Source organism: Hyphomicrobium sp. (assembly GCF_019753045.1).
GTDB lineage: Bacteria > Pseudomonadota > Alphaproteobacteria > Rhizobiales > Hyphomicrobiaceae > Hyphomicrobium_B.
In genome coordinates this window covers 1-53,880 of the sequence record NZ_JAIELN010000004.1, presented here as the reverse complement: position 1 = coordinate 53,880, position 53,880 = coordinate 1, and the positions used below count along the sequence as shown (strand labels likewise).

Below are 53,880 nucleotides of genomic sequence, written 5' to 3'. Positions count from 1 at the left end.
ACCCCCGCGCTCTCGATTTGCACCCAGCGCCTTCTACGTTCCCCCCAAAAAACTTATCCTCGCTCCCTCCGCACACCCCATAATCACCTCACCCATCCGGCAAGGGCATCGCACGAGGCGTCGCGCGGCGTTCGGATGGGGCAGCCTCACCCGCTCGCGTCACGCGCGCGATGCGGTCAAGGCGGAAAGCAGATCCGCACGGCATGAGAGAAACCGTGTGCGGAATATCCCGCTTCCTTAAGTGACCTGCCGGAACCCTGATCTTTGGCTGTCACGGAGCGGACCGGTTCCGAGACTGAAATTGCGAAGACCCAACGCCGCGGAACCCGTCCGCTTCGTGCTTTTTTGCTGGTGCTGACGACTCCGCTCCGCGGAGCCGGCCGCCAGCACATGCCTGTTGCATCGTTCTTCGTTCCCCTCCGGGGAGCCAGCCGCCGTGTGCGTATGCGCGTGCGGCCGGCTGCCCAAAGGCTGTCGCACGCGCGTCAAAGAGACTTCGCCGGCCGGTAGCGCGCGCTTGTTGCCTCATTCACCGCACTTCAATTATGCACGAAAGAACCAACACGTGGCCGGCACAACACCCCTCGTGCTTTGCGGCCGGCTCGCGGAACGCGAGTCGCAAAGCGCAATCAAAAAAGGCAAACTTAATGAGCTCACTGCCACCCTGCCCAAAATGCTCCTCCGAATTCACCTACGAGGATCGCAACCTCTACGTCTGCCCGGAGTGCGCGCACGAGTGGGATCCCCAATCGACCTCCGCGCGCGATGACGAGGACGCGAAGGTCTACCGGGACTCGGCGGGCAACACATTGCAAGACGGCGATACGATCATCGTCATCAAGGATCTGAAGCTGAAGGGCTCAAGCAAGGTCGTGAAAATGGGCACCAAGGTGAAGAACATCCGCCTTGTCGACAGCGATCACGATATCGACTGCAAGATCGACGGCATCGGCCCCATGAGCCTCAAGTCCGAGTTCGTCAAGAAGGCGTAGTCCTGCACGCGCCTTCTCACCGGCGCAACATCTAACGCGCCTTCCGGCCGGCTCGCCGGAGGCGAGTCGGAAGGCGCAATCAAAAAAGGAGGAACGATGCCCAAGAACACCATTTGCGTCTGGTACGACAAGGACGCCGAAGCCGCCGCACGCTTCTACGCCAAGACCTTCCCCGATAGCGCCGTCGGCGCCATCACCCGCGCGCCGGGCGACTACCCCGCGGGCAAGGAGGGTGACGTCCTGGTGGTCGAATTCACCGTCGCCGGCATCCCGTGCATCGGCCTCAACGGCGGCCCGGAGGTGAAGCACAACATAGCTTTCTCGTTTCAGATCGCGACCGACGATCAGGAGGAAACCGACCGCTATTGGAACGCCATCGTCGGCAACGGCGGCCAGGAGAGCGCGTGCGGCTGGTGCAGCGATAAATGGGGCGTCAACTGGCAGATCACGCCGCGCGTATTGATGGATGCTCTGGCGGCCGGCGGCGACGAAGCAAAACGCGCGTTCAAAGCGATGATGACCATGCGCAAGATCGACGTCGCCGCCATCGAGAAGGCCCGTCGGGGCTGAGCTCGCGCCACATCAAATGCCCACGGCGGCCGGCGCGCGGAACGCGTGTCGCCGTGGGCCAATCAAAAGCCTGTCGCCGTGGGCAAACCAAAAACTTAATACCCGCCGTTCTGTATATGGCGATGACTGCGGCCGCTCTGAAGGTCATGGCCACTGCTCGTGCCCCATCTGCGCAGCATCGCGCGATCGCGCGGCGACAAAGGCGATCCCGTTCGCGCCTTTGCGCGAGCCGCCTCCACACTGGAAATTGTATCCGCCTGAACCATTGGAGCGAAGAACGACGCCAAGATCAAAGCTGCGCCCGCAGCAGCTGTCCAATTCCTTTTCATGACTGAACTCCTTATCGCGTATCCGGCCGCAAGTCGTCAGGCCGGAGTGGATGCGCTTGTGTGCTCTTGATAGCGATGCCAACTCGAACGCCCCGCGACCGTTCCACCAAACGCCCACGGCGGCCGGCGCGCGGAACGCGTGTCGCCGTGGGCAAACAAAAAAAGCGGCGGACCGGAAGTCCGCCGCTCGTATCCGTGCAATTCGATGCAATTAGTAGTCGTACGGTCCGTAATATCCACGCGGACCAACGTACACGCTGACGCCCGGACCATCGTACCCGTAGCTGTAGTCGTAACCGCGATACCCGCGCCAGGAATCGTCGTTGCCGCCGTATCGGCGCAGCTGCTCGCGATCCTGCCGGTTCAAATATCGGCCCTGCCGTTCCTTCGCACGCGCGCCCTCGACGCCGGAAATCGAGTCCGCCTGCGCCATAGGGGCAACGAATGCCACCATCAATGCGGCCGCTGCCGCAGCCGTCCAATTCCGTTTCTTTGTTGCGCTCACTGGATCTCTCCGTCTGTTCGGTTAAGCAGGCGTTGACATGCCCGCGCATGCTGTTGGGAACGCGATGCGCGCGCCCCTGTTCCAGCCACACGGGCGGCGGAAAGACACATCAGCGATGCGGAACCGCTATCCCCCGGCATTCGCTCGCGAAAAGCGCTATGATTTGTCGTCGTACGATCAGTAGCCGCGCGTTCCGCGGCATGGCGACGGGCCCGGCGATACTCGAAATCACGGTCGCCGCCGCGCCAGGTGTCGTGCTGGCCATCAATGCGGCACCCGCCAAAAGCAGCCAATTCGATCTCAGCACTGAACTCCTTGTCGTATCTCTCGGCCACGGCTAATCAGGCGGGCTGAAATGCCTTCGCCAACCGTTTCTTCAATGCCATTTGGGCACCACTGGCGGAAAAGACAGTCCTAAGGGGGAGAACGACAATGACCGGATTAGCAAGCCGCTTCTTCGCATCCGCGCTGATTTACGCAGTGCTCGGCATGACGCTGGGTCTCATAATGGGCATGACGAAAGACCACACCCAAATGCCGACGCACGCGCACCTGCTCGTCGTCGGCTGGGTCAGCTTCGCGCTATTCGGATTTTTCTATCATCTCTTCCCCGCCGCAGCTAAGAGCCGCCTCGCAGCCGCGCATTTCTGGCTTGCCGAGGCGAGCCTGCTGATCATGCTCGCCGGCCTCGTGCAGATCTTCACGGGACGCGCCGAAGCCGGCGAGCCTTTCGCCGCTGCGGGGTCGGTTGGATTGTTGGCGTCGATGATCCTTTTCGCGATCGTCGCCTGGCCGTCCGTGCGCCGCGCCTGAAGGGTGGATCACTATTTTGCGTTCTCTTTCGCCTTCAGGCTGTTGAGGTAAGTCACGATCGAATTGACCTCATCCGCCTCGAAGGTGAATTCCGGCATGTCGGGATGCCCCGAGACGATGCCCTCGGCCAGCGATTCCTCGAGGTCTTCAACCGGATAGCGCTCGACAACGTCTCGGAACGGCGGCGCCTGCGGATGCGGACTGGCGCCCGTCAGTCCCAGCGCATGGCATCGCGCGCAATTCTTCTCGAGGATCGCCAGGCCTTTAGCGGCAGCGTCATCATCATCCGGCTGCGCGGCAAAGCCTGGCGACACCGCGGCGAGCGTGCCGAGCGCCATTACGATGATCCGGATGCAGTTGTAGAGATTTCCCATGCCTGCCCCCTTTGTTTGCCCCTCTGTCGGGTTGCGTTGCGCTTCGTCGAGGTGACCCTACCCGCGTCGCAACGGACACATATTGATTTTGGACAATCCATATAAGCACTCATCGCATATCCAAGGCCCTTTCTGGCATTACTGGTGTTCGAAATACCGTCGAACGATGTCGTTTTAACCGGCGCTAAACCAAACCCCGATCGGATCGGCCGTCAGCCGGGACAGCATGTGGCATTCCGAGCTATCGTCACAAAAAACGGGTGTTTCATGCGCGTCCTTTTCGCCTTCCTCGCAACGCTCGTCGCCTTGAATTGCACAGGCCCCGCGCTCGCCGAAGAGAACCTAAACACGATCCTCGATCCCATCCGCACCAAATACCAACTGCCGGCCCTCGCAGCCGCAGTGGTGAAGGACGGAAAACTCGTCGCGGCCGGCGCGGTCGGCGTCCGCGTTTCCGGCAGGGACGCGCCCGTGACGGTCGACGACCGCTTCCACCTCGGCTCCGACACCAAGGCCATGACGGCGACGCTCGCGGGCATGCTGGTCGATGAAGGCAAGCTCCGCTGGGACTCGACCATCAGCGAGGTGCTAGGCCCAGTCATCCCCGGTCTCAGGCCAAAATTTGGCGCCATCACGCTGCGCGAGCTTCTCTCGCACACAGGCGGCGTGGCGACGGACAACGAGGAGATCGGCAGGCTCTACTTCGACGCGGACGCGCACGACCACTCGCTCACCGATTGGCGCTTGCGAATGATCAAGGATTGGGGCTCGAAGCACGACCCAAGCTTTGGAAAGTCGGGCAAATTTCAGTACGCGAACCTCGGTTATGTCATCGCCGGGGCGATGATCGAGAAGGCTTCCGGCAAGCCTTGGGAACGGCTGATGTTCGAACGCATTTATATGCCGCTCGACCTCAAGACCGCCGGCCTTGGCGCGCAAGCGACGTTCGGCGAGTACGACGCTCCGGTCGGCCATCGCGTCGACGACAAAGGCAAGGTGACCCCATTCCCCTGGGGCCAACCGGCCGATCTCCCAAGTTCCCTCGGCCCCGCCGGGCTCGCGCACATGAGCATCAAGGATTTCGCGACCTGGGCCGGATGGAACGCAGGCGAAGGCAAGCGCGGACCGGCGCTCGTGAAACCGGAGACGCTGAAGCGCATCCATCAGCCGGTCGTCGACATGGAGATCAAGAACCCGAAGCCCGGCACGCCGAAGACTGGATCCTACGCACTTGGCTGGGGTCTGTCGAAGTTCGACTGGTCAGATAAACCGCTACTGACGCACAACGGCTCGAACGGCATGAACTTCGCGTCCGTCATTGTCGATGTCGATCGTGACTTGGCAATCGTTGTCGCGACCAATATCGCCGGCACCAGAGCCGACCCGGCCACGCTGGATGTGATGAAAACGCTCTATGCGAAATATACGCGAAGTATGTGAGGGATAGCATCGTGCAAAACGAAGGTAATCCCCCTAACGCGGACGAACATCCCGATCTAATATAGAATGCCGTTACGCATCGGCGGGCAGTCTCGCAATAATTTCCTCAGCCATCTCGGACCCACGCCATGTACCACCTTCCCTTCTGGCAGCGCCTTCTCATTACCGTCATCGCGATGCTGTTCGTGAGTTGGATTGCCGGCCGGGTGTGGCTCTCCATTCTCAACTTCCCGTTGCCGAGCTACATCGGAGGTTTCGTCGGGGGTCTAACGGCCCTGCCGGTATGGGAATTCCTGAAGCGGATTAGACCACGCGAGGCCTAGTGTGCAGTGGTCGATTTCCGCGAGGCGAACGCAGCCCCTCTTGCACACGGCGGGATTCGCGAAGCCGAATGGCCAACAAGGTTGCTTCGCGAAATGTTGCGGCGTGCGGCCAGCCACGGTCGCTAGACGCGACAGAGAACCGGGCCGCCGCGCGCCGGCAAAATTCCTAATCCCGAAGCACCGAGCGGATCTGATCCTCGTATTGCTTCACCGCGTCGAGCGCCCGCGCTTTCATCACGGGATCTGACCCCTCTTGCGTGGTGAAGCTTTCGATTGCCGCGCGCGCGTTGGATACGATCGTGGTGGCGGATGCCTGGGGGTTCATCTCGCGGCTGGCGATTTTCTGCAGCAGCTGCGTGAGGATGACGCCCGTGGCGAGCGACAGCCCCGAGAGCTCGGCGATCTCGCGCTTCAGGTCTGCAATCGCCGCGTTCGTAGTCGTGTTCTCCGCCATGACAATAAAGACTCCTGTTAGTGCCGGTTTCCGGGCGGTTGCTAATACGATTGGCTGCGAGCACGCAAGCGGAGTTGCAAGCCGCCGCGAAAACAATTTGAGGCGAAACGGCAAATAGGCCGGTCGGGCCCGAAATTCGCCACCAATCTCTCCAAAAGTGTCCATGCGCAAAACGGCATCAGCTATGGGGCGATATCAATGATCGAGCGAAAGCCGGCAAGCATCGGCCGCACGCTTTCCATCCCGCGCACGGCGACGATTGAAGGGGGCGTAGATTACCCTGGCCCCGTCGTCGTCGATGGGACCGTCCTTGGCGACGTTAATTGCCTCTCGCTCATTGTCACCGAACGCGGTGTGATCGAAGGAACGATCAAGTCCGAAGAGGTGACGGTGATGGGCGAGGTTACGGGCGAGATTTTCGCAAACCTGCTGACGCTCAAAGCCGCCTGCTCGGTCAACGCTGACATCGTGCACAAGCGGTTATTGCTGGAAAACGGTTCGTTCTTCGAAGGCAAATCGCGCCGCCACACCGACCCGCTGCGATTGCTATAGCGGCGCCAGCTGCCGCCCGGCTCCGCCAGACCTTTCTCGACCAGGGCCGAAGTCTGGGGCCAGCTGTCGCGCCGGGGAGTCGGCCGCTTCACACCCAACCTGTGAGCCGGCGGGTCCACAGACTAGGCGCTTCGCGACCGACACCGCGATGCGGCAACCGGCCAGCCAGACTAGAGCACGCGTGCGATGCGGGCCTCTGTTCCCCAGGTAACAGCGCGACCTCGCCCCGGAGCCGCTGCTCGCGTAATCTCCTGGATGACCCTAACCCGGGAGAGGTTTTCCGATCATGCCAACAGTTCTCGTTACCGGAACATCGTCCGGCTTCGGTCTAGTGACGGTTGTCGAGCTTGCAAAACGGGGCTGGGACGTCGTCGCCACCATGCGCGACCTCGCAAAACGGAACGAACTCGACCGTGCGCTGGCCGCCGCGGGAGCGAGCTCTAACGTCCGGATAGAGCAGCTGGACGTGACCGATCCGCAATCCATCGACCGCGCGGTCGCAAGCCTTAACCTCTCTGATCGCACTCTCGATGCCGTCGTCCAAAACGCCGGCGTCGCAGTCGGCGGCGTGTTCGAGGATCTGGATGAACAACACGTGCGCCATGTGATGGAGGTCAATTATTTCGGAGTTCTGGCGCTAACGAAGCGCTTGCTGCCGTCATTCCGCGCTCAGCGGCGCGGACGCATTGTCATCATCTCGAGCGAAGCTGCCTTCGCTGGCATGCCGGCGAACTCACCTTACACGGCATCCAAATGGGCGATCGAAGGCTGGGCGGAATCCCTCGCCTACGAGGTCGAGCATTTCAATATCGATATCATATTGGTCGAGCCCGGAGCGTACAAAACGAGCATCTGGGAAAGCTCGCCGCGCGTCCTGCCAAAGACGAGTCCTTACTTTCCCATGCTGCACCATCTCGAAGTTGAGGTTGACGCGCATGTCGCAAAAGCTGCACGGGACCCGATAGAGGTCGCCAAAGCGGTCGCCGATGCTCTTGAGACCAAGCGGCCCAAGTTTCGCTATGCAGTCGGGCCAACGGCGAAGTTCATGCACTTCGCGCGCGGCAAATTACCGAGCACGCTCGTGCGCAAAATCTTCAGCCGGTTCTTCTCATTGCATAAGGTGCGTTGGTGATCGGGGCGCAGCACACCGCCGCCCGCGACCAGAGGCGGCGGTCGCCGGATATCTCGAACAGGCTAATTATTGGTGCTCGCGCTTGTAAAGCTCGATGTCGGCCTGCGTGACTTCGCTCGACTTCCCGAGCGCATGAATGCAATCCTCGGTCAACATTTTGCGATGTTCCCGCATGCACTGTCTGGCGGCTTCCGTGCCGACTTTATGCTGGCTGCAATAGGCTGCGTAATCGGAACTGCACGCATCCTTGACAGCTTGGCTCACCGCGAAAGCACTACCGGACGACAAAGCAAGCATCACCGCCGCAAAAAATGCGAGCCTTTGCATCTTCCATCTTCCTTCAAAACTATTCCCCAGAGGCAACGCAAATGACGTGACGTTGTTCCGTGTTCAATAGCGACAAACAGAAACGCAACAGCGCAAGAAGGATGTCAATAAAATCGCACGCGTCAGACGCATGTTAGGAAACGACTGATGCATGAAGAATGCGCATATGCATGCATTGAAGTTTATCAAGATACAGCGAAGCACGCGCCGTTGAGCGATCGTGCATCGAAGTAGGCGGTCTCGCGCAGCTTCACACTTATCGGCGCGAAGAGAATTTCACTTCGAGCGAAGTTTGCGATCCGGCATCTCGACGATGTCTGCGGTCGGCAGGCGTGGCGAAACCTGATTTCGCCCGTTGCGCTTCGCTGCATATAGCGCCGTATCTGCAGCGGCAATGATGACGCCGACTCGGATCTCGCGGCTCACAACGGCTGACGCGACGCCCATGCTCACGGTTACGACTTCGCCCAAAGGCAACGCAGGATGCGGAATTGCTGCGTCTTCGATCGCGCACCGGATACGCTCCGAAATTCTGACGGCGGTGGCAAGATCAATGCCGCGCAGGACGAGAATGAATTCCTCCCCGCCGAACCGGAACGCCGCATCGACGTAATCGCGAAGCTCGCTCTGAATGATGCCGGCAACACGCTTCAGGCAAACATCGCCAGCCTGATGACCTGCGGTGTCGTTGAATGACTTGAAGTGGTCGATGTCGAGCAGCACGATAGCGAGTTCCAGCCCGGCAGACTTGCTCTGGTTGCAAGCTTCTATCACTTCGTCGAGCGAGCGGCGGTTGCGAAGGCCGGTCAACGGATCGCGGCGGGTCTCGAGGTCGAGATCGCGGCGCTGTAGACGTCCCCGCAGCGACAGAAGAAAGTTCATCCTCATTTCGCGTTCGAGCACGTACGAGGCAAAGATCGACAGGACGACGGCACAGGCGAAAACGGCATTCGACGAGATCTGATATTCGAGTGGATAGGCGGGAAGCATCGCCAAGGCTGTGGCATGGATCGCAAAGCACCCAAGACATGCCGCGACCGCGTACCAGAAGCGAACCCGCTCGACCATCGTCACGAAAAGCAGGATCAGGATGATGACTTGGTGCTGAGCGTCGTGATGCTGGCCGTGCCCAGCCAGCATCAAATAGAGGTTGCTACCCGCTCCAAGGATGACGGCGCCGCCTGCCACGATCAATTCGCGCACCGCGACCGGTGGATTGAGGTAAAGAGCCGCGACTATGAGCAATGCAATCGGCGTAACGACCCCGAAACGCACCCACACCGCCGTTTGAAACGTATCAGGCGCCGTCAGGCGGTCCGATATCAAAAACAAATTGTAAAGCAGGATGCCGAACATGCCGCCGATAGCGAGCTTCCGGCACCGCTCGGCAGCGCCTTCGCCTTCGAATGCAGCCTCGAGCCGCCGGGGGAACACCAGCAACGGAAAGCCAGAGTCGATCGTCCGCTCGACGATCGTCGAGTCGATGCCGGCTGGGATAGATTCGCCCGTCACTCGGTCCACCACACGCAAACTTTTCTCGTTTCATCAGCATGAGCAAAACCAACGTTATGACCGGCGCATTAATAGGAGGTACACAGATGAGATAAGCCTGGAGGCATGTGAGGCGTCGGCGCTGTCTTTTCAGAAACATCGGAACTTGGCTGAAGCCGGTTCAGAATCGGCCCGCCGACAGCGCCAAAAACTAATGATGCTTTTCAATATGTTGAGAATCCCAGCGCCGAGCTCCGCTCCGGCTTCCACGGCCGATTTCCACTTCTAGCTGTTCAGATTACATCGCCGTAACCGCAGGGTATTTTTGGAATAATGCTTGCGCGAAGCTTAAAGCAGTCAGCGAGCCACGGCTTCATCAACCGCTGCGTCGGAGGATTGCAACCGACGCCCCGCCGGCCTGACCATCAAAAGTAAAAGACCCGCTACCAGGATCATCCCGCTCGCAAACTGAAACGTTGCGCTGAACGGAACCTGCTGCTCCTTCAACCTGCCGCCGACGTACGTCATGACACCGCCCGCAGTCGTCCCGGCAAAGTTCAGCAGCCCGTAAGCCGTGGCTCGAAAGCGAAAATCGACGACCGTACACACCGCCGGCATCAGGTTCGCATCGAGAAACCCTTGCGACATGCCGGCAACGACGATGCAGCCGAGAATGACAGGAACGTATTCAACGGCCCCCATCAGAAACAGGCACGGCGCCGCTATGATAAAACCGATCGCCGGGACGAGAGAACGCGCTCGCACGTTCCAACCCGCCCACCAATCCGAAACGTTGCTCGCAATCAGCATTCCGAAGAATGCCGCGCCGTTGAACGTCATAGGACCATAGACGCCCGCCCATGCCGGATCGACACCGAGTTCGGCGCGGAAGAACTCCGCAAGCCAATTCCGTACCGGCCAATACGCGGCGCCATCGAGCACGTTCATCGCAAGGAGCAGCAGAAACCCCGGCGTCGACAACAGCGTCGAGAACGCGGCGCCACCCGCCGAACGAACGTCCACATCCTCTGCCGCCGTCGAATGCGCGCTCTCAGATGAAGCCGGGAAAATGATCGTCAGCAAAAGCGCGTATGCGACCCCGATGGCTCCGATAACGAGAAAGACAGCGCGCCAGCCGAACGCTTCCGCCATGAAGCCGCCGAGCCCCCCGAGCACCGATCCCGCGTAAACCCCGCTGAGATGTAAACCCGTTGCCCGGCTCCGTGTCGGTCCGCGGTGATATTCGACGATCAAGGCCACGGCGGCAGGCATGTAGAAGGCTTCGCTGATCCCGAGCGTCGCGCGGGCAAGAAGCATCCCTTCGAATGAGCTGACAAGACCGCTCGCAAACGTGGCGGCCGACCAGACGACGAGACTGGCCAGAATAACGGGCTTCTTGCCGACCCGGTCCGCAACGTAGCCCGCGACGGGCGAAAAGATGCCGTAGACCCAAAGAAAGACGGACGACAGCAGGCCGAATTTCTCGTCACCCAGGCGAAGATCGGCCTTGATCGGACCGGGCATCGTCACGACGAGCTGCCGGTCGAGATAATTGAGCAGCGCGACAGCCCACAGCATGCCGACAATCGCCCACGCTACGCGGCTTGCTTTTGCTGTCATTCCCCACGCCCAAGACCCCTGAGCGACTTACGCCGAAGCCGCCCTCACCGCAACCGGTAGCAGTTGTGGAAGACGCGCGGGGATCGCGTGACGTCATACCCGGCGAGGCATTGAACGAGATAATTTTCGTTGGGCTTCTTGAACAGAATGAAGGTCGACCGGTTGTCGAAATTGCTGGCGTAGCCCGCGATCTCCCAGCCCGACTTCAGCAGATCTTCAATGGATCCGGCGGATTCATCCGAGACGGCATCGGCGTAGGCTGCGGCACCGGACACGACCGGCGCGATCAGACTTCCCGCGATCAAAACGGCGCACGGCATCCGAGCAAGCATCGAACATCCTCCGGGCTAGGTCAGCCGTCGGAAGCAAAAACCGCGGACGAACCCCGGCCCCGGCCGCCCAGGGGTAGCATATTGAGGCCAAGCAATCCCGCGACCGCGGTCTGCCATGGGATCAATAGGACTGCACCGCTGTCATATGTATTCGTCATCGGCAACAACAAGCCGAGCACAGCTCCCGCCGCGACGATGCTGATGGATGCAAGCCTGGTTCGTAGCGAAGACACGTGAAATGCCGCTCCGGTCCAAGTGATCCCGGCGCCGACTGCACCCGCGACAAGGCCCGCTACATAAGACTTCAGCGCACTGGCCCCCGTCGCCTCGAACAACGGCCCATCGATCTGGATCGCGACGTTGACCGCTGCTTCCCACGCAATCCACGTTGTCAGAACGGAGGTGATCGCGCCGGCGACGGATGTCGGGCCGAAGCGCCAAACGCCAAACCCCACCACCAGGCCGAACCACAGTCCGGTGAGAACGAGGTATATGCCGGGATGCGGAGCCGCACCGTAATTGCCGCCGATCAGCTGGCTGCCGACCAGCCCGGACAACGATCCGAGAACAGATAGAATGAATGCGGGATGGCGGAGAAGCACTGACATGCAGAGCACTCGCGACGATGACAACGGATCGGATTGAACCGCGCCAGAATGGCTGGAGCATGGTCGAGAGAAGGCGCACGCCGTTCATTCAGCGCACTTGGTAACCTGGGAACAACCTTAATCGACTAGACGTTAGTTGGCTGCACTCATTCATTATTGCCACTGCAGTCAGCCACACCGGGAGAAGACCAATGAAAGTCGCCGCTCTTGGAATATGCATTGCCGCGTTGATGCTTGGAGCCTGCCGTCGCGAGACGCCGGAATACACACCGATGAAGCTCGGTGGACCAGCATCGGTTTCTCAAGACGCGCCGCAGCGCTAATCGCATTGAAATCGCATAGTGCAGCGCCGGCGCCACGCGTTCAGCGTATCGCCAGCGCTGCTTCACTTTGACTATTGAGACTGAGCCTGAGTCGAACGTACCCTTATCCCAACGTCTGAAGAAACTTTTCGAGGTCACGCACAAGTTGGATCGACAGCGGATTATTCGCTGCATCGATGAACGATTTGGAGCGATCATGACGGAAAAGACCGACGCTATCTTCCTCCTTGCTCTGCTCATCTTGACGATTGTCGGCTTGGCCGTTTCGTCGGCTACGCACGCGGACGACACAAGCTTCCCGACAGAATATACTCGCTGATCAAATCTTATTGCAGCGCATGACCGGAAGCGCGCACGATGCCCGCGCTTTGCCGTTAACCCGCACGACGAACGAACGATCTCAATCGTAAATATACGTGACCATGAACGTGCGGTCGGCCAGATTGGAACCGGCAGGCGGTATCGGATAGCTCGTCTGCTTGGCGGCGAACACCACGTCCTGACTGAGTGACGGATCCTTCGCGCCGGACAGCAACTTCACCTCAACCACGTTCCCAGTTTCCGAAAGCAGAATTCTGACCGTCACGCGGCCGAGTGCTCCTGTGAGCTGCGGCATCGTCTGCTGCAACGCGCGGATAACCGCCCGGGCAAATGCATCATTAAGCCCCGATCGCGTGATGCCGGGCGGGCGCTGGAATGCGGCTCCGCCTCCGCCCCCGAACGACGGCGCCGCCGGCGTCGAGAGATCGAGAGCTGCGAGGTTCTTCTTTTGCGGCTTCGCCGGCGGCTTGGATGCAGATTTGCTCGGCGTCGGCTTTTTGGTCTCGGGCTTGCTTTCGTGCTTAGCCTCCGGCTTCGGAGTCGGCTTGTCGTTGCTCTGCAGCTTCGACGGATCTTCCGTCTCGAGCGAGAAGAGTTCCGGAGGGATGCTTTCGGGACTTACTTCTTCCGGTTTCGCCGCAGCCTCTTGAGTGGGCTTCACCGGATCGGGCTCCGCTACCTCCTCCGGTACATCCGGAGGCGTCTCAGGCTGCGGCTTCTCCTGCTTTTGCGGTGGAGTGGGAGCTTCGGGCTGAGGCTCTTGCTTGGCGTCTTCCGGCTTCGGAGTTGGAACCGGCTGCGGCGGCGGCTGCGCTTCCTGCGTCGGCGCAGGCGGCCCCGGCGGAGGTGTAACGGGCTCCGCTACGGTGGCACGGCTCTTGAGATCGGCTTCCGTCACCACCGAAACGCTGATCGCATCGTCGGCGCCAGTCTCGCTGCCCAGACGCTTTGCGTCGCCATTGTGGGCGGCGCTTATGAAGAACGAAGCGTGTAGGAGCGCAGCGCACGCGAGTGCGATGTAGAAATTTCGCTCGCGGTTAGACGCGCCCGTGCCCCAGCGCGCGAAGCCCGCAATGGAAAGACCAGCCGTTTGCCCCACATCCTCGGCAGTCATGTTTTCTAAGTTTGTTCCCAACGGTAGCAAATTACTCTTCTTGCCCCGGCCCGAACCAGGAATGATAATTGATCGGCGGAAAAACGCCGAGATGGCATGTCCGCGATTATCTATGATGCGCCCCGAGGTCGCGGGAAAAACAGTTCCATCCAAACTAGGCGATTCGCTGGACCCGATGATTGACGCTCTTTACTACGAGAAAACGGCACGGGCCTCGCTCGATGCCCCGTAAAAGCGCAACTGGCAATATCCGCGCCGGTATCGGCGGTTGGACGTTCGAGCCTTGGCGCGGCGTGTTCTACCCCGATGGCCTTCCCCATTCACAAGAGCTGCCATACGCCAGCCACCATCTTGCCACGATTGAGGTCAACGGCACCTACTATCGCACGCAAAAACCGGCGACGTTCGCAAGCTGGGCCAAGGAAAGTCCCGATAATTTTGTCTTTTCCTTGAAAGGCCCCCGCTACACGACGAACCGCCGCGTCCTGGCGGAGGCGGGTGAATCGGTCTCGCGATTTATCGATTCCGGCATAACCGAACTCGGAGCGAAGCTCGGCCCCCTGCTCTGGCAATTCGCGCCGACGAAAAAGTTCGACGAAGCGGACTTCGCCGCCTTCCTCGATCTCCTCCCGGCGAAGGTCGGCGGACACAATTTGAAACATGTGGTCGAACCGCGCCACCCCTCGTTCTGCACGCCGGAGTTCATCGAACTTGCGCGGAAGAAGTCCGTCGCCATCGTCTTCGCCGATCATGCGACGTACCCCGCGATCGCCGACGTCACGGCCGATTTTGTTTACGCGCGCTTGCAGAAAGGCGACGACTCGATCCCGACGGCTTACAAGCCGAAGGCGCTCGGTCAGTGGGCCGAACGCGCAAAGGTCTGGGCATCCGGAAGCGTGCCGCAAGATATTCCGACGATCGATCCGAAGAACAAGCCTCCGCATAAATCGCGCGACGTCTTTGTCTACTTCATCCACGAAGGCAAAGTCCGCGCGCCGGCTGCGGCCATGGCCTTTCAAGAGCTGGTCTCGCCAGCAGGCAAAACAGGAAAGCCTCGCGCCTGATCCTTAGCGCCATTGGCCGTTCCTCAAGGAACAGGCAGCGTAATTGTCCTCCGGCCATAACCGCTTGCAGGCAGCTGAAGCTGCCGCCGTGGCGGGCCAGGAGATTACCCAATGCTCAGCAACTTCGAAGTCGCGCTTTATTCGTTTTCATTCATTCTGTTGCCGCTCGCGCTTTACTCGCTGGCGACCGGCTCGGCGCCGCCTGAAAACACCCGGCTCACAACGTACTACCGCGCCGAAAAGTACCTCGGTCCCACAGGAAACGTGATGCTCGTGGCGCTATGCGGAGCCAATCTCGCAAAGCTCGCCATGAATTTCGGTTTCATCCCTGAGGCGAGCCCGGATCTCGACGGACTGATAGCCACGCCGTTCATGATCCTGGTGGTCGCTTACTTGGCACTCTGGATCCGAGCGATACGCAAAGTTCGCCGTGCCGGACACGATGACACGCATGCCTAAACGGAAAGGTGCGTAAACGGAAAGAAATGCCCCCGAGCGTTTACTTCTTACCGGCGGCATCCGCCTCGTCGAGATTGAGGCAGACGGAGTTTATGCAATAGCGCTTGCCGCTCTCGGTCGGGCCGTCGTCAAAAACGTGGCCAAGATGCGAGCCGCAACGCGCACATGTGATCTCAGTGCGAACCATGCCGTGTGACGTGTCGGAATGATATTCGACCGCGCCCGGAAGCGCCTCGTCGAACGACGGCCAACCCGTACCGGAGTCGAATTTCGCGTCCGATGAGAAGAGCGGGTTTCCGCACGCCGCGCACGTAAACGTGCCGTCGCTGTCGACTTCCAGATACTCGCCTGTAAACGGCGGCTCCGTACCCTTTTCGCGCAGCACGCGATATTGTTCAGGCGACAGCCGCTTGCGCCACTCAGACTCATCCATCGGCATCGTTTTCTTATCCATGCGCCCTATATCGTCCAACCATTGTTGACCTTCAAGAGCATACGCTTGGACGCGGGCCGCCGCTACCGGCGGGCTCGCCAATCCGGCCGGCGTACATAGAATGGCCTGTCCGGAGGCGGTGGTGCGAAGCAGGGGCGCGAATAACAGCCGCTTGGCCAACCCCACCGGTCCATGAGGTCCGCATTTTCAGGCGTCAGTCGACCCGCGCGGTACTCCGCGCGTGCGTGCTCGACGTCGAAGATCGAATCCCCACTGGCAGCGGCATTCGAAAGCAGCACCGGAAGCACCAACGCAGTTGCAATACGAACAGCGGTCCTCATAGCTCACCCATTCACCTGGTTGTTTGTCAGCGAGAATGCCCCCTCGTTGCGAGCATCACAATGAATCTAGCCCGACCGCCGCAAGCCCCGCTGCCGCAAGCCGAAATATGGTGAGCAATTCGTTTCGCCGCAACCTAACAGGCGATGAAAACATCAGAATTGGCATAAGGCCGCCGGCGCCGAACATCGGCAAATGCCTCGCCTATGCCACGTTGAGGGAGCGAATCTGGTAAATAGGGAGAATAAATCCGGGGCTCCGTGGCGATCGCCGTGCCCCTTCGCCGAAACTCAAGAGGAGCACAAAATGTCGGACCGGACCCAACTTGCAATTGGACGCAATTCGATATCCGTACCCCGAATGACGAAACGGCTGGTCGAAGCCGTCATTGCAACGGGACTGACATCGCTGGTCGCGTTCGTCATTCTGGTATTGAACAATGTGCTGACGAACCGGGGCGGATGGCTCGAAGGGTTCGATGTCTGGCGCGCATTCATGCGTCAGCCGGCGATCCTGGGAACGATGTTCCTGACGGCGCTCGTGACCGTGATGTTCCTCACGTGGCAACGCGATCGCCTAACGAAGCGCTGAGACCCGCGCGCCAATCAAAAAATAAAAACGGCGAGATAAAATCTCGCCGTTGCCGTTTCAGGAGAACCGTTCGTCAAGAGACATTGCAGCGTTGATCACTTCTTCAGCGACGCGTTGCACTGGCTGTAATAGCCGCCGCCCTTCTGGATCCACTTGAGCCCACCGTTGCCGTTGTTCGCCTTGTTGGCCCTGTATTGATCGAGGCAGGTATGCATACGGGCCTTGCCCGCCGTCTCCTTGGAATATTTCGCGTCGATCGCCTTGGGGAAGATGGCAGCGCCAGCTGAGGCCGGAGCGGTCGTCTCGGTCTTGGCAGCAGGCTTCTCCTCGGTCGTTGCCGGAGCAGCCGCCTCACCCCCGGCGCATTCCTTCTTCCGGAATTCGTTCCAGGTCTCGCCGTTCAAAGTACCGGCAGACTTCGCTGCCTGGTACTTCACGCTGCATTCCTTCGTCGAAAGTGCAAAGCTCGGGCTCGCGCCCACGGCAACGAATGTCGCGAACACTGCTGCCGAAACAAGAAAGCGTGACGTCATCTGAATTCTCCTTGGACGGCGCGATGAAGAAGCCGGCCCGCAAAAAAACTATATCCCCGCCTAGCAGCAAAGACAAAGACAGGTGTTGCGCTTTCGCATGCCCGGCTACGATATAAACATTCGGCGATACTGCGGAAATGCGGATTCGGGTCTACTTACTAAAAAGTATAGGCATAGCCCTCATTTTCGGACGAAGAGAAACGGTTCGAGCCCGTACGGAGCCATTCCCTTACCGGCATAGGGATCAGGCGCGGAACACCATCAGCTTGCCGATACAATTAACGTGGAGGAAGCGATGTCCCTTGGGCGTCACAAAGGCCTGGGAACTCTGATCGGTGCGATAGCGGCGAGCATGTTCTGGGGGAGCATGTGCTGGGAAGCGGCTGCCGCCGAGCCTCCCGAGGACATCGTGGGCACCACCCGCGCAGCCGTTACGACCGCCCGCCTGACGCCGCGAGACACCGGATCCCGCTACGGTCAGGCGTTGGGCGCCGCTGAACTCTGCACAGGCGCGAAGGTGACGGACAAAGCGTCGGCGCTCCCCGCCCTCTATGCGGACGCCGAGCTCGATGAATTCAAGGCACAGCAGAAGAAGATCTACGACGCCTGGATCCGGGTTAAACATTGCGTCCGCGAGGATGATCCCAACCAGTGCAAGGTCATCATCGACGAAAGCTGCGCAGCAGCCTCGACGGAAATCGGCCCCAAGGGCACGGCCTTCCCGGGATTGCTGGAATTTTCCCGGCCTTGAGGGAGCTATCGCCGGAAGAGAACGTATGCGCTTTCGACAACGGCCCAGAGCGTCAGAACGGCAGCTAAGGCCGGGAGCGTGATATTGCCGAGCGCCGCTGTCGTCGACAGGCCGGACAGCCATGGCCCAAGGTCGACACCGAACGCAAAGCAAGCGTTTCTCGTCGCATCGTTGATCTCGCACCCGGCGACCAGCGCGAGGAGAGCGGCCCCGGCAATGCCGGCGAATGGCGCGAGAGCCAGCACCATCGAAAATGCGATCACGAACCAGCGAAAGCGGTGAAGCACGCGTCTCCCCTGAGGCCCAGGCAGAATCCCCCTCGTCACGCGCAATCTTGATCGGTCGGGCGAGCGTTGTGCATCGCGTCGGCGAAACGAGGTTAACGTCGCAAAGAGCCTGTCATTCATCCTCCCTATTGATCTGGCAGATTTCGCACCTTATGGCCTGCGGGATGAACAGGAGCGGGCTAAATGGCTGATTTATCATTGTTGAAAGTGGGCCTTGAAGGTTCGGCAAGTGCACTTGTCACTGAAGAACGCCTCGCAACGAAGGTGGGCAGCGGTGACGTCCCCGTCTTCGCAAGTCCAATGCTCATCGCCTTGATGGAAGCAGCATGCGTCGACTGTCTCGACGGGCATCTGCCGGATGATCACCAGAGCCTGGGCGTCCACCTCAACGTGACCCATTCCGCGCCCACCCCGATCGGTTTCACCGTTACAGCGAAGGCAACCTTGAAAGCAGTCGACGGACGCAAGCTGACCTTTGACGTCTCGGCCAGCGACGGCGTCGAACAGATTGGATCCGGAGTGCACACGCGAATCGTCGTCGACACCCCTCGCTTTATGGCGCGTCTCGCCGCCAAATCTCTGCCACGACGTTAGAGGAAGCCTGCAGCACTCGTCCGCTCGCGCTAGTCGTCTTGAGTGCGCCGCACGGCACCACCGGAGTTTCTGACTTATGCGATTGTTGCCAGCTCTCTTAGCCCTTGCCGCTTCGCTGGCCGTCGCGGGACAGGCCGCGGCTGCCGAGCCCTGCACCACGAAGGATTTCGCGACCGCAATCGACCAATCGGGAGCGAGCCTCAGAACTCTCACGCTTGAAGCGCAGCCTAAACTTCAAGAACGCATGCAACGCTATCGGGCCGCTCTCAACCTCAGCGATACCGATTACGAAAACGTGGCGCTGGACGCGATCCAGGACGCGACGCTCGATGAACTCGACCAGAAGAGCAGCGCGCTGTTACTGCGCGTGGATTCGCTCGGCCGCGTACCCGAAGGTGTGCAGCCCGATTGCGCGAAGCTGCAGGAATTGCACGCCGCCGCCGACGAGTTGAATACGGTCATCAAGAGCAAGTCCGACTACATGCTGAAGCGCCTCGATGAAAAGATCGCCGAGGCCCACCGAAACGCCCCACCCGCGAAGCCCGTCGCCTCGGCTGCGCCTGCCGCGCCTTCAAAGCCGGTTCAGAATGCGCCCCAAAGTCCGGCACCAACTGCGCCAAAGGCCAAAAAGAGCCCGCCGCCCGAAGTCGCTGCGAAAGCTGCTCCAGCGCCGTCAGAAGGCTGGACGGCGAGCACGAAGCACGATGATGCGAGAAGCCCGCCGGTCGTCGCCATGACGCAGCCGAATGAAGAACTGCCGTTCCCGCCCCCGGCACCCCTGCCTCCCGCGGAAGGCGGCTATACCATCGATGAAATTCGCGACGCGACGCGAGGCTTCTTCGGAACGGTGTCGACGAGCCTTGCGAGCGTCATCGAGCATGCCTTCAAACAATACGGACGTCCGACAGCTTACGTGCTCGGGATCGAGGGCGGCGGAGCATTCTTGGCTGGCCTCCGCTTCGGTCAGGGCAACCTTTTCATGCGCTCGCAGCCCGGCGTCAAAAAAGTCTATTGGCACGGTCCCTCCCTCGGCACCGACTTTGGCGCCTCCGGATCGCGGACGCTTTTCCTCATTTACAATATGGACGATCCGGCAGCGCTCTATCGCAACTTCACTGGGATCGACGGCTCGGCATATTTCGTCGGAGGCGTCGGACTGACTGTTCTCAAGGGCGGACCGGTCATCATGGCGCCGATCCGCTCCGGTGTCGGCATGCGCCTCGGCGCAAACGTCGGATACCTCGGCTTCACCGAAAAACCGACTTGGAACCCGTTCTGAGGTCCGCAAAAGAAAAGGCCCGGTGTTTCCGGGCCTTTTCTTTTTTGAGAGCTCGCATCGCCTATTAATAGGCGGATCCGTACGTGTTGTAATATTTTTTCTGCTTGGACGGGGCTTTATAGACGTACTGGCCGTTCTTCTGCCGATAGACCTTCGTCGGAACGCCATCGATGTAGACGTAGGCGTAACCCTTATGGTCTTTCTTTTTCACGGGCGGCGCGTCGTAGGATGAATCGGCGCTTCCCCAGCTGTTGCCCCAGAACCAACCGCCCTGGTTGCTATTTGCAACGTCGACTTCCCTGCGCGAGTCACGATCCCGGCGGCTTGCGATAGCCCCATCGCGCCAGTTCGGACGTCCGTGAACGCTGACGCGAGTCAACTGCAGGCCGTGGCGTTGAACGAGATTGTAGAAGGTCTTTGCATTCCCGGGCGCAAGCCGGATGCAGCCATGAGAAGCCGGAGCACCGAGCGAACGTACGTGTGACGTGCCATGCACGGCCACGCCGCCATTTATGAAAACCGCATGAGGCATCGGCGCATTATCGTATTTACGCGAATACCACATTTTGGAGGTCCATTCCGGGCGGAAGTTTCCGGTCGGAGTAGGAAATTGTGCGGTGCCTGACGAGATCGCCCAGGTGTAGCGCGGCTCGCCATTGACCGAAACCGTCATGGTTTGACGGCTGAGATCGACCGACGCGGTCAGCGTCGGCGGCAGCAAAGGCTGCGGCTTTGCAGCGACGGGCGCCGGCTGCTTTGCGGCTTCCGGAGCGGCGGCTTTGCTCGCGTCCCCGAAGAACGTCGTTGTGCCTGACTGGGTTTCGGTGGTCTTAGCTACCGGAGCGTCGGTTCCCGACGGCTCAGCGAGCACCCCGACCGAAGGAACAGCAGCGAAAACAATCGCCGCCAACATAAATGCCCGCAACATCACAACTCCCTACGCAATACGCGACAAGCTTCTTCACACTACGATAATATCCCGAAAGAGACTGAACGGTTAAGAAAATCGCGAATAGATCGCGTCTCATCAAGCTCGGAAATTCAAATAGATTACGAATGTGTTTCTTATATCGCGCTGAGCATTTCGCCTCTTATGCCCGCATTTAGCCGATAACGGCTTGAATCCCCTCCAATACTCAGTCGCGATTTTCTTTTTTGGAAGCGGTCTTTATTTTCTCATAGGCCTGTAACGCGCGAACGCGTGCATAGGCATGTTCGACGAGCGGCCGAGGATATGACTTTCCGAGCACAACCCCTGCCTGTGCCAGGCTCTCAGGCTTCGCCGTCCAAGGCTTATGAATTACATCGGCAGTTAAGCCCGCAAGCTCTGGCACCCAGCGCCGCACGTATTCGCCATTCGGGTCGAACTTCTCGCCCTGCAATACGGGATTGAAAATTCGGAAATACGGCGCTGCATCAGCCCCGCAGCCAGCAACCCACTGCCAGCTTGCGGAATTATTCGCGAGGTCGGCATCGACCAGCGTATCCCAAAACCACGCTTCCCCCGCTGTCCACGGAATAAGCAGATGTTTGACAAGAAATGACGCCACGATCATCCGCGCGCGATTGTGCATGTAGCCCGTGGCCCATAACTCACGCATTCCGGCGTCGACGATCGGATAGCCGGTTTTTCCGCGCTGCCACGCTCTCAATTGCCCAGCATCTCCAAGCCACGGAAATTCCGCAAATTCGGGGCGAAGCGGCTCCTCCGGCAATTTCGGAAAATGAAAAAGCAGCGAATACGAAAACTCGCGCCATACGAGTTCCCGCATAAATGTCTCGATCGATTGATCGTTCGCGCTCTTTCCGCGTGCTGCGTCGGCTGCCGCACGCCAGCAGGCGGCGGGCGAGATCTCTCCGAAAGCCAAATGCGGCGAGAGGCGCGACGTGCCGTCCTCATCGAGGCGATCGCGATCTATCGCGTAGGTCGCGAGCCCGGTTTTCGCAAATTCCGCCAGCCGGTCACGTGCTCCGCTTTCTCCCGGCTGCCACGTATCGCCGAGGCCCCGCGACCAATCGGGCTTCGTCGGAGAAAGTTGCCAATCGCGAAGATCGTCCGATTTCGGCGATCGCGAAGGTGCCTTGATCCGATCCGGCGCAGCCAAGGCTCTCGGCAGCGTCAGATCTTTCGTGAAAGCCCGCCAGAACGGCGTGAAGACCTGGTAAGGGCCGCCGGACTTAGTGCGCGTCTCTTCAGGCTGCCTCAGCAGGCGCCCGCCGTACCGCTTGAACGCGACGCCCATATCATCGAAAGCCGCCTTCAACTGATCTTCCAACGCAATCGTTGACGGCTCGTAGCTTCGCGAAAAATAGACAGCCGTCGCCCCGGTCTCTTCAACGACGCGCACGAGTTCGCGTGCGACGTCTCCACGACATAGGACCAGCTTTCCGCCGCAAGCGGCGATATCACGAGCGAATGCCTCGATTGTCTTACCGAGCCACCATCGCGACGCGCCGCCAAGCACCCACCGGCCGGGCGTTTCATCGTCGAGAACGTAGAGTGGAATAACCGGCGAACCGGACGCCACGGCCGCGGTCAACGCCGGATGATCGCGCAGCCGAAAGTCATTGCGAAGCCAGACGATGACGGGCGCGCTGCTCATTCATCCCGTCGCAATCTCGCCGTCCGTGACGGCGCCAACATCAGTTGCCAAACAACAGATCGAATATCGTCTTCGGCTTCGATCGCCGTTGCGAACCGGCATCGCCCGCCTGCCCTGCACCATAGGGGCGCTTTTGTCCGACGGCGGCAACGTTGACGGGACGAAGCTGATATTGGTCCGTTGCGCCATCGACGCTCGCGACCTGCAGGGTATCGCCATCCCACGTCCAGGTGGCCACCCGGTTGCCGAGCCGGTCCGGTTCGATCGCAATGACCTTTGCCGAGGTGATGTCGATGATCGCCGCAAGCTCGGCCTCTTCGAATCCGCCCTTTACCGCCACCCGGCCACCCGAAAACCGAAGGATCCCATAGCTGGCGTACGGCGGCGGCTTGACCTCCCACGCGAGCAGTTTCGGCAGTCCCGCCCCGGTCATCTCGAGCGGAACGCGTATCTGCGGATACTCTTCGCTGGTCGCCACGTAATCCTTGCCGCTCAGAACGACGTGCCATTTTCCGAGATCGAGCGAAGGCTCAGGCTTGTCGTCCGCATCGTCGGGGGGCGCGCCAAGCCGCTTCAATGCGTCTGCCGCGAAACGCCAGCTCGGGCGCAACTGCAGCACACGGCGGAGATCCGTAATCGCGGTGTCGGCCGCTCCGTTTGCTTCCTCGATCTCGCCGCGCGCCCAAAGCGCTTCCGGCGAGTTGGCATCGAGCTTGATGGCCGTTTGCACGTCCTTGGCGCCGATGTCAGCCTGGCTGTTTTGCTTGTAGACGAAAGCGCGGAAAGCAAATGCAACGGGCGAGCGCGGATCGAGTTCGATCGCGCGGTTGAGGTCGGCATAAGCATCGTCCGACGCCTCTGCCAATCCGTTGGCGAGACCGCGCCCCTCGTAGGCCGCGCTGGATTTTCCGTCGAGCTCGATGGCACGCGAAAAATCCTTGATCGCCGACGCGGTATTGCCGTCGAGCAGATACGCATAGCCGCGAACCACATAAAGCTCGCTGTTACCGACGTCGAAAGCGACGGCACGCGAAAGATCTTCGATCGCCTCTTCCCGTTGCGCCACCGCCATGCGTGCCTCGGCGCGGTTTCGATAGGCGGAGGCAAAACGAGCGTCTGAATTTACCGCGCGTGAAAAATCGCGGATCGCAGCATGCGGCTTACCGGCTGCGAGGTAAGCGAGGCCCCGGCCCGATAGCGGCGGCGCACTCGCCGGCATCAGCTCGATGGCCTTGGTGAAATCGAGAATCGCATCACCGGTTTTACCGGCCTTCATTTTCGCGTTGCCGCGGTTCGAATAGGCGGCCGCGTATCCCGGCGCCAGCACGATGGCGCGATCGAAATCCTTCAGCGCTTCGCCATACTGCCCGAGCGCCAACAGCAGGTTGCCACGATTGTTGTAAGCCACGGGGTATTCGGGAAAGAGCTCGACCGCGCGATTGTAGTCTTCGAGCGCCAGCTTGGTCTCACCGAGCCGCACGTTGGCAACGCCCCGGTCATTGAGGATCGTAGCGCGCCGATCGTTGGCAAGCCCCGTATCTTTGAGCGCTTCCGTATAGGTTGTAACAGCTTTCGCGACATCGCCGCGAACGAGCTGGGCTGCGCCCTCCTCGACCTGCGACGGCCCCGAAGCACCCTCAGCCGCAAGCGCCGGCCCAATCGCCAACGGCGAAGCCAATGCTAGGAATACTGACGCCGCGCGAAAGCCCCTTTTCATTGTCTCAACAAATTCCTTTTGGGTGCCTTGGACCGCGATTCATATCTTACACGAGGTAGGGTGCCATTGTGACCCTCGGCCGGGCAATGGCGAATTCAGCTCGCGGCTTCCCGTCCTGTTGACGCATACGTAAAAGCTGCCGTAGGAGGCCCTGGTGCGAGTTGCTCCGGAGACCCGCCGATGAACCTTTGGTTCAGACTGATATGGGTTCTGCTGACGGCCCGCAGCCGCGGCCACCTCGACATCCCGCGTCAAACATCAGTGCTGCAATTTCGGGTCTGGCCGCACGACCTCGACATCTCCGCCCATATGAACAACGGCCGTTATCTCACGATGATGGATCTCGGCCGTCTCGATGTCATGGTGCGTTCCGGCCTCTGGCGTCAGGTGCTGAACTACCGTTGGACGCCGATCGCCAGCGCAATCACGATCCGCTTTCAGCGTGAACTGAGGCCGTTTCAGAAGTTCCGGCTCGAAACGCGCCTGCTCTGCTGGGACACGACGCTTGTCGTGATGGAGCAGACGTTCGTCATCGACGGCGGAAAGCGCGATGGACAAGCCGCCGCGCGCGCCCTGTTCAAAGGCGGCCTCTACGACCGGAAAGAACGAAAGTTCGTAGAAATTGCCCGGCTGATGGCCCTTCTCGGCGTCTCCGAAGTGAGCCCTCCGTCGACGCCCGAGGTTGAAGCATTCCTCCACGCCGACGATCAGCTCAAGCAAGCCGGCCGCGTCGCCAGCTAACGTCTGCCTCTCGGCTTCTCCGCATGAAGTTTCTGCAGCACCCTCGGCAAAACATCGGGAAGATCCTCGGCAATGATGCCGATCCCGAAAGCGCTGGCTGCCTCGCCATGCAGCCAGACGGCCGCCGACGCGGCTTCGAACGCCGGCATGCGCTGCGCCAATAGCCCCGTAACGAAACCGGCAAGCACGTCGCCCGAGCCCGCCGTCGCGAGCCACGGCGGAGCGTTCGAATTGATGATGGCGCGGCCGTCGGGCGCCGCGACGACGGTATCCGTGCCCTTGAGGATGACGACGGCCCCCGACTGCTCCGCCGCCGTCCGCGCGCGGTCGACTTTGGAACCGGGAAGCTCACCGAACAGCCGTTTGAACTCACCTTCATGCGGCGTCATCACGACCGGCGCTTGCCGCCCCTTGATCGCCGCGAACAGCGTGGACGGCTGAGCCGGACCACGATCACCGTTGCGCGCAAGAAATCCCATGCTCGCCTCGGCACGATCTCCGTTGTCCTCCGGATCCGCGAATGATGTGAGCGCATCGGCGTCGAGCACCAGCGACGCCGATGATTTCAGGATTGCTAGAACATCGGCCGCTGTATCCGGTCCCACGGACGCGCCGGGACCGATCAGAACCGCGTTGCGCCGCTGGTCGCGCAGGAAATCCGAAAGCGCCTCGGCTCCCGATACGGAGCGAACCATGATCGACGTGACCTGGGTCGCAATGATCGCCGTTGCAGTCGAATTGCCGACGAGCGTAACGACGCCCGCGCCGGCTCTGAGCGCGCCCCGTGCGCCGAGGCGCGCAGCGCCTGTCTGCAGCGCCGGCCCCGACACGATGACAGCATGACCTCGGTCGTATTTGTGGCCTCCGTCCGTCGGCCAATTGAAATCTGAGATCCAGAGCCCGGGCGCATTCTCATGCAAGCGGGGCTTCAAGGAACCGAGCACGCTATCGGGGATGCCGATGTCTGCAACGGTGACCTCGCCGCAAAGGTCGCGCCCCGGCATCAGGAGATGACCCGGCTTTTTACGGAAGAACGTGACCGTCCGCCGCGCCTTGATCGCGACGCCCCTCACCTCTCCGCTGGCCCCGTCGAGGCCGCTCGGCACATCGACGGCAAGCACCGGCAGCCCGCTGGCGTTGACCGCCTCGACCAATTCAGCCGCATCGCCTTCGAGTGGACGCGAAAGACCTGCGCCAAAAAGTGCGTCGATGACGAGATACATGCTCTGCAGAGCGTCGGGCGTCGCTGGCCGAATGGGCAATGGCCAGCGCCGGGCCATTTCGGCTGCGTCACCTTTCAACGCAGACTTGTCGCCGAGCAGGAACACACGCACATCGAAGCCGTGATCGCGCAACAGCCTCGCTGCGACGAACCCGTCGCCGCCATTGTTGCCGGGCCCGCAAAGGACAGCGATGCGCGTATCGGGCCCGCGTGTCATCAGCGCAGCCACGTCCGCGACCGCTTTCCCAGCCCGCGCCATAAGGTCCAGGCTCGGCGTACCGCCCGCCTCCGTTAAGCGATCCGCTTCCCCCGTTTCCGCGGGCGTCAACAATTCATTCATGTCATGTTCCTGCGAGCCTGACGGGCGCGACGGTGAGCGCCGCCACCTGCCTTTAAATTCAGCGTTTGTCCGGTTGAGAGAGAAATGGGCATCGAACTCGCCGGAAAATTATACATCCGGCATCAAATTTAGGCGTATTAAGCGCTCGGCGACGAACTCCGAAGCCGGAACTACACGCTAAGCTGCTGACATATGTGACGTTTTTCAAAAACACCACAGGTGGCACGGCCTCTGCTAGCCTTGGGGCCACTGGGCTAGCGTGAGTTTCCAACGACATGCTGTCCACGATTCAAGGGGCGAAAATGAAAAAGATTGAAGCGATTATAAAGCCCTTCAAGCTCGATGAAGTAAAAGAAGCGCTACAAGAAATCGGCTTGCAAGGCATCACCGTCATCGAGGCAAAGGGGTTCGGCCGCCAGAAGGGCCACACCGAACTTTACCGGGGTGCCGAATATGTCGTCGACTTCCTGCCGAAGGTGAAGATTGAGGTGGTTTTGAGCGACGACATGCTGGACAAGGCAGTCGAGTCCATCCAAAAGGCCGCGAAGACAGGCCGGATCGGCGACGGTAAGATCTTTATCTCGTCCATCGAAGACGCTATTCGCATCCGCACCGGGGAATCCGGGCGAGACGCCATCTAAACCGAACTTTAAAAAAGCTGCCCACGCCTGAATTGGCCTTCGTCGGCCCAACAACCGGCATGCGTGTGTTGAACGAAACGCCTAGACAGGGGAGTGTCTATGAAAAACGCGAGTGACGTCCTGAAGTTCATCAAGGACAAGGAAGCCAAGTTCGTCGACTTTCGGTTCACGGACACCAAAGGCAAGATGCAGCACGTCACCGCCGACGTCGGTTGCGTCGACGAGAGTGTCTTCACCGACGGTTACGCATTCGACGGCTCCTCTATCGCTGGATGGAAGTCGATCGAAGCATCCGACATGACGTTGATGCCGGATCCGGCAACGGCACATATCGACCCCTTCTTCGCTCAGACGACCGTCGCAATCTTCTGCGACGTGCTCGAGCCCTCTACCGGCCAGCCCTACGAGCGCGATCCGCGCTCGGTCGCCAAGAAGGCTGAAGCCTACATGATGTCGCTTGGCATCGGCGACAAAGTCTACTTTGGCCCGGAAGCCGAATTCTTCATCTTTGATGACGTACGCTTCTCGACCGACATGTACTCGGTCGGCTTCGAGGTCGACTCGAGCGAACTGCCGACGAACACGGGCGCCGACGTCGAGACGGGCAACCTCGGCCATCGCCCCCGCGTAAAGGGCGGCTACTTCCCCGTTCCCCCGATCGATAGCGCCCAGGACATTCGTTCCGAGATGCTTTCGGTTCTGTCGGAAATGGGCGTCGTCGTCGAAAAGCATCACCACGAAGTTGCAGCCGCCCAGCACGAGCTCGGCGTCAAGTTCGGCCCGATGATCACGATGGCCGATCACATGCAGATCTATAAGTACGTCGTGCACAACGTCGCTCAGGCCTACGGCAAGACAGCGACGTTCATGCCGAAGCCGGTCTACGGCGACAACGGCTCGGGCATGCACGTCCACCAGTCGATCTGGAAGGGCAGCACGCCGATGTTCGCGGGCGACAAGTATGCGGACCTCTCGCAGATGTGCCTTTACTACATTGGCGGCATCCTGAAGCACGCGAAGGCCATCAACGCCTTCACCAATCCGCTGACCAACTCCTACAAGCGTTTGGTTCCTGGCTTCGAAGCCCCCGTGCTGCTCGCCTATTCGGCACGCAACCGCTCGGCGTCGTGCCGAATTCCGCACGTCACGAGCCCGAAGGCGAAGCGCATCGAAATCCGCTTCCCCGATCCGGGCGCAAACCCCTACCTCGCCTTCACGGCGATGCTGATGGCCGGCCTCGACGGCATTCAGAACAAGATCGATCCGGGCCCCGCCATGGACAAGAACCTTTACGACTTGCCCCCGGCCGAGCTTGCCAAGATCCCGACCGTCGCGGCCTCGCTTCGCGAAGCTCTCGACAGCCTCGACAAGGATCGCGACTTCCTGAAAGCCGGCGGCGTCATGAACGACGATATGATCGACGCCTACATCGCGCTGCGCATGGAAGAGAACATGCGTTACGAGATGACGCCGCACCCGGTCGAGTACGACATGTACTATTCGGTCTAAGGCTGCTCGGCAGTTTGGAATACGAAGAGGCGGCTCGAAAGGGCCGCCTTTTTCTATTGTGCGCTCAATAGAAAATCAGGACCCCGCCACACACGGCGATCAGCGCGTAATAGAAAAACTTCTGCTCGCGAACGAGGAACCACGTCACGACACGGCGTGGAATGTCGGACCAATTGCAGCGGCCAACCGCGCCCAGCGTCAAGCCGAGCGCCAGCCCTATAATGAGGGAATTGAACTCGAGCCCCACGGTCAGGGAGCGCACGCTCTCGGGAACATGCCCCGAAAACCAGGGCGCCAGGGCAAAGAAAGCGGCGACCGTCATCGCCCCGAATGCAAGTACGGAAAAAAACGACAGGATGGACCGCACGATCATGGTCGAACTCGGAACGCTGAACCTTGCGTGAGGCTAGCGCGGAGACGCGAATAAACCGTTAACCATGATGTAGCCCCTCCGCCGCCCACCGGCGCTCCATACGCTTGAAGACGACCAAGGCCACGCCGGTAATGACCATCGTCACGATAACGATCGTGACAAAGCCGTGGACGGCATCGTCCATCATCGCCATGCCGGCGCAGATCGGACCGACGAGAGCGCCGAGCTGGTACATGATGATGAAGGCCGCGTTCACGGCCGCGAGGCCACTGGCCGATACCCGTTCGCCGATGATGGCGAGGCCCAGCGCATAGAAGCCGAGAATAACGCCGCCCATGAGAAACGCGGTCGTGTACGCGGCGACCGGATTGGTGAGGGCAAGCGGCAGCGCGAGAGCCAGCGCAATGAAAAGAACCACCGATACGACCATCATGGCGTAGCGGGAGAAGCGGTCAGACAACCAGCCGACCGGATACTGCAACACGATGCCGCCGACCGTCGTGACGGTGAGCAAAGCCAGCGCAGGGTACTGAGACCATCCGGCCGCGAGCGCCACGTTCGGGATCAACGAAAGAACGGTGATCTCGGAAAAGCCGCCGACGAACGCAGCGACCATCGCCACCGGAGCCCAGCGAAATGCGGAAGCGACGTTGCGGCTGGTATCGTGCTCGACCATCGGTGCGAGCTGCCGCCCGATCATGACCGGGAACCCGGAAAGCCCCGTCACCACCGCCGCCGCGAGAAATGGCAATGGCCCATCGAGACCCATCGCCTGCAACAAAACTGGTCCTATCGCATAGCCCGTGAAAAAGACCATTGCATAAATTGCGATGACGCGTCCGCGCGTCTCCTCGCGCGTGACCGCATTGATCCACGTCTCGCCAACGAGCCACGGCATCGCAAAGCCGGCACTCATGAGAATACGGATCGCAATCCAGGCCCACGGCGATTGAAAGAGAGCGAGCGCCAAGAAGCCGATAGCGCCGATCAAGCATCCGCCGACGATGGAACCAACCGGTCCGAATTTGGCGATCAAACGGGGCGCGATTGGAAGCGCCAAGAGGATTGCAAAAGGGGGAGCCGCTCCTGCCAGTCCGATCATCCAGCTCGGCTGATTCCACACCTCAAAAGTCAGCGAGGTAAGCGGAAAGCCTATGCCGAACGAAATCCCGGTACCGAACGACGTCGAGCAAACGGCCGCAATGCTCAACAGCCTTTGACGCTCGGTAATTCCGTCATCGATCGCAGACGTCATGTCCCTCGCCGCCCGTTCATTTCAACAGCGTTGGAATAAGGCTTGACTTGCCGGTCCGCAAGGGCAAATTTCAACAGTGATGAAAACAAAGCACACTCGTGGCAAAAGAGGGCTCCTCGAAGCCGATCTCGTTCACGCCTCGCTCATGGAAGTTGAGCGCAATGGCCTGGACGGGTTCGGCCTGCGATGTGCCGCGAGGGCAATTGGCTGCGACGTTGCGACATTGAGTTACCGCTTCGGCTCCAAGGAGGGCCTCGAACGCGCGATTGCTCATCGGTTGCACGAAGAGGTCGCCGCCCCGAAGTCGCAATTGAGATGGCAGGCCCGCCTCACCGGGTTGGCGAATGCATATCGGCAGGTCGCCAAGCGTTATCCCAACGCCTTCCCGTTGTTGCTCCGCTTCTGGACGACCGGACCGCGCGACATGCAAATAAGCGAAGAATGGCATCAGGCCCTTTATGACGCAGGCCTGCGCGAGGCCGATATTCCGCCGGTCGCATGCGCGACGTACGCAGCCGTACTCGGCGTCTGCTCAGGAGAAATCGGCGGATTGCTCGACAAACCCAGCGTCGAAACTCTGAGAGAAATTGAAGGTCAGAGCGATCTGCCGCTCACAAAGAAGCTGCTGCCGATTTTTGCCGACCTCAGCGACGACGAGGTTTTCGATACCATGATCGGTATCCTCATATCGGGCATCGAAACTCGCGCGGCGAAGCAGGTCTCGCGGAAGCAGAAGCCGCGAACTCGGAAATCCAAGGGTTCCTGACGATGTCAGGCGTGTACTGAAGCAAGCACATCCGACAAGGCACCGGCGAAAAGTTCGAGATCTTCATCCTGCCCGCACGAAATACGGATGAAGTGTTCCAATCCCTTCGCGACCGGCTTTCTGACGAAGATATCCCTGTCCAAAAGGCCGGTAAGCACACGCAATGCGAACGCGCCGTCCGCTCCGCAGTCGATGGCGACAAAGCTCGCGGCAGAAGGAAGCGAGGAAAGTCCGTTCGCCTCCGCGATTGCCCTGATCCGGTTTCGCGATGCTGCAATCTGCGCCACGGCACCTTTCAGATAATTCTGATCGCGAAGGGCGGCATAAGCGCCGAGCTGCCCCACGCGATTGATCCCGTAGTGATTGCGAACCTTATCGAATGCTTCGATGGTGCTCCGCTCCCCAACCGCATAGCCGATGCGAGCACCCGCAAGCCCATAAGCCTTCGAAAAGGTCCGATACCGGATGACCTGAGGATTTGAAACATCGATCGCCGGAGACGTCGGTTCGGGTGCCGTATCGCAATAGGCTTCGTCGAGAACGAGCAGCGTTTCGGGAGGGAGCCCTGCAATAAACGCCGCAATATCGCCAGCCGTCCACCATGTCCCCATCGGACTATTCGGATTGGAAACGTAAATCAGCGGCGCGCAAACGGTCTTGGCCGTTTCGATGAGCCGGGGAACGTCCTCGCGAAACGCGCGCATGGGCACGGCATGCACCTTTCCCCCATGCGCCAGAACGTGAAAATTGAAAGTCGGATAGGCGCCGTCCGTCGTGACGACAGGACTTCCGGGCGTCAGAAACAACGAGCATGTGAGACCGAGAAGCCCGTCGATTCCTTCGCCGACCACGACGCACTCGACCGGGACTCCGTGATAAGCCGCAATCGCCGAGCGCAATTCATAGCTTTCAGGATCGGAGTACTTCCAATTTTCGCCCGCCGCGTCGCGCATGGCCGCGACGGCAAGCGGCGACGGCCCGAAAACGCTTTCGTTGGCGCCAAGCCTGGCACGAAAGGGACGGCCTCGTGCGCGCTCCATCGCCTCCGGACCGACAAACGGTACGAGCTTTGGCAGTGCTGCAACTGTCGGCGTGAAAGGTGGGCGGGACATGGAGGGCTCGAATTTCGGTTCGATGTTCAGATCAGACACAGGTCGGCGAGCTTCTTACGCAAGTCTGCCGGCATCGATGCAATCTGATCGCTTTTGCCCCGTGTGAGATCGGGAGGAGCATCGCTTGCGTCGAGATACCGCCAGCCTTGAAAGGCGCGCCGAGGCGTCGGGCGGACGGGAATGAGCGGTGGTGCGAAGAGCAGAAGACAACACGGCGTGCCGTCGTCCTTGGTGCCGTCTTCAAAACCGACGAGCTTCTGCCGCACGAGAATGACGCCCTTCATGACCCAGTAGATCGAACCGCCATCGAGCAATTCGCTCGTTCGCTTCGGCGATTGGAACGTACGATGATAAACGCAGCGTTTGCCGTCGTGGGTCTTATACGGGCGATGTTCGGTCTGCCAGGCGGCGAGATCCTCGATCGTGCTGGCGCCGACGCAAAGCTTGACGAGGTGCAATGTCATGGGAACCGTTTTTGCACCAGGACAGGGTGCCAGGAAAGGGTAAACGGCAACGGGACGATCCCGATCCGCTCAGGGTTTGGCAACGCAGCTTCCGGCGTACTGGGCGAAAACCGGCTGGCCGAACAGGCCAAAGTGCCGCGAATGCACGGCCGGAAATTTCCCCGTGGCAGGGTCGCGGTCATAAATGGTTGTAAGATTGAGAAAGCCCTCGTTCACGACCTCGAGGAAATGATTGGCGTTAATCGCGCGTACAATTTTGAGATTGGCGGCTGTGCGCCCGTCGAGAATAAGCGACGCCGACTGATGCTCCAGATCGATGCTTCCGATCTCGAACGTCAAATCTTTTGGCGGAGCAGCTTGATACTTACCGGCATCGTAGGTCCAGGCGTAACCCTGGTCGAAATCGCACGTGACGTGCCCTGGTATGCTCTCTTGAGCGAAGGCCGCCGCCGGGCTCGCCAAAAACGTCACGATCAAAGCTCCAATCCGGCAATTCAGCATTTCAATATTCCGTTTCGCAAAGAAGTCCCCCAACCGGCATTCGGAAAACGCCGGATATCGTAGCAACCTGAACGCGCCGTCGTCGATGCCGCAGTCCGGTGTCGTCTGCACTCGCGGTTTGCCTTCAGACCGCCGCGGATATGGTATGGGCTGGCACCCTAACTTTTATGGCGAGAGGCCATGCGACCAACAGCTTTATTTATCCTGCTCTCATTGGCGATGGCGTTGCCCTCTGTGGCCCACGCCAAGAAGCAGAAACCGGATACGCCGGACGACAAGCTCAATTGCAAACAGATTTCGGGCCGGATGCAAGTGCGCATTCTGCAACTCCGCGGTTTCGAGGATAGGAAGCAGGCCTCGGGTTTGGCACGCGGCATACAGGCCGGCATGGCGGCGACGTTCGGTAATCTTTCGCACGGCACCGACCCGCAAGGCGCCTATGCCGAAGATATCAAGTCCCTCCACGCATACAATCAGCGCCTCGTCGAGTTGGGTTGCAAGAGCTACGACCTCGAGTCGGAACTCAAAAAGACAGACCCGCTCGAAACACCGTCGCCGACCGTTCCCGCGCCGAAAAAGAAGAAGGCCCCGGCTGCCGCAGGGCCCGCGCCCGCCCCGGCACCCGCGGCCGCCAACTGAGGTCCATTACGTCCGGCTGACCACGGCGGCATTTGGCGATAAGCTAACTGCATGACCGACCGCGACACTCCTTCCTCCCCTGTGGGGACCGTCATCCCTTGGCCTCCGCTGCTGCTGGTTGGCGCAATCGCGCTCGGCTGGGCACTGACGATTGCGGCACCGTTGCCGTGGCCGGGAATCGATGACGCGCCCGCGCACTGGCTGGGCCTCACCTTCGGAATTCTCGGAATTTTGTTGATCGTCTTTGCATTGAGGGCACTCTCGGCAAATCGAACGACGATCTTGCCGCACAAATCCCCGACGGTGCTCGTGACGACAGGCCCCTACGTCAGGTTCCGCAATCCGATCTACCTTGGCGAAGTGTTGCTCCTCCTTTATGGAGCCGAGATCACCAAATCGATCTGGTTCGTCGTGGCCGCGGCGCTATTCGCCGTTCTGGTGACGGCGCTCCAAATCATTCCGGAGGAGCGCCACCTGGAAACGATCTTTGGCGACGCGTATACCGACTATAAATCCCGCACACGGCGCTGGATTTGATATCTGACCCGCCATGAGCACCGATCTTGCCGAAAAGGAACGTGAGTTCATAGCCGCGCTCGCCGAAGACACGGGCCGCGACCTCGCGGGCTGGATGGCGGCGATCGGCGAAACCGGCCTGACCCAACGCAACGACATCATCGATTGGCTTCGTCACCAGGGCTTTCAGTTCCAGTGGGCCTCGTGGCTCGAGCGCATTCATCACAACGATGGCCGGCTCATTTATGCCGACACTATCAACCAGGTGCGAACCGCGAGCCGCCAACCCTCTTCGAGGGATGCAGGGCGGGATGCAGGCGATGAACCTCCTGCCCGCGCACGGCCATTCCGTGACTGGAAACCCCAACCGCCTCCTGCTACAGCGCCAACGCCGCCGCCAGTGATCGGCGACCCGATCCAGCATCTCCTGAGCGACGCCAAAGGCTTGCGGCCGCTTGCCGAACATGTGCTCCGCGAAGTCGGCCGTGCTGTCCCCGCGACCGAATTTGCAGCGACGGCCACATTTGTAATGATGTCCGCCCCTACCCCCTTCGCCGCGTTGCATGCCGGGCCGAAAAAGCTGCGTCTTTACGCAAATTTTGGACCTGCAGGCGTCAATCGCACCATACCCGCGGAACCGGCGAACAAAAGCGCCCCGCCGTTCCGGGAGATGCTGGTGCTGGACGATGTCCGCAACGTCGACGAGGACTTCCAGCGCCTGATCCGCGCGGCGGCGGCTCGATAAGATTGGCGAGCCCCCCGTTCGATTGCATCTACCGTGTACGGCAGGCACCATTGATTTGCCGGAATTTTCGCGCCATTGCGGCTGTGGAGGCGTCGATGTCGGCAAAGCAGGGACCCGCGAGGGCTCGATATCTCGCAATTATTTTGATGCTTGGGCTGTCGGGCGGCGTTAACGCCCAGACCGCGAAGCGCGATGCCATTGCCGATTGGCTGAAGACAGTCGAAGGCAAGACAGCAGCGGAAACGCCGAGCAACGCACTCGATCCCACCAAAAAATCAACGAAGCCCGAAATGCCCGCGCCGCCGGCAGCGATCGCCGATCCGCGCGATGGCGATCCCCAATACGAACAGGCCAAGGCGCTCATGACTGCGATCGACGCGATCCTGAGGGATGCGGCGACGACGCGTGTGGGCGCGGGTAAACTACCGAGCCGCGACGAATTCATCATCCCTCCCTTCTGGAAGGAAACGCGCGAAGATCGCAACGCCAAGGTTCGCGACCTCCTCGACGCCGCACTTGCGATCGTCACCAATGCGCCAGTCGTCGAAGTGCAAAAGCGGGTGGAGGTCCTACGTCACAACATCCGCGAACTCGAGGACGCGAACGTCAAGCTGAAGGAGAAGCAGCTCGTTGCGCCGAAAGACGCGACGTTGCCCGGCATTCTGAACGACACGGTCGCCTCGATCGAGGACCAGATTACAGAGAACAAAAAAAGGATCGAAGCAAACCGCGCCGAGATCAAAAGCCAGAAAGCCGAGATTGCTACGGCTTTGAAAAACTCCGGCATCGATCTCGCTCAGGACCAGGTCGATCTGTTGCTCGACAGCGTGCTCTCGGGCGATCTCGTTCGCCTCGTCGCCGTATTCAACGCGGCGAAAATGATCGACGGGCAACTGGCAAAGCTGATCGGAACGACCGGCGATAACATGGAGGCGGCCCGGCGCTATTTCGCCATGCATGCCGCCCTGTTTGCGATGCTGGTCCAGGCGCAAGACGCCACGATCACGAAGATCGACACCCAGTACCTGCCGAAACTCGACGCCATCATTGCCGATATCGCCGCCGCACGTACCCGGACGGGCGAATTGATGAAAGCCGAAAACCGGCCCGATCAGCAGCGCGCGCTCGAGTCCAATCGTGCGAGCCAGCAAGTCGCCGACGAAGCGGCAAAAGCATACAAGCGCTATCTGCAGCAGCAGCGCGAACAGATTGCCGGAGCTCGCCTCAAGGCGACGCACGACCTGAAGATCGCGGACAACACCTACGAGACGGTCGAAGCGAGCGTGCAGCTTCGAAATTTGATTCGCGAAAGCTCGACATCGTTCGAAGCAATTCAGAAACTCGAAGCCCCGAGCTTCGAGCAAATCTTCAAAAGCGATGAGTTGCGTAAGGAATTCGAAGATTTGACGCGTAAACTCGACGTCCCCGCAAGCTGAAAAGCCTGTGTAACCGAGTGCCGAGGCTTCTGTTTCCGTGCCGCATCGACTATGTTCCCGCTCGGACTATTACGTTGTCCCATGATCAGGCATGCGATGGTGTTTTCGGGACGGATTAGAGAGAGCGCGGCAGCAACCAAGACGTTCGCGTCGCTGCGCGTTGATAGGCGCGTACTATCGACGCCAAACCGCACCATTGTGATCTCCAACATTTCAACTGTCAGTGTCGGAACGCACGTCACGCCGCGGCCGACGGCGCTCTTCTGGCTGCTCGCGGCATTGTTCTTCATGATGGCCTTGGGCTCGATGCGGCCGGACTTCTCATGGGGTCCGCTGGCGCCGACCGGCGCAACGGTGGTACTCGGCTTCATCGCACTCGCATTCGCGGGCCTCGCGGTTCGTCCCGAAGATAAAACGCACTATCTGCTGATCTCTTCGAACGATGGGATAATCTCGCGATTTTCCGCGCCGGACCGCTCCATTCTCGAAGAGGTCCGCAGCATTCTCACCGAGAAGATCAACCGCAACGACGAATCGATGACGTTCAGCGTCAACTTCGAGCGAGGCCAGATCGATAATCTCGGCGGCCCCCAGGCCCCGCACGGCGGCGGCAACTCAGCGGGCCAACAACACGTCACGACCGGCGGCCATCCCGCCCAACCCGGCCAGAGCAGCGGCACTCAGGACCGGACCCCGCAGCCCGCCGCGCAGAGACCGCGTCCAGGTCCAGGTCCGGGACAGGGTCCGGCGGAAATCTCCGGCCCTGCGCCTCGTCAGCCACAACCGCAGCGCGGCCAACCGTCACTATCATCGGCGTTGAACGGAGCGGCCGCGCCCAGCCAACCGGCCGAGGCGTTTGTCGATTACACCGGCGTCCTTCCGGCAATCGTCGAAATGCACCGCTTCTACGCGCGCCAGGCAGGCACCCAGCATCTCGAACAACGCCTGTCCGAACTCGAGTTGCTCATGCGCGCCGGAACGCCGACCTCGGCACAGAAAACCAGGCTGCGCGAGCTTTCCGGCGAGATGTCCCAAATTCTCGGAGCCTATCCGCAGGCGGTCGAACTCTTCGACCACATCGACAGCCTCGTCTGACGAACGCCCTATCGCCGATACTGGACGAACTCCGTCAGCTGACCGACCCGGTCGTAAAGCTTGCGAGCCGTCGCGTTGTCGTCTTGGGTCGCCCAATACGTGCGATCCGCGCCCCGGCGATCCGCTTCCGCATATGTCGCCTCGATCAGCGCCCGGCCGACACCCTGCCCGCGCAAGTCGGAAGCGACGAAAAGATCTTCGAGATAGCAATACCAGGAAGATGACCACGTCGACCGATGGAAGACGAGTGCCGCAATGCCGACCGCACGTCCCTCGGCGTCGCGAGCAATCAGGGCCATCATGTTATCCTCTCGGGAGAGAAGACGGCGCCACGTCAGCGCGATGACATCCTTGGGGACGCTCGTCTTGTAGAAAACGATATAGTCCTGAAAGAGCTTTAGCCACTCTTGCTCGTCGCTTGCCACTACCGGCCTGACGCTTACCGCCATCTGCTGGACCTTCCAATTTAACGTTTCCGTGACGCGGGTTGCCTCTATGCAGCACGCGGCACGCGATGTCAGCAGGCCTGCACAACCGCGGTCCTGCCTGGCCTTTGACCGGCCCGCCCGTTATCGCGGCTATTCAGTAACAGCAGAAAAGCGATCGATGGCCCGTAATGCCCATTCCTTGAACATTGGGGTACTCGCCCGTACAAGAGCAATTCGATTTGGGGCACGAAGCGAGAAAGATGCGGCAACCTTCGATTTACATGGCGGCCTTGGCGTCGCTTTTGGCGTTTGCAGCGTACAATCCGCTTTCGGCCGAGTTCGAAGCTGGAGGGTCCGTTAAGTTGGACACCTGCGCCGGCGACACGACTCGCTTGGGTGTCTCGCGCGTGGTCGAAATCGACCCGGCAGCAGGCGGCGATATCGGCGGCGACATCCGCGGCGCTCAGCAGTTGCTTAACGATGGCGAAGTCGTTCTGACCTTCGATGACGGTCCGCTTCGTTCGGTCACCAAGCCGATCCTGAAGGCCCTCGCCGATCAATGCACCAAAGCGACCTTCTTCATGGTCGGCCAGATGGCGCTCTCCGACCCCGCGATGGTGCGGGAGGTAGCGACGGCAGGCCACACCGTCGGCACGCACACATGGTCGCATAAGAATCTCCGCGCCGTCTCGCTGGCCAAAGCCCAGCAGGAAATCGAAGCTTCGATTTCGACGGTATCGCTCGCCAAGGGAGCCCCCGTCGCGCCGCTTTTCCGCTTTCCCTATCTGAACGGAACCAAGCAGACTTCGAGTTATCTCACGGGCCGGAATGTCGGAGCGATTTGGGTCGACGTCGATTCCAAGGATTACCTGACGCGTAGCCCGAAAGTCGTCGAGCAACGCATCCTTGCCCAGCTTGCGAAGACCAAGAAGGGCATCATTTTGATGCACGATATTCACGCGTGGACTGCCGCCATGCTCCCCGATCTACTGAAGGAACTTCAGCAACAGGGCTTCAAGGTCGTTCACTTCGTGCCGAAGGGACAGATCGAGACGATCGCGTCGTACGACGACGCGGCCCTTAAGGCAATTGCTGCCAAGTCTGCAAAAAAGGCGGCAAATCCGATCGCGGCGCGCTCGATCGTTTGGCCCATGTCCCCGGCGCCTACGCCGACGGAGGAAACGGACGTCGCCGCGATGGCGCCTGCTGGATCGAAGCACAAAGCGTCCCGCTACAAGAAGATCTCGACCAAGCCCTCGATTTCGGAAGATCAATCGGGCGAAATTTCTGCAGGTCCGGCATCTACCGCCAAACCCAAAAAGGGCGGCAAGCCGAAGGAACCGGATTTGCCCTGGTCATTCTTCAATTGACCTTACGCTAGCCGCGCTCGATCTATCACTCGTATGCCGCGCCTATGCGCACGCGCGTCACGCCCCCCATGGTCGTGACGCACTCCAAGCGCAACCCCACAAACGGCTGCCAGGGAATTCAGGACATCGGATTGGGATTTGGATTCGGCGGCGGTGTCGCTGGCGATGCTTCCGAAGGCGGCGGAATGTGAGCCGAGATCGCCTCTCGCAATGCTTGCTCCTTCGTGTGATCGAGCGAAGTCTGCAGCAGCTCGCCGCCCGTGCCCTTGATCGCCTCCAATACCTTGTCTTCCGTCATCTTTCTGATTTCGACGAAGAGCGCCGCGCTTCCGGGCTTCAGCTTGGACGCGAGCTGCTTCATGAAGTCATCATTGATGCCATAGTCGGCCAGTGCCCCGCCTAGCGCGCCGGAGGCAACGCCGACAGCCGCGCCGAGCAATGGCATCAGAAAGATCAAGCCGACCAAGGTGCCCCAAAAGCCGCCGGTTACGGCGCCTGCCGCCGTCGTATTCAAGAGCTGATTGAGCTTTACCTTACCGTCTTCACGCCTCACCGCGATGACGGCATCGCCGATCGACAGCAGATACTGATTTTGAAGATCGAGAAGCTTCGCGCGCATTTCCTCGGCTTTCGCCTCGGTCGGATAAACGATGACGATCAGATCGGACATGGCGTTCTCTCCAGCGTTGATGGGCCCGCTGATCTTGCGCCGAACGATCCAACTTCATTGCCAAAGAAATAGATCAAATTGGAAGATGTCGGCTTGCCCGGCTCACGCGGCAACCATCGCTGAGCGGTAACCATCGCATCAGCACGAACGTTCCGGCCGGCAGGGTGTTCGCGAAGCGCGCCGACGCATCACCATTGCTTTCTGAATTTTAAGGCGTTGGACGGCTTCCGGAAAGATTGGCGCAGGCAAATTGGAATTCCCCCCGCTGCGCCTGAACGCGCACGTCCCTCATTGCATCAGGCCCCATTTATTTAGGAACGACCAAGATGAATGACACGGCAAGCACCCCCAAAATGAAGGGCATTATCGCTTCGCACAAACGAACGCTGGCGGCCTGCGCCGCGATTATCGCGGCCCTCGGCACGACCGCAGTCTTTGCCAACAATAGCAGCCTGCCAAGCTCTTCAATGCTGACGCCGGTCGCGAACCTTAGCGACTCCGCTTCGAGCGGCCAGGGCGAGCCTGGCTTCGCCAACCTCGTCGAACGAGTGAAGCCCGCCGTCGTTTCCGTGTTCGTCAAATCGGAACGGATCGATGACGTCGCGGACTCGGCCGGACAGGACGACGGAGACAACCCGCTTCAAGGTCTGCCTTTCGACTTCCGTCAATCCGATCCGCAGTCGGAACAGGGCAATGCCGAGCCTCGCAAGCATGTGATGCAAGCGCAGGGTTCCGGCTTCTTCATTTCCGCTGACGGCTACATGATTACCAACAATCACGTCGTGGATCACGCCAAGACCGTTGAGATCGCGATGGAGGACGGAAAGCGCTACCCGGCGAAGGTCGCCGGCACCGACCCGAAAACGGATATCGCCCTTCTGAAAGTGGAAGGATCATCCGACTTCCCCTACGTGCGCTTTGCCTCGCAGGCGCCGCGCATCGGTGACTGGGTTGTGGCGATGGGCAATCCGTTTGGCCTCGGCGGCACCGTCACCGCCGGCATCGTGTCCGCTAACGGACGCGACATCGGCGCTGGCCCTTACGATGATTTCATTCAGATCGACGCCCCCATCAATAACGGCAACTCGGGCGGCCCGACCTTCAACCAGAAGGGCGAAGTCGTTGGCGTGAACACCGCCATATTTTCACCTTCCGGAGGCTCGGTCGGCATCGCGTTCGACATTCCCGCCGAAACCGCAAAGCGCGTTTCCGACCAGCTCAAATCGTCGGGTCAGGTCATACGCGGTTGGATTGGCGTATCGATCCAGCCAGTGACGGCGGATATTGCCGACAGCCTCGGTCTGAAGGAGGCTAGAGGCGCCTTGGTTGACGAGCCGCAAGACGGTGGCCCGGCGCTCGCGGCCGGCCTTAAGTCTAAGGACGTGATCGTTTCCGTAGATGGAAAGCCGATCAAGGACGGACGCGATCTTGCCCGCACGATCGCCGCCATCTCGCCCGGAAAAACGATCAGCATAGCCCTCATTCGCGATGGGCATGATAAAACAGTCGACCTGACTGTCGGCGCCTATCCGAGCGGCAAGACGGCTCAGCTTGCCCCGCCGACCGGCAGCGCGACGAAGCTCGGCATGACGCTCGCTCCAGCCAATCAGGTGGAAGGCGCAGGCACAGACGGGGCTGTCGTCGTGACCATCGACCCTGACGGCAAAGCCGCCGAGAAGGGCATTCAGAAGGGCGACATCATCCTCTCGGTCGGAGGCAAATCCGTAACGGGTCCGCACGATGTGACGCAGGCTCTCCAGGACGCCAAGAAGCAGAGCAAGCGCGCCGTTCTGATGCAGTTGAAGACGGCCCAGGGCAATCGCTACGTCGCCATGCCGACCGCTTAGGGCGGACGCGTTAACACTCGAGGCGGAGAGCGGCCTTACCTCTCCGCCGGCCAAGCATCGGCACAAAAAAAACCGGAGCCCGTCCGCCAATAGTTGACGGACGGCTCCGGATGGAAACCTTGCTCAAGTACATAAGCACTTGAAAATTAATGGTGCGGTTGAAAGGACTCGAACCTTCACGCCGTTTCCAGCGCTACCACCTCAAGGTAGTGCGTCTACCAATTCCGCCACAACCGCAGTTCAGACCCGTAAGATCTGGAATTCGCGAAGGGCTTTGGCGCCGCCCATATCCGCGAAGACGCCGACGTAACAGAGCCCTTACACAAACGCAAGCGGCAGTTTGACAGGATCGTGTCGAACCCATCGGCTCGGACTCACTCTATATAATGGATAGGTCACGATAGGCTCCGCGCCGAGCCATCGAAACAGCAGTATTTTCGTCCATTTTCGAGGTTCGCCGTCCTCAATGAGCCGTCCAGATTAACGCCGATGCCATCCAAAATATCGATTGCAAACCCCTCGCCTGCCACCGTCGATTGGACCGTTAGCAATGGCTACGTCGAATACGATCGCGCCCTCGAGATCATGGCGCGACGGACGGCGGCGATCCGGGAGGGACGGGCGAAGGAACTAGTCTGGCTCTTGGAGCATCCGCCGCTCTACACGGCCGGCACGGGTGCGAAGGAAAAGGACCTTCTGAATTCCGGCTCGCTCCCCGTTTATCAAACGAACCGCGGCGGTCAGTTCACATATCACGGCCCGGGTCAGCGCGTGGCCTATGTCATGCTTGATCTCGAAACGCGCGGCCGCGACATCCGTGAATTTATCACTCATCTGGAAACATGGCTGATCAACGCCCTCGCCGAGTTCAACGTGAAGGGCGAGACCCGGCGTGATCGCGTCGGCATCTGGGTGAGACGGCCGTCAAAGGGCGAAATGATCGAGGATAAGATCGCCGCGATCGGGCTGCGCGTCAGCCGCTGGGTATCGAGCCATGGCATCGCCCTCAACGTCGACCCCGATCTTTCCCAGTTTAGCGGGATCGTCCCATGCGGGATCCGCGATCATGGCGTGACGAGCTTGGCCGACCTCGGTTTGCCCGTGACGTTTTATGATGTCGACGTCGCTCTACGCGGAAGTTTTCAACAGATTTTCGGACCGACGAGGCTCGTTGAGCCTGGCAAAGCGCTGGAAATCTAGTCCGAAAGCGGACGATCGGCCCCCGATCGCAGCTTCATAAAAGAAAAAGGCGCCTGCATCCGAGGGGGACACAAGCGCCAAACAGGCGATGCCGCAACCTTTTCTCTACCTTATCTTCCTCTCTCCCGCTTTCGAGGCGCTGCCAGCGGGCGGCGCGAGCCCCTTTTCGGGAGAATCGTAGTAGAGAAATCCCTCTTCGACCGAGACGCTTTCCGAACCTTCGAGTTCGTACTCGGCATTCACACTATCGTTAAGGCGGATGATGCAGCTCTTCTGACAGACCCCGTCGATCACCTTACCTATTGGCAGAATCTCATCTTGGTGAGATGAGCCCTGGGTGATGGTGAGCTTGACCTCTTTATCACCTCGGTTGGTAATCGTGGCTGCGGAAGCAGCCGAGGTCATAAGAAGAACTGCGATCGCGCTAGCCGTAAGAGCCAGAAGGTCAAAACGGCCGCTCCTGCGATCGCGGCAGAAATTCATTACTTCTTCTTCTTAGCTGCCTTCTTGGCAGGGGCCTTCTTGGCGGCTTTCTTTGCAGCTTTAGCCATTTTGAATCGTCCTTCCGTTTGGATCGTTGACAGACGCACGTCTGTCGACCCGACTCGAGTCAGGTCGACTTGACATTGATAAGATTCAAGACAATGCACAAACGAAATTTGACGTTTGGTGATATCGGAAATTTCGATAGATGAGTTTTCCACGCCTCGATGAGGATCACACGCGATGGACGTCAATCTCGCTCGCACTTTTCTCGTCGTCGCTGAGACTGGAAGCTTCGTCGACACCGCACGCAAACTGAACATTACGCAATCGACCGTCTCCGCACGCATCAAAGGCCTCGAAGACCTGCTGGGACGGCCACTTTTCACGCGTTCCAAGTCCGGCGCGGAACTAACAGGCGCCGGCGAACTCTTCCAAAAGCATGCGCTCGCGATGGTCCGAGTTTGGCAACAGGCTCAGCTGCAGGTCTCGCTCGCCGATCAGCATCCCGAGCATGTCTCGGTTGGAGCACCGATGAGCCTTTGGGGTGGATTCCTATTGAAATGGGTCACGGGACTGAGGGTTCAGATCCCAGGAATCGCCGTTTCCGCCACCGCCGGCTCGTCACCGATGCTGAGCCAGCGGTTGATAGAAGGAACGCTCGATCTCGCGATCATGTATCGGCCATCGCCTCCCCCGGGCCTGACCATTGAACACCTTTTCGACGAAGAGTTTGTTTTGGTTTCGTCGGCGAAACCGTCAGCACGGCGCGGAGTTAACGACTATCTGCTCGTCGATTGGGGCGCGGATTTCTTGCAGGATCACGCGGCCGCATTTCCAGAACACGCCAACCCCGCGATCAGTCTCGATCTCGGACCGATGGGCCTCGATTATCTTCTGGCGAACGAGTGCTCGGGGTATTTTCCGGCGCGCATGGTGCGCAAACTGATCGCACGCGGCCGGGTGAGAGAGCCCAAACGCGCAAGAAAATTCGTATACCCGGTCTATATGGTCTATCCGGAAACGCGGAACGAAGAGGCTTATGAGCCTATTCTGCGGGGATTGAGGCGAGCGGCCGCGAAGCTCGGCTAATCGTTATCTGTCTATTGCCTGGCGGCCGGCTCCCCACAGGGGAGTCGCCAGGCACAAAAGTAATCTCTTCCCTAGCGGCAGGCATTGCCAATGTGATGCCGCCAGGCGCAATTTGATCTCTTCTCGGGCGGCGGCCCGCAGACACGGGGCCGCCAGCCACATACCGGAAAACTCAGGCGAACTCGAGGATGACCGCGTCGACGGCCAGGCTGTCGCCAGGTTTCGCCGCAACCTTTTTCACCTTGCCGTCGCGCTCGGCCTTCAAGATGTTCTCCATCTTCATGGCCTCTACGATCGCCAGATTGTCTCCTGCCTTGACCTCTTGACCCTCGGAAACGTTCACGGCCTTGACCAGTCCCGGCATCGGGCACAGCAGGAATTTCGACATGTCGGCTGCAAGCTTGACCGGCATCAGCGCGGCAAGCTCGGCCTCGCGCTGCGTATAAACGTACGTCGGCGCCAGAATGCCACGATACGAAAGCGTCATGCCGTTGGAAATCGGACGCACCTGAACGGCGACATCTGCCCCGTCGACCGTGCCGAACCAGACGGGTTCGCCCGGCCACCACTCCGACGTGACCTCCATCGTCTTCGTCGGCTGGCCGTCGTTACCGAGAACCGACACGTAGTAAGGCCCAGGAATTACGCCCAGAACTTCGAGCTCGACCTCGGCCGATCCGATCCTGACGATACGGCGCTTGGCAAAGTTGACCGAGTGCCCCGACATCTGATCCGTGATGTCGCGCCGGCGCGTATTGCTCAGATGATCGATCGTCCCAGCCACTGCGGCGAGCGTGATCAAATCCTTGCCCTCGGGCGCGCGGGGGGTAAATCCTTCCGGGTACTCTTCCTTGATGAAACCCGTCGAAATCTTGCCCGAACGCCAGCGCGGATGCTGCATCATCGCTGAGACGAACGGGACGTTATGCTGGATACCGTCAATATAGAACGCGTCCAGAGCCGCCGCTTGCGCATCGATCGCCTCTTCACGGGTCGGCGCATGCGTGACGAGCTTGGCGATCATCGGATCATAATACATCGAGATCTCGCCGCCCTCGAAGACACCGGTGTCGTTCCGAACCGTGACGCCGTCCTTGCTGCCTTCAGCCGGAGGCCGGTACTTAACCAAACGGCCGATCGAAGGCAGGAAGTTCCGGAATGGATCCTCAGCGTAGACCCGGCTTTCGACCGCCCAGCCCTTGAGCTTGATGTCCGACTGCTTGAACGGAAGCTTCTCGCCTGCCGCAACCCGGATCATCTGCTCGACGAGGTCGACGCCCGTCACGAGTTCCGTCACCGGATGTTCGACCTGGAGACGCGTGTTCATTTCGAGAAAATAGAACGAGCGGTCCTGGCCGGCGACGAATTCGACGGTGCCGGCGCTGTCGTAACCGACGGCTTTCGAGAGGGCGACAGCCTGCTCGCCCATCGCCTTCCGGGTCTTCTCGTCAAGCAACGGCGACGGAGCTTCCTCGAGGACCTTCTGGTTACGGCGCTGAATGGAGCATTCGCGCTCGCCGAGATAAACGACGTTGCCGTGCTTATCGCCCAGCACCTGAATTTCGATGTGGCGAGGATTCTCGATGAACTTCTCGACGAAGCAACGGTCGTCTCCGAACGACGACTTGGCCTCGGAACGGGCAAGCTCGAAACCTTCCGCCGCTTCTTTTGCGTCGTAGGCGATGCGCATACCCTTGCCACCGCCACCCGCGGAGGCCTTGATCATGACGGGATAGCCAATCTGGTTCGCGATCTCGACCGCGTGCTTGGCGTCCCTGATTTCACCCATGTAGCCGGGGACGGTCGAGACCTTGGCGGCGGCGGCCGCCTTCTTGCTCTCGATCTTGTCGCCCATCGCCGCGATGGCTCCGGGATTGGGCCCGATGAAGACGATGCCGTTTTTCTGAAGCTCGACCGGAAACGCCTCGCGCTCCGAGAGAAATCCGTAGCCCGGATGAACCGCCTCGGCGCCCGTCGCCTTGCAGGCCGCGATGATCTTATCCATCAGCAGGTAGGACTGATTGGCGGGCGCCGGGCCGATATGGACGGCCTCGTCCGCCATTTCGACGTGAAGGGCGTCCCGATCGGCATCCGAATAGACAGCGACTGTTTTGATGCCCATTTTGCGCGCCGACTTGATAACGCGGCAGGCGATTTCACCGCGATTGGCAATCAGAATTTTTTTGAACATCGGCGGGTCCCGGTCCTTCCCGTAAGCACTTTCAAGTGCCTCAGCTTGTCGCAAGGCAACACGCCCTTCTAGAGGGTGTGGAAGGCGGCGTAAACACGCCTCGAGTAAGCCGATGTCGCTAGCTGTGCGATCCGCTGCCGCACACCTAACGGTCGTTGGCGGCCGCAGTTCACCCGGCCGGCGAGGCGGTTGCTGAAGAGAGGCGGGTTAACGGCTCAGGCTGCGGCGCCGAGCCGGCAGACGGCCTCGGTGAGAACAGGGTGAATCCGCGGGCTTTCCTGATTCAAATAGGAGACCAGCGCCTTCTCGCTCGGGCTCAAGCGGCCGTCGCGACCGAGGCGGCTGACGAGCCACGTCGCCTCCGCTTCGGTGATTTCTTCATGCGTGATGATCTCAATGCGCTGATGCTCGAGCCGGGCCAGCGCCCGCTCCTCTGCCGTCTGATCGTGATAGGCGTCCTGCACCGAAGCCAGGTTCGACTGCACCATCGACAGGAGTGCGGCGAGGACGGACGTCTGTTCGTCCGGCTCCTCGAGAGTCGCTTCTTGCCGAAGCGCCTCCTCGCGCGAGGGAACTGCGTAGCCCGATGCAGCCATCATGACGTTCGCGATCGCCTTCACGAAGAGATCGGTCCACGCGGGATTGGGCGCGGACGCCGAAATCGCTTCGTCGATATCAAAAAGGACGTCGGCCTCGGCGCGCGTCACCGCGACGTTCCCATCGCCCGCGAACGCGTAAAGCATACGGCGGAGAAGATCGACCTCACCTTCGCTGATGGTGCCGGCCCGCAAAGCTTTGCCGTCGCGCAGCGGACCCGCTCCATCGATTACGGCGTGCTTCACCTGCTCCAGCGCGAACTTGACGAGGCTGACAGGCGCCCAGCGCGCCTTGTCGAGAACATTGACGATGAGCTCCAGCTCGGTCTTCGTATCGATCTTCCCGTCTGTGGAAACGCGATCGATCAACCAATGACCGTTGTCGGCGGTGATGTAGCCGCGCGGCGCTTCCTGATAGACGATATAATCGGTGATGGCCTCGATGAAGAATTCGGGCCACTCGGGGTGATACGCGTGGCAAGCTTCGTTCAGCGCGAAGAGAATTTCCGCTTCATCCACCGAGATGATGCCATCATCATAAAAGACGCGCCGCAGAAGCAAAATATCGGACAAACCGATCGTTTGACGCTTTAACATCTCGTTTATCGGCAACGACCGCAGCCCACTCATCGAATGTCCCCACACACCCAGGCCAACTACATGGCCTGAAGGGTAGGTCGTGATACTTAATTGCGACTTAAGAGCCGCACGAAATTGGACACTCGAAAGGGCGGTCGACAGCACTGTGGCGCGGCCATCACAGACTGCCGAAGACGTTCGGGAGCCGCAGCTCCCCGCTGCGACCCCCGTAACCTCCCGTCGTGCTCCCGCGTGCGCGACGGGTAAGTTTCAGGGAGAGTTATCTACACCTCAGAATGAATGGTTGCTGAAGGCTCTCATCGCCCCATCGTGTGAGCGCGTCCGGCGTCCGGCCCCCAACAGGGGAGTCGCGGGAGGCCACCGAAAATCATCGCAAATAAATAAAGCCCGTCCGGAAGGGGGGATTTCCGAACGGGCTGACCGGCTGAGTGCGGTTCTGGACGCACGTGGCCAGTGGAATTGCTCCTGCCGGCATGAGGCAAAAACCTCCGTGGCGCGGACGCTTGCCGCAAAGCCACGTGATCCCGCAATCACTTCGCTTCGCAGTTGTTAGAAGAACGAACGCCTGCCGGACATCCGTCGCCGCCGCGGTTCGATACACGTCGATGATCGAAAAAGATCGCGCGACTGAACGTCAGGCCGCAAGCAGCGCCACGAGCCGCGCCCGCGATTGAGGGAGCGTTTCTCCCCGCGGGAGTAAAAGATGCTTTTCTATGAAGTGCCCGGTGAGCGCAAACCCGATACTGACGTCCTGCATCGTCACAGCGCCGGATCGCTGTTTCGTCAGAAACTGAGGAAGCGCCAGAAGCTTATCGCGATACGGTTCACCAGCCGATGCCGAGACGGCGCGACCGGACTTCGGCGAAACATAGATAAGCTGATCGTTGCTCCCCGTTGCCGCGCACTGGCTGAGATCGAGGCCGAAGCCCAGCTCATCGAGGAGCGCCATCTCCCATCTGACGAGCAGCGCCGGCCACACGGTGGCATCATTGAAAAAGCCGAGAACGAACAGCGTGATCTCGTAAAGATTGGGATGCGGATCGCGCTCGGGCAGAAGCCGCGTGAGGGACGTGATGGACGAAAGCGCCATCAACGCCTGCGCATCGTCCATCGCCTCGGCAGCGAAAGCGCGGCGCATCTCGACACTCATGGTGCCGAGCTGGTCGGCGAGACGCGCCTTCCACTCCGCATCGATGTGGTTGCCCGGCTGAAGAACGGGACGTAGCCGCCGCGAGCGCCCGCCGTGCACGAGCCCCATATGCCGGCCGTGTGCTCTCGTCCACAGATCGACGATCGCGGCAGTCTCGCCGTGGGGCTTTACCGAAAGAACAATGCCTTCATCGGACCATTGCATGTGGGCTCAGGTACCGGCGCCTTACGATTTGGGGAAGGGCAGACCCATTTCCCGATAACGCTCAGGGTCGCTTTCCCAGTTCTCACGCACTTTGACAAATAGGAACAGATGCACCCGGTGGCCGGCCATTTCCTCGATCGCATGCCGGGCCGTGCTCGATATTTTCTTGATCGTTTCGCCGCCCTTGCCGAGCACGATCTTCTTCTGGCTGTCGCGTTCGACGTAGATCGTCTGTTCGACGCGCGCCGAGCCGTCTTTCAGGCTCTTCCAGTCCGTCGTCTCGACGGTTGTCGTATAAGGCAGCTCTTGATGCAGAAAGCGATAGACGCTTTCACGGGTCATCTCAGCCGCTTGCGTCCGCATCGGCACGTCGGTGACGTCATCTTCCGAATAGTGCCACGGACCCGGAGGTACGAGGTTCGCGAGGAACGATCTGAGATCCTTGATGCCCTGACCTTCGGTCGCCGAGATCATGAAAATGCGATCGGGAACAAGCTGCTCATCGACCATTTTCGCCAGCGACAAGAGCCTCGGTTTGTCGTCCACTCGGTCAATCTTATTCAAGATGACGATCTTCGGCATCCGGGCAGATTTGAGCCGCTCGATGATGCCTTTCACGTCGTCATCCATGCCGGCTGCCGCGTCGATGACAAGTAGCACCGCATCCGCGTCTTCGAGCCCGCCCCAGGCCGCATCCACCATCGCACGATCCAATCGGCGCTTCGGATTGAAGATGCCGGCCGTATCGATGAAGATGATCTGGCTGTTTCCTTCCATCGCGATGCCGCGAATGGGAGCCCGGGTCGTTTGAACTTTATGCGAGACGATCGCGACCTTCGCGCCGACGAGCGCGTTGACGAGCGTCGACTTCCCGGCGTTCGTCGGCCCGATGACGGCAACGAAACCGCATCGCCGGTCACCGGCGTCGAGCGGCGCTGAACCTGTAGTGTTAGTAGTGTTATTAGACATCGCCTATGCGCGCTCCTACGCCTTCCCGGGTTAGAAGAGCACTTGCCGCGGCCTGCTCGGCAATGCGCTTCGATGCCCCCTCGCCCTGTGCGGGCGCCTTCCCGGCGATCAAGACTTCGGCCGTAAATCGCGGCGCGTGATCCGGCCCGTTGCGCGCGACGACCGTATATCGAGGCAGTGCCAGCCCCTGGCCTTGGGCCCATTCCTGCAAGGCCGATTTCGCATCGACCGACACTTCCGGAACGAGTTCGGATTGTTCCCGCCACAGCCTGTGGACAACGCCGCGCGCCTTCTCGAACCCGCCATCGATGAACACCGCGCCGAGCAGGGCTTCCGCAGCGTCGGCAAGGATTGTCGTCTTGTTTCGGCCGCCGCTGTCGGCTTCGCTTTCCGAAAGAATGAGATGGTCGCCGAGCCCGATGGTGCGGGCGACCTTGGCACAGGCTTCCCCGCGGACGAGGCGATTGTAACGGCGGGCAAGTTCGCCCTCGCTCGCGTCTGGATACTGCCCGTTGAGCGCCTCCGCGATCGCGAGGCCCAGAACGCGATCCCCAATGAATTCCAAGCGTTCGTTGTCGAACCGGGCAACTTTTCCGCCCCGAACGCTCGCGTGCGTCAGCGCACGCTCCAAGAGCGCAGGATCCTTGAACCTGTATCCCAGTTTAGTCTCGAGTTCTTTAAACTTCCGAGGTCTCAGCATGGCGCAAATGCCGCGTGGCGGTCACCGCACGAGATTGAAGAACCTGTTCCAACGGATGTCAAACGGCCAGGTCCAGGGCGCGTACCACCGGAAGGCATCGGGCTCATCGACTTTAGCGGAGAAGAAGATGATCTCGGCACGACCGATAAAATTCTCATAAGGAACGAACCCGACAGCGCTTCGAACACGACTGTCGGTGGAATTGTCGCGATTGTCACCCATCATGAAGTAGTGACCCTCAGGAACCTTGTAGACCCCGGTATTGTCGTAGGGTCCATTGGGGTCGCTATCGAGGACTTTGTACTTCACGCCATTCGGAAGCGTTTCCTCGAACACCGGAATGGTCCGCTCCCGGCCCTCCTCGAAGGTCGTGAATTCGCCCGCCGGCTCCTTCGGAATAGCAGCACCGTTAATGAAGAGCTGGCCGTTCTTCATCTGGATTTCGTCACCCGGCAGGCCAATGACCCGCTTGATGTAGTCGGTCGAGTTATCCCGCGGCAGCTTGAAGACGGCAACATCGCCCCGCTTCGGTTCGGCGCCGAAAATGCGCCCTTCGAAGATGTTGGGACTGAACGGGAACGAAAACTTGCTGTACCCGTAGGATAGCTTCGAAACGAAAAGATAATCGCCGATCAGCAGCGTTTCTTTCATCGAGCCCGAAGGGATATTGAACGGCTGATAAAAGAAGATGCGGACGAACATCGCAATGGCGAGTGCTTCGACGACGATGACGAGCGTTTCAAACCAACTCGATCTCGACGTCTTGATACCAACGCTCATCCGCAGGCTCCTCTGGGCCGCCAGGCGGCATTGGCCGGGGCTCGCTTAATGTTAGGGGGTCCGCTATAGCGAGTTTGCCTCTGAGCCGCAACGACGGCTACAAACCTGACAAAAACGTAAGGAATAACAGCAACTCAACGCAGCCAAACCAGCCACGTAACTTAGCGCGTCCAAGACTTTTATAGCCGCGGCGAAATGGTCAGCCGCGTTGAATTTCCTCGTCCCTGACCGCGGAAATAATCACGATGGCTTGGGCCAGCGGGTATTCGTCCGTCAAGGTAACGTCAATACGGGCCTTGAAGCCCTTAGGTACCAATCGCGCGAGCTGATCGGCCGCGCCCCCTGTGAGCGCCAAAGTCGGACGCCCGGACACCGCATTCACGACGCCGATGTCCTTGAGATGCACACCGTAGCGAAACCCGGTCCCGAGAGCCTTCGAACCAGCTTCCTTCGCCGCAAATCGCTTTGCGAAGGTTCGAGCCGAATGCGCCCGTGAGAATGCCTTCCGGCGCTCTTCCGCCGTGAATACGCGGTTGAGGAAACGATCGCCGAAGCGCGCGATCGTTCGCTCGATCCTCCGGATATCACAAAGATCGTTACCGATCCCGATGATCATCCCGCTCCCCGCATGGAGAGCGCTTCTCGCGCCTCATCCATCAGGACGCGCATGCGCCGGACGGCCATGGAGAGGCCGCCGAAGATCGCCTCCCCGATCAGGAAGTGCCCAATATTCAGCTCGACGATTTCCGGGATGCGGGCAATCGGCTGCACCGTGTTGTAGGTAAGGCCGTGCCCGGCGTGAACCTCGAGCCCGGCCGACGCTGCGGCATTCGCAGCTTTCTTATGCCGCTCGAGTTCGCGAGCGACGCCTGCCGCGTCGTGTTCGAGCGCCAGATGGCAGTACTTGCCGGTATGAAGCTCGACAATGTCGGCGCCGACTGCCGACGCCGCCTCGATCGTCTTGATATCGGGCTCGACGAACAGCGATACCCGAATGCCGGCATCCTTGAGCTTTGCAATCAAGGGCGCGAGAGATTTCGCCGATCCTTTGACGTCGAGTCCGCCCTCGGTCGTTCGCTCCTCGCGCCTCTCCGGTACGAGGCAACACGCGTTCGGCACATGGCGCAACGCGATTTCCAGCATCTCATCCGTTGCGGCCATTTCCAGATTGAGCGGCCGCGTCAGCTCGTTCTTGAGCCGCGTAATATCGCTATCGGAAATGTGCCTGCGATCTTCGCGCAAATGTGCCGTGATCCCGTCGGCGCCGCCTTCGATCGCAAGATGCGCCGCACGCAACGGATCAGGATGGAGGCCGCCGCGCGCATTTCTGAGCGTCGCAACATGATCGATGTTTACGCCGAGCCGCAACGCGCGAACTGGCGTCGCCCTCGATTGACCGGTTTCCGGAAGCTTACGGTTAGCCGCCACGTGCTTTTGCCACCAATGATGAGGAAAGACCGCCCTGCCGCCAGTTCAGCGGAGGCTGCGGTGCCGTTGGAAAACGCGCACCGCTCGCCGGGTAGGATAGTAGCTAAACACCGCCGCTATCAAGCCGACGAGAAGACCCCCGACGATCATCGGCTCGACGATCGGAGATAGATAATCGACGGCCGTATTAAGCGTCTCCGGCGAGGGAGCACTCAACGTCGCGCCGAGCGCGTTGGCCGTATCGGTAAAATGGTCGGCCGCATAGGCGGGATCTTGCCCGAGAAGAAGCGCCCCGGCGAAGTAAGACCCGCTCCAGATAGCCGGCCAGCTCAACGGATTGCCGACGAAGGTCCCGAGCAGCGCCGCGGGCATGCTGACACGTAGGATGAAGGCTAGCGCAAAAGCGAGAATGGTCTGAACGCCGAGAAACGGGGTAAAGGCGCTGAAAACGCCGATTGCGAAGCCGAGCGCCACCTGATGCGGCGTCGCGCGAAGAAGAAGTACTCGCCGCCAGAAGAACCGGACTTTCGCGCGCGCGGCGGCCATG

62 protein-coding genes and 1 tRNA gene are annotated in these 53,880 nt (G+C 60.1%); 29 read left to right on the top strand and 34 right to left on the bottom strand.

Translation table 11 applies throughout. The features are described 5' to 3' along the window. Positions 1-647 precede the first annotated feature (647 nt). Positions 648-992, top strand: a complete 345-nt coding sequence (locus K2Q04_RS04680; protein ID WP_291159963.1) for a zinc ribbon domain-containing protein YjdM — start codon at positions 648-650, stop codon at positions 990-992. A gap of 96 nt (positions 993-1,088) precedes the next feature. Then, positions 1,089-1,562, top strand: a complete 474-nt coding sequence (locus K2Q04_RS04675; protein WP_291159960.1) for a VOC family protein — start codon at positions 1,089-1,091, stop codon at positions 1,560-1,562. 540 nt (positions 1,563-2,102) lie between these two features. Here the strand turns inward: K2Q04_RS04675 and K2Q04_RS04670 are convergent. Further along, positions 2,103-2,396, bottom strand: a complete 294-nt coding sequence (locus tag K2Q04_RS04670) for a hypothetical protein (RefSeq protein ID WP_291159957.1) — start codon at positions 2,394-2,396, stop codon at positions 2,103-2,105. Positions 2,397-2,554: 158 nt separating this feature from the next. On the opposite strand from K2Q04_RS04670, the gene K2Q04_RS04665 reads away from it, so the two are divergent. Together K2Q04_RS04665 and K2Q04_RS04660 are read left to right on the top strand one after the other, a co-directional pair. Next, entirely contained in the window at positions 2,555-2,737 is a 183-nt protein-coding gene (locus K2Q04_RS04665; protein ID WP_291159954.1) for a hypothetical protein, read from the top strand. A 91-nt stretch (positions 2,738-2,828) separates the two neighbouring features. Beyond that, positions 2,829-3,209 carry a hypothetical protein gene (locus tag K2Q04_RS04660; protein WP_291159951.1) on the top strand — a complete coding sequence of 127 codons (381 nt, stop codon included), beginning with the start codon at positions 2,829-2,831 and terminating at the stop codon, positions 3,207-3,209. An 11-nt stretch (positions 3,210-3,220) separates the two neighbouring features. Here K2Q04_RS04660 and K2Q04_RS04655 read toward each other — a convergent pair whose 3' ends face one another. Then, positions 3,221-3,547, bottom strand: coding sequence for a cytochrome c (locus tag K2Q04_RS04655; protein WP_291159944.1), 327 nt, complete (start codon positions 3,545-3,547; stop codon positions 3,221-3,223). A 303-nt stretch (positions 3,548-3,850) separates the two neighbouring features. Between K2Q04_RS04655 and K2Q04_RS04650 the strand changes: the two genes are divergently transcribed. Both K2Q04_RS04650 and K2Q04_RS04645 read left to right on the top strand, forming a co-directional pair. Next, the gene (locus K2Q04_RS04650; RefSeq protein ID WP_291159934.1) at positions 3,851-5,023 is read left to right on the top strand and encodes a serine hydrolase; all 1,173 of its coding nucleotides are present in this window, start codon (positions 3,851-3,853) and stop codon (positions 5,021-5,023) included. A 128-nt stretch (positions 5,024-5,151) separates the two neighbouring features. Then, entirely contained in the window at positions 5,152-5,346 is a 195-nt protein-coding gene (locus tag K2Q04_RS04645; protein WP_291159931.1) for a hypothetical protein, read from the top strand. 166 nt (positions 5,347-5,512) lie between these two features. On the opposite strand, the gene K2Q04_RS04640 is transcribed toward K2Q04_RS04645, so the two are convergent. Further along, positions 5,513-5,800, bottom strand: a complete 288-nt coding sequence (locus K2Q04_RS04640) for a hypothetical protein (RefSeq protein WP_291159928.1) — start codon at positions 5,798-5,800, stop codon at positions 5,513-5,515. A gap of 198 nt (positions 5,801-5,998) precedes the next feature. Between K2Q04_RS04640 and K2Q04_RS04635 the strand changes: the two genes are divergently transcribed. Continuing rightward, on the top strand, positions 5,999-6,352 hold the full coding sequence (locus K2Q04_RS04635; RefSeq protein ID WP_291159925.1) for a polymer-forming cytoskeletal protein: 354 nt from the start codon (positions 5,999-6,001) through the stop codon (positions 6,350-6,352). A 286-nt stretch (positions 6,353-6,638) separates the two neighbouring features. After that, on the top strand, positions 6,639-7,484 hold the full coding sequence (locus K2Q04_RS04630) for an SDR family NAD(P)-dependent oxidoreductase (protein WP_291159922.1): 846 nt from the start codon (positions 6,639-6,641) through the stop codon (positions 7,482-7,484). A gap of 66 nt (positions 7,485-7,550) precedes the next feature. Here the strand turns inward: K2Q04_RS04630 and K2Q04_RS04625 are convergent, their stop codons facing one another. The 5 genes from K2Q04_RS04625 to K2Q04_RS04605 all read right to left on the bottom strand — a co-directional run bounded on the left by K2Q04_RS04625 (position 7,551) and on the right by K2Q04_RS04605 (position 11,862). After that, complete coding sequence (locus K2Q04_RS04625; RefSeq protein WP_291159919.1) at positions 7,551-7,811, bottom strand: hypothetical protein; 261 nt, start codon at positions 7,809-7,811, stop codon at positions 7,551-7,553. A gap of 276 nt (positions 7,812-8,087) precedes the next feature. Then, on the bottom strand, positions 8,088-9,323 hold the full coding sequence (locus tag K2Q04_RS04620; RefSeq protein WP_291159917.1) for a diguanylate cyclase: 1,236 nt from the start codon (positions 9,321-9,323) through the stop codon (positions 8,088-8,090). A 336-nt stretch (positions 9,324-9,659) separates the two neighbouring features. Further along, positions 9,660-10,922, bottom strand: coding sequence for an MFS transporter (locus tag K2Q04_RS04615; protein ID WP_291159914.1), 1,263 nt, complete (start codon positions 10,920-10,922; stop codon positions 9,660-9,662). Positions 10,923-10,966: 44 nt separating this feature from the next. Then, complete coding sequence (locus tag K2Q04_RS04610) at positions 10,967-11,254, bottom strand: hypothetical protein (protein WP_291159911.1); 288 nt, start codon at positions 11,252-11,254, stop codon at positions 10,967-10,969. A 20-nt stretch (positions 11,255-11,274) separates the two neighbouring features. Then, positions 11,275-11,862: a hypothetical protein gene (locus K2Q04_RS04605; protein WP_291159908.1), complete on the bottom strand. Its 588-nt coding sequence runs from the start codon at positions 11,860-11,862 to the stop codon at positions 11,275-11,277. 191 nt (positions 11,863-12,053) lie between these two features. On the opposite strand from K2Q04_RS04605, the gene K2Q04_RS04600 reads away from it, so the two are divergent. Further along, positions 12,054-12,185 carry a hypothetical protein gene (locus tag K2Q04_RS04600; protein ID WP_280140530.1) on the top strand — a complete coding sequence of 44 codons (132 nt, stop codon included), beginning with the start codon at positions 12,054-12,056 and terminating at the stop codon, positions 12,183-12,185. A 196-nt stretch (positions 12,186-12,381) separates the two neighbouring features. Further along, positions 12,382-12,504, top strand: a complete 123-nt coding sequence (locus K2Q04_RS04595; RefSeq protein ID WP_291159903.1) for a hypothetical protein — start codon at positions 12,382-12,384, stop codon at positions 12,502-12,504. An 81-nt stretch (positions 12,505-12,585) separates the two neighbouring features. On the opposite strand, the gene K2Q04_RS04590 is transcribed toward K2Q04_RS04595, so the two are convergent. Continuing rightward, positions 12,586-13,620: an energy transducer TonB gene (locus K2Q04_RS04590; protein ID WP_291159900.1), complete on the bottom strand. Its 1,035-nt coding sequence runs from the start codon at positions 13,618-13,620 to the stop codon at positions 12,586-12,588. Positions 13,621-13,841: 221 nt separating this feature from the next. On the opposite strand from K2Q04_RS04590, the gene K2Q04_RS04585 reads away from it, so the two are divergent. Together K2Q04_RS04585 and K2Q04_RS04580 are read left to right on the top strand one after the other, a co-directional pair. Beyond that, positions 13,842-14,684 (top strand): DUF72 domain-containing protein, encoded by an 843-nt coding sequence (locus tag K2Q04_RS04585; protein WP_291159897.1) that lies wholly within the window; start codon positions 13,842-13,844, stop codon positions 14,682-14,684. A gap of 111 nt (positions 14,685-14,795) precedes the next feature. Continuing rightward, the gene (locus tag K2Q04_RS04580) at positions 14,796-15,143 is read left to right on the top strand and encodes a hypothetical protein (RefSeq protein ID WP_291159894.1); all 348 of its coding nucleotides are present in this window, start codon (positions 14,796-14,798) and stop codon (positions 15,141-15,143) included. A 40-nt stretch (positions 15,144-15,183) separates the two neighbouring features. Here K2Q04_RS04580 and msrB read toward each other — a convergent pair whose 3' ends face one another. Beyond that, entirely contained in the window at positions 15,184-15,597 is a 414-nt protein-coding gene (gene msrB / locus K2Q04_RS04575) for a peptide-methionine (R)-S-oxide reductase MsrB (protein WP_291159891.1), read from the bottom strand. 624 nt (positions 15,598-16,221) lie between these two features. Here msrB and K2Q04_RS04570 point away from each other — a divergent pair. Beyond that, complete coding sequence (locus tag K2Q04_RS04570) at positions 16,222-16,506, top strand: hypothetical protein (RefSeq protein WP_045836711.1); 285 nt, start codon at positions 16,222-16,224, stop codon at positions 16,504-16,506. A 95-nt stretch (positions 16,507-16,601) separates the two neighbouring features. Here K2Q04_RS04570 and K2Q04_RS04565 read toward each other — a convergent pair whose 3' ends face one another. Continuing rightward, positions 16,602-17,039 (bottom strand): hypothetical protein, encoded by a 438-nt coding sequence (locus K2Q04_RS04565; protein ID WP_291159886.1) that lies wholly within the window; start codon positions 17,037-17,039, stop codon positions 16,602-16,604. Positions 17,040-17,334: 295 nt separating this feature from the next. Between K2Q04_RS04565 and K2Q04_RS04560 the strand changes: the two genes are divergently transcribed. Beyond that, positions 17,335-17,790, top strand: coding sequence for a hypothetical protein (locus K2Q04_RS04560; protein WP_291159883.1), 456 nt, complete (start codon positions 17,335-17,337; stop codon positions 17,788-17,790). 5 nt (positions 17,791-17,795) lie between these two features. Here the strand turns inward: K2Q04_RS04560 and K2Q04_RS04555 are convergent, their stop codons facing one another. Further along, a complete protein-coding gene (locus K2Q04_RS04555; protein WP_291159881.1) occupies positions 17,796-18,077 on the bottom strand; it encodes a hypothetical protein in 282 nt (93 codons plus the stop codon). A 183-nt stretch (positions 18,078-18,260) separates the two neighbouring features. Between K2Q04_RS04555 and K2Q04_RS04550 the strand changes: the two genes are divergently transcribed. Together K2Q04_RS04550 and K2Q04_RS04545 are read left to right on the top strand one after the other, a co-directional pair. Next, positions 18,261-18,671 carry a thioesterase family protein gene (locus K2Q04_RS04550; RefSeq protein ID WP_291159878.1) on the top strand — a complete coding sequence of 137 codons (411 nt, stop codon included), beginning with the start codon at positions 18,261-18,263 and terminating at the stop codon, positions 18,669-18,671. Positions 18,672-18,747: 76 nt separating this feature from the next. Beyond that, a complete protein-coding gene (locus K2Q04_RS04545) occupies positions 18,748-19,950 on the top strand; it encodes a DUF1134 domain-containing protein (protein ID WP_291159875.1) in 1,203 nt (400 codons plus the stop codon). A 64-nt stretch (positions 19,951-20,014) separates the two neighbouring features. On the opposite strand, the gene K2Q04_RS04540 is transcribed toward K2Q04_RS04545, so the two are convergent. The 3 genes from K2Q04_RS04540 to K2Q04_RS04530 form a co-directional block, all read right to left on the bottom strand. Continuing rightward, the gene (locus tag K2Q04_RS04540) at positions 20,015-20,878 is read right to left on the bottom strand and encodes a L,D-transpeptidase (RefSeq protein ID WP_291159872.1); all 864 of its coding nucleotides are present in this window, start codon (positions 20,876-20,878) and stop codon (positions 20,015-20,017) included. A gap of 208 nt (positions 20,879-21,086) precedes the next feature. Next, the gene (locus K2Q04_RS04535) at positions 21,087-22,553 is read right to left on the bottom strand and encodes a deoxyribodipyrimidine photo-lyase (RefSeq protein ID WP_291159870.1); all 1,467 of its coding nucleotides are present in this window, start codon (positions 22,551-22,553) and stop codon (positions 21,087-21,089) included. Positions 22,554-22,593: 40 nt separating this feature from the next. After that, positions 22,594-24,270, bottom strand: a complete 1,677-nt coding sequence (locus tag K2Q04_RS04530; protein WP_291159867.1) for a tetratricopeptide repeat protein — start codon at positions 24,268-24,270, stop codon at positions 22,594-22,596. A 180-nt stretch (positions 24,271-24,450) separates the two neighbouring features. Between K2Q04_RS04530 and K2Q04_RS04525 the strand changes: the two genes are divergently transcribed. Next, positions 24,451-25,011 carry a thioesterase family protein gene (locus K2Q04_RS04525; RefSeq protein WP_291159864.1) on the top strand — a complete coding sequence of 187 codons (561 nt, stop codon included), beginning with the start codon at positions 24,451-24,453 and terminating at the stop codon, positions 25,009-25,011. Here the strand turns inward: K2Q04_RS04525 and K2Q04_RS04520 are convergent. Beyond that, entirely contained in the window at positions 25,008-26,573 is a 1,566-nt protein-coding gene (locus tag K2Q04_RS04520; protein ID WP_291159861.1) for an NAD(P)H-hydrate dehydratase, read from the bottom strand. The two genes, K2Q04_RS04525 and K2Q04_RS04520, sit on opposite strands and share 4 nt — an antisense overlap. Positions 26,574-26,875: 302 nt before the next feature. Here K2Q04_RS04520 and K2Q04_RS04515 point away from each other — a divergent pair, with 302 nt between their 5' ends. Continuing rightward, positions 26,876-27,214, top strand: coding sequence for a P-II family nitrogen regulator (locus tag K2Q04_RS04515; protein ID WP_045838054.1), 339 nt, complete (start codon positions 26,876-26,878; stop codon positions 27,212-27,214). Positions 27,215-27,313: 99 nt separating this feature from the next. Then, positions 27,314-28,723, top strand: coding sequence for a type I glutamate--ammonia ligase (gene glnA / locus K2Q04_RS04510; protein ID WP_291159859.1), 1,410 nt, complete (start codon positions 27,314-27,316; stop codon positions 28,721-28,723). A gap of 64 nt (positions 28,724-28,787) precedes the next feature. On the opposite strand, the gene K2Q04_RS04505 is transcribed toward glnA, so the two are convergent. Continuing rightward, positions 28,788-29,096, bottom strand: coding sequence for a hypothetical protein (locus K2Q04_RS04505; RefSeq protein WP_291159856.1), 309 nt, complete (start codon positions 29,094-29,096; stop codon positions 28,788-28,790). Between the two features lie 58 nt (positions 29,097-29,154). Further along, positions 29,155-30,351: an MFS transporter gene (locus K2Q04_RS04500; RefSeq protein WP_291159854.1), complete on the bottom strand. Its 1,197-nt coding sequence runs from the start codon at positions 30,349-30,351 to the stop codon at positions 29,155-29,157. A gap of 79 nt (positions 30,352-30,430) precedes the next feature. On the opposite strand from K2Q04_RS04500, the gene K2Q04_RS04495 reads away from it, so the two are divergent. After that, on the top strand, positions 30,431-31,117 hold the full coding sequence (locus K2Q04_RS04495; RefSeq protein WP_291159851.1) for a TetR/AcrR family transcriptional regulator: 687 nt from the start codon (positions 30,431-30,433) through the stop codon (positions 31,115-31,117). Between the two features lie 5 nt (positions 31,118-31,122). On the opposite strand, the gene K2Q04_RS04490 is transcribed toward K2Q04_RS04495, so the two are convergent. From K2Q04_RS04490 to K2Q04_RS04480, 3 genes are all read right to left on the bottom strand, one after another. Continuing rightward, positions 31,123-32,229: a pyridoxal phosphate-dependent aminotransferase gene (locus tag K2Q04_RS04490; RefSeq protein WP_291159848.1), complete on the bottom strand. Its 1,107-nt coding sequence runs from the start codon at positions 32,227-32,229 to the stop codon at positions 31,123-31,125. Between the two features lie 26 nt (positions 32,230-32,255). Continuing rightward, the gene (locus tag K2Q04_RS04485; RefSeq protein WP_291159846.1) at positions 32,256-32,693 is read right to left on the bottom strand and encodes a DUF1489 domain-containing protein; all 438 of its coding nucleotides are present in this window, start codon (positions 32,691-32,693) and stop codon (positions 32,256-32,258) included. Between the two features lie 69 nt (positions 32,694-32,762). Next, a complete protein-coding gene (locus tag K2Q04_RS04480; RefSeq protein ID WP_291159843.1) occupies positions 32,763-33,194 on the bottom strand; it encodes a hypothetical protein in 432 nt (143 codons plus the stop codon). Between the two features lie 180 nt (positions 33,195-33,374). On the opposite strand from K2Q04_RS04480, the gene K2Q04_RS04475 reads away from it, so the two are divergent. From K2Q04_RS04475 to K2Q04_RS04455, 5 genes are all read left to right on the top strand, one after another. Then, positions 33,375-33,833 carry a hypothetical protein gene (locus K2Q04_RS04475; protein WP_291159841.1) on the top strand — a complete coding sequence of 153 codons (459 nt, stop codon included), beginning with the start codon at positions 33,375-33,377 and terminating at the stop codon, positions 33,831-33,833. A gap of 51 nt (positions 33,834-33,884) precedes the next feature. Further along, the gene (locus K2Q04_RS04470) at positions 33,885-34,370 is read left to right on the top strand and encodes an isoprenylcysteine carboxylmethyltransferase family protein (protein WP_291159839.1); all 486 of its coding nucleotides are present in this window, start codon (positions 33,885-33,887) and stop codon (positions 34,368-34,370) included. Between the two features lie 13 nt (positions 34,371-34,383). Next, positions 34,384-35,094: a hypothetical protein gene (locus K2Q04_RS04465; protein WP_291159836.1), complete on the top strand. Its 711-nt coding sequence runs from the start codon at positions 34,384-34,386 to the stop codon at positions 35,092-35,094. A gap of 95 nt (positions 35,095-35,189) precedes the next feature. Further along, positions 35,190-36,530 carry a hypothetical protein gene (locus tag K2Q04_RS04460; RefSeq protein WP_291159833.1) on the top strand — a complete coding sequence of 447 codons (1,341 nt, stop codon included), beginning with the start codon at positions 35,190-35,192 and terminating at the stop codon, positions 36,528-36,530. 81 nt (positions 36,531-36,611) lie between these two features. Further along, positions 36,612-37,625, top strand: a complete 1,014-nt coding sequence (locus tag K2Q04_RS04455; protein WP_291159830.1) for a DUF6232 family protein — start codon at positions 36,612-36,614, stop codon at positions 37,623-37,625. An 8-nt stretch (positions 37,626-37,633) separates the two neighbouring features. On the opposite strand, the gene K2Q04_RS04450 is transcribed toward K2Q04_RS04455, so the two are convergent. Then, positions 37,634-38,074, bottom strand: coding sequence for a GNAT family N-acetyltransferase (locus K2Q04_RS04450; protein WP_291159827.1), 441 nt, complete (start codon positions 38,072-38,074; stop codon positions 37,634-37,636). 239 nt (positions 38,075-38,313) lie between these two features. Here K2Q04_RS04450 and K2Q04_RS04445 point away from each other — a divergent pair, with 239 nt between their 5' ends. Then, the gene (locus tag K2Q04_RS04445) at positions 38,314-39,423 is read left to right on the top strand and encodes a polysaccharide deacetylase family protein (protein ID WP_291159824.1); all 1,110 of its coding nucleotides are present in this window, start codon (positions 38,314-38,316) and stop codon (positions 39,421-39,423) included. Between the two features lie 118 nt (positions 39,424-39,541). On the opposite strand, the gene K2Q04_RS04440 is transcribed toward K2Q04_RS04445, so the two are convergent. After that, entirely contained in the window at positions 39,542-40,093 is a 552-nt protein-coding gene (locus K2Q04_RS04440) for a DUF1269 domain-containing protein (RefSeq protein ID WP_291159821.1), read from the bottom strand. A 326-nt stretch (positions 40,094-40,419) separates the two neighbouring features. Here K2Q04_RS04440 and K2Q04_RS04435 point away from each other — a divergent pair, with 326 nt between their 5' ends. Beyond that, positions 40,420-41,940, top strand: a complete 1,521-nt coding sequence (locus K2Q04_RS04435; protein WP_291159818.1) for a Do family serine endopeptidase — start codon at positions 40,420-40,422, stop codon at positions 41,938-41,940. A 150-nt stretch (positions 41,941-42,090) separates the two neighbouring features. Here K2Q04_RS04435 and K2Q04_RS04430 read toward each other — a convergent pair. After that, positions 42,091-42,177 (bottom strand) — tRNA-Leu (locus K2Q04_RS04430). A gap of 252 nt (positions 42,178-42,429) precedes the next feature. On the opposite strand from K2Q04_RS04430, the gene lipB reads away from it, so the two are divergent. Further along, positions 42,430-43,140: a lipoyl(octanoyl) transferase LipB gene (lipB, locus tag K2Q04_RS04425; RefSeq protein WP_291159817.1), complete on the top strand. Its 711-nt coding sequence runs from the start codon at positions 42,430-42,432 to the stop codon at positions 43,138-43,140. Between the two features lie 105 nt (positions 43,141-43,245). Here lipB and K2Q04_RS04420 read toward each other — a convergent pair whose 3' ends face one another. Further along, positions 43,246-43,623: a hypothetical protein gene (locus K2Q04_RS04420; protein ID WP_291159814.1), complete on the bottom strand. Its 378-nt coding sequence runs from the start codon at positions 43,621-43,623 to the stop codon at positions 43,246-43,248. 243 nt (positions 43,624-43,866) lie between these two features. Between K2Q04_RS04420 and K2Q04_RS04415 the strand changes: the two genes are divergently transcribed. After that, positions 43,867-44,715 (top strand): LysR family transcriptional regulator, encoded by an 849-nt coding sequence (locus K2Q04_RS04415; protein WP_291159812.1) that lies wholly within the window; start codon positions 43,867-43,869, stop codon positions 44,713-44,715. Positions 44,716-44,887: 172 nt separating this feature from the next. Here K2Q04_RS04415 and K2Q04_RS04410 read toward each other — a convergent pair whose 3' ends face one another. The 9 genes from K2Q04_RS04410 to K2Q04_RS04370 form a co-directional block, all read right to left on the bottom strand. Further along, positions 44,888-46,906 (bottom strand): acetyl/propionyl/methylcrotonyl-CoA carboxylase subunit alpha, encoded by a 2,019-nt coding sequence (locus tag K2Q04_RS04410; RefSeq protein ID WP_291159810.1) that lies wholly within the window; start codon positions 46,904-46,906, stop codon positions 44,888-44,890. 215 nt (positions 46,907-47,121) lie between these two features. Then, the gene (locus K2Q04_RS04405) at positions 47,122-48,099 is read right to left on the bottom strand and encodes a hypothetical protein (RefSeq protein ID WP_291159806.1); all 978 of its coding nucleotides are present in this window, start codon (positions 48,097-48,099) and stop codon (positions 47,122-47,124) included. A 637-nt stretch (positions 48,100-48,736) separates the two neighbouring features. After that, entirely contained in the window at positions 48,737-49,456 is a 720-nt protein-coding gene (recO, locus tag K2Q04_RS04400; protein ID WP_291159799.1) for a DNA repair protein RecO, read from the bottom strand. Between the two features lie 21 nt (positions 49,457-49,477). Continuing rightward, positions 49,478-50,425 (bottom strand): GTPase Era, encoded by a 948-nt coding sequence (gene era, locus K2Q04_RS04395; RefSeq protein WP_291159794.1) that lies wholly within the window; start codon positions 50,423-50,425, stop codon positions 49,478-49,480. Then, positions 50,418-51,125 (bottom strand): ribonuclease III, encoded by a 708-nt coding sequence (gene rnc, locus K2Q04_RS04390; RefSeq protein ID WP_291159792.1) that lies wholly within the window; start codon positions 51,123-51,125, stop codon positions 50,418-50,420. The genes era and rnc overlap by 8 nt, the downstream gene beginning before the upstream one ends. A gap of 21 nt (positions 51,126-51,146) precedes the next feature. Continuing rightward, entirely contained in the window at positions 51,147-51,905 is a 759-nt protein-coding gene (gene lepB / locus K2Q04_RS04385) for a signal peptidase I (protein WP_092865086.1), read from the bottom strand. A gap of 199 nt (positions 51,906-52,104) precedes the next feature. Then, positions 52,105-52,521: a holo-ACP synthase gene (acpS, locus tag K2Q04_RS04380; RefSeq protein ID WP_291159785.1), complete on the bottom strand. Its 417-nt coding sequence runs from the start codon at positions 52,519-52,521 to the stop codon at positions 52,105-52,107. Continuing rightward, entirely contained in the window at positions 52,518-53,333 is an 816-nt protein-coding gene (locus tag K2Q04_RS04375; protein ID WP_291159783.1) for a pyridoxine 5'-phosphate synthase, read from the bottom strand. Before K2Q04_RS04375 ends, acpS begins: the two co-directional genes overlap by 4 nt. A 45-nt stretch (positions 53,334-53,378) precedes the next feature. Next, a complete protein-coding gene (locus K2Q04_RS04370) occupies positions 53,379-53,879 on the bottom strand; it encodes a DUF2062 domain-containing protein (protein ID WP_291159781.1) in 501 nt (166 codons plus the stop codon). Between the last annotated feature and the right edge of the window lies 1 nt (position 53,880).

Bases quoted from the DNA above. Each gene is read 5' to 3' on its own strand.
- K2Q04_RS04495 (WP_291159851.1), top strand. From the start codon at position 30,431: ATGAAAACAAAGCACACTCGTGGCAAAAGAGGGCTCCTCGAAGCCGAT.
- K2Q04_RS04615 (WP_291159914.1), bottom strand. From the start codon at position 10,922: ATGACAGCAAAAGCAAGCCGCGTAGCGTGGGCGATTGTCGGCATGCTG.
- K2Q04_RS04465 (WP_291159836.1), top strand. From the start codon at position 34,384: ATGAGCACCGATCTTGCCGAAAAGGAACGTGAGTTCATAGCCGCGCTC.
- era (WP_291159794.1), bottom strand. From the start codon at position 50,425: ATGTCTAATAACACTACTAACACTACAGGTTCAGCGCCGCTCGACGCC.
- glnA (WP_291159859.1), top strand. From the start codon at position 27,314: ATGAAAAACGCGAGTGACGTCCTGAAGTTCATCAAGGACAAGGAAGCC.
- K2Q04_RS04445 (WP_291159824.1), top strand. From the start codon at position 38,314: ATGCGGCAACCTTCGATTTACATGGCGGCCTTGGCGTCGCTTTTGGCG.
- recO (WP_291159799.1), bottom strand. From the start codon at position 49,456: ATGCAATGGTCCGATGAAGGCATTGTTCTTTCGGTAAAGCCCCACGGC.
- K2Q04_RS04645 (WP_291159931.1), top strand. From the start codon at position 5,152: ATGTACCACCTTCCCTTCTGGCAGCGCCTTCTCATTACCGTCATCGCG.
- K2Q04_RS04625 (WP_291159919.1), bottom strand. From the start codon at position 7,811: ATGCAAAGGCTCGCATTTTTTGCGGCGGTGATGCTTGCTTTGTCGTCC.
- K2Q04_RS04630 (WP_291159922.1), top strand. From the start codon at position 6,639: ATGCCAACAGTTCTCGTTACCGGAACATCGTCCGGCTTCGGTCTAGTG.
- K2Q04_RS04450 (WP_291159827.1), bottom strand. From the start codon at position 38,074: ATGGCGGTAAGCGTCAGGCCGGTAGTGGCAAGCGACGAGCAAGAGTGG.
- K2Q04_RS04470 (WP_291159839.1), top strand. From the start codon at position 33,885: ATGACCGACCGCGACACTCCTTCCTCCCCTGTGGGGACCGTCATCCCT.
- acpS (WP_291159785.1), bottom strand. From the start codon at position 52,521: ATGATCATCGGGATCGGTAACGATCTTTGTGATATCCGGAGGATCGAG.
- K2Q04_RS04515 (WP_045838054.1), top strand. From the start codon at position 26,876: ATGAAAAAGATTGAAGCGATTATAAAGCCCTTCAAGCTCGATGAAGTA.
- K2Q04_RS04560 (WP_291159883.1), top strand. From the start codon at position 17,335: ATGTCCCTTGGGCGTCACAAAGGCCTGGGAACTCTGATCGGTGCGATA.
- K2Q04_RS04535 (WP_291159870.1), bottom strand. From the start codon at position 22,553: ATGAGCAGCGCGCCCGTCATCGTCTGGCTTCGCAATGACTTTCGGCTG.
- K2Q04_RS04420 (WP_291159814.1), bottom strand. From the start codon at position 43,623: ATGAATTTCTGCCGCGATCGCAGGAGCGGCCGTTTTGACCTTCTGGCT.
- K2Q04_RS04570 (WP_045836711.1), top strand. From the start codon at position 16,222: ATGTCGGACCGGACCCAACTTGCAATTGGACGCAATTCGATATCCGTA.
- K2Q04_RS04600 (WP_280140530.1), top strand. From the start codon at position 12,054: ATGAAAGTCGCCGCTCTTGGAATATGCATTGCCGCGTTGATGCTTGGA.
- K2Q04_RS04485 (WP_291159846.1), bottom strand. From the start codon at position 32,693: ATGACATTGCACCTCGTCAAGCTTTGCGTCGGCGCCAGCACGATCGAG.
- K2Q04_RS04665 (WP_291159954.1), top strand. From the start codon at position 2,555: ATGATTTGTCGTCGTACGATCAGTAGCCGCGCGTTCCGCGGCATGGCG.
- K2Q04_RS04440 (WP_291159821.1), bottom strand. From the start codon at position 40,093: ATGTCCGATCTGATCGTCATCGTTTATCCGACCGAGGCGAAAGCCGAG.
- K2Q04_RS04530 (WP_291159867.1), bottom strand. From the start codon at position 24,270: ATGAAAAGGGGCTTTCGCGCGGCGTCAGTATTCCTAGCATTGGCTTCG.
- K2Q04_RS04545 (WP_291159875.1), top strand. From the start codon at position 18,748: ATGCGATTGTTGCCAGCTCTCTTAGCCCTTGCCGCTTCGCTGGCCGTC.
- K2Q04_RS04480 (WP_291159843.1), bottom strand. From the start codon at position 33,194: ATGCTGAATTGCCGGATTGGAGCTTTGATCGTGACGTTTTTGGCGAGC.
- K2Q04_RS04590 (WP_291159900.1), bottom strand. From the start codon at position 13,620: ATGACTGCCGAGGATGTGGGGCAAACGGCTGGTCTTTCCATTGCGGGC.
- K2Q04_RS04610 (WP_291159911.1), bottom strand. From the start codon at position 11,254: ATGCTTGCTCGGATGCCGTGCGCCGTTTTGATCGCGGGAAGTCTGATC.
- K2Q04_RS04415 (WP_291159812.1), top strand. From the start codon at position 43,867: ATGGACGTCAATCTCGCTCGCACTTTTCTCGTCGTCGCTGAGACTGGA.
- msrB (WP_291159891.1), bottom strand. From the start codon at position 15,597: ATGGATAAGAAAACGATGCCGATGGATGAGTCTGAGTGGCGCAAGCGG.
- K2Q04_RS04550 (WP_291159878.1), top strand. From the start codon at position 18,261: ATGGCTGATTTATCATTGTTGAAAGTGGGCCTTGAAGGTTCGGCAAGT.
- K2Q04_RS04540 (WP_291159872.1), bottom strand. From the start codon at position 20,878: ATGTTGCGGGCATTTATGTTGGCGGCGATTGTTTTCGCTGCTGTTCCT.
- K2Q04_RS04500 (WP_291159854.1), bottom strand. From the start codon at position 30,351: ATGACGTCTGCGATCGATGACGGAATTACCGAGCGTCAAAGGCTGTTG.
- K2Q04_RS04475 (WP_291159841.1), top strand. From the start codon at position 33,375: ATGCGACCAACAGCTTTATTTATCCTGCTCTCATTGGCGATGGCGTTG.
- K2Q04_RS04520 (WP_291159861.1), bottom strand. From the start codon at position 26,573: ATGAATGAATTGTTGACGCCCGCGGAAACGGGGGAAGCGGATCGCTTA.
- K2Q04_RS04655 (WP_291159944.1), bottom strand. From the start codon at position 3,547: ATGGCGCTCGGCACGCTCGCCGCGGTGTCGCCAGGCTTTGCCGCGCAG.
- K2Q04_RS04410 (WP_291159810.1), bottom strand. From the start codon at position 46,906: ATGTTCAAAAAAATTCTGATTGCCAATCGCGGTGAAATCGCCTGCCGC.
- K2Q04_RS04640 (WP_291159928.1), bottom strand. From the start codon at position 5,800: ATGGCGGAGAACACGACTACGAACGCGGCGATTGCAGACCTGAAGCGC.
- K2Q04_RS04565 (WP_291159886.1), bottom strand. From the start codon at position 17,039: ATGACGTCACGCTTTCTTGTTTCGGCAGCAGTGTTCGCGACATTCGTT.
- K2Q04_RS04490 (WP_291159848.1), bottom strand. From the start codon at position 32,229: ATGTCCCGCCCACCTTTCACGCCGACAGTTGCAGCACTGCCAAAGCTC.
- K2Q04_RS04505 (WP_291159856.1), bottom strand. From the start codon at position 29,096: ATGATCGTGCGGTCCATCCTGTCGTTTTTTTCCGTACTTGCATTCGGG.
- K2Q04_RS04370 (WP_291159781.1), bottom strand. From the start codon at position 53,879: ATGGCCGCCGCGCGCGCGAAAGTCCGGTTCTTCTGGCGGCGAGTACTT.
- K2Q04_RS04580 (WP_291159894.1), top strand. From the start codon at position 14,796: ATGCTCAGCAACTTCGAAGTCGCGCTTTATTCGTTTTCATTCATTCTG.
- lipB (WP_291159817.1), top strand. From the start codon at position 42,430: ATGCCATCCAAAATATCGATTGCAAACCCCTCGCCTGCCACCGTCGAT.
- K2Q04_RS04650 (WP_291159934.1), top strand. From the start codon at position 3,851: ATGCGCGTCCTTTTCGCCTTCCTCGCAACGCTCGTCGCCTTGAATTGC.
- K2Q04_RS04675 (WP_291159960.1), top strand. From the start codon at position 1,089: ATGCCCAAGAACACCATTTGCGTCTGGTACGACAAGGACGCCGAAGCC.
- lepB (WP_092865086.1), bottom strand. From the start codon at position 51,905: ATGAGCGTTGGTATCAAGACGTCGAGATCGAGTTGGTTTGAAACGCTC.
- K2Q04_RS04660 (WP_291159951.1), top strand. From the start codon at position 2,829: ATGACCGGATTAGCAAGCCGCTTCTTCGCATCCGCGCTGATTTACGCA.
- K2Q04_RS04525 (WP_291159864.1), top strand. From the start codon at position 24,451: ATGAACCTTTGGTTCAGACTGATATGGGTTCTGCTGACGGCCCGCAGC.
- K2Q04_RS04435 (WP_291159818.1), top strand. From the start codon at position 40,420: ATGAATGACACGGCAAGCACCCCCAAAATGAAGGGCATTATCGCTTCG.
- K2Q04_RS04460 (WP_291159833.1), top strand. From the start codon at position 35,190: ATGTCGGCAAAGCAGGGACCCGCGAGGGCTCGATATCTCGCAATTATT.
- K2Q04_RS04595 (WP_291159903.1), top strand. From the start codon at position 12,382: ATGACGGAAAAGACCGACGCTATCTTCCTCCTTGCTCTGCTCATCTTG.
- K2Q04_RS04405 (WP_291159806.1), bottom strand. From the start codon at position 48,099: ATGTTAAAGCGTCAAACGATCGGTTTGTCCGATATTTTGCTTCTGCGG.
- K2Q04_RS04680 (WP_291159963.1), top strand. From the start codon at position 648: ATGAGCTCACTGCCACCCTGCCCAAAATGCTCCTCCGAATTCACCTAC.
- K2Q04_RS04585 (WP_291159897.1), top strand. From the start codon at position 13,842: ATGCCCCGTAAAAGCGCAACTGGCAATATCCGCGCCGGTATCGGCGGT.
- rnc (WP_291159792.1), bottom strand. From the start codon at position 51,125: ATGCTGAGACCTCGGAAGTTTAAAGAACTCGAGACTAAACTGGGATAC.
- K2Q04_RS04455 (WP_291159830.1), top strand. From the start codon at position 36,612: ATGATCAGGCATGCGATGGTGTTTTCGGGACGGATTAGAGAGAGCGCG.
- K2Q04_RS04605 (WP_291159908.1), bottom strand. From the start codon at position 11,862: ATGTCAGTGCTTCTCCGCCATCCCGCATTCATTCTATCTGTTCTCGGA.
- K2Q04_RS04635 (WP_291159925.1), top strand. From the start codon at position 5,999: ATGATCGAGCGAAAGCCGGCAAGCATCGGCCGCACGCTTTCCATCCCG.